The sequence below is a fragment of the Bartonella sp. HY328 genome (assembly GCF_025449335.1).
Classification (GTDB): Bacteria; Pseudomonadota; Alphaproteobacteria; order Rhizobiales; family Rhizobiaceae; genus HY038.
Window position 1 is genome coordinate 435,172 of record NZ_CP104883.1, and the last position, 57,671, is coordinate 492,842.

A 57,671-nucleotide genomic window follows, 5' to 3' on the forward strand; every position below is an offset into this window, starting at 1 on the left:
GATACAACCTTTGCATGAGGAAAGGCCAGTTCTTTCATTGGATTAAATTGCTCTAACACCAGTTCTTGTGCGTTATGGTGGATGAATTTTTTTATAAAAGCATGGGGGGCGTCATGATTTTTTATCATAACCTGTGCAACCACATAATCACCCTTTTTGACGCGTCGCGTGGGGTCAATAAAGGCAAGTTCGCCGTCTTCATAGCGCGGATACATAGAGTCCCCCGAAATCATAATGGCATAGGCATCTTCAACATCTTGTAGTTGCGGTGGGCACAGGACATCAAATAAAATAGTGCCATTCATTGGGAAATCGCCATCGATCCCGCCAACCGCTTGCCCATATACGGGTAGGCGCCGATTGCTAAATTTTATGCTCTTGATAATCTTCCCATTAGCCGGTTCAAGCAAGCCATTTTGATAGGAATTTGTAGCTTGGCTATTTGGGCTTTGTGCTAAATCATGGTTTTGTATGAGGAGTTCTTCCTCACCCTCACCGCTTATGAGCCAGTGAGCACGAGTTTGCAAGACATCGGCTATTTTTTCTAATGTATCAATACGCGGTGATAAGGATTTTCCCTCTCTTATATTGCGTAAAAAGGAATCGCTCAAGCCAGCTTCTAAGGAGGCTTTACGCTCGCTTTTGCCAAGTTTCTCAAGTCGCTGTTTTATTCGGCTGGCCAAATTACCCATAATATCCTCGGCTCACTTGATTTGGCTTTAAGGTATTTATATCTTATATAGCCGATTCGCATTTAAATATCTATAGTGTCCTAAAATGACATAAAATCAATTTATTATTGTAAAATAATATTGGTTTTATTTGAATGGGTTACGATTGATATCCACCGCGACTAACGATAAGCAATAAATTTACCTTGATTTTTACGATAAATTTACCTTATATTAAACCCATCGCCACTTATGATTTTAGATAAAATGAAGGTGACAAATTAATATTAAGCTTAATAGCTTCACGCCATACCAATAGTTTTAGCAAAATCGCCACTATTTCACTAATTTTACCCATGGTTTAAAAGACAAATGAACAATTCGCTTTAATAATCACTAGAACAAAACATGAACAAATTTAAAAATTGCGAGGGATTTCGATGAATCATACTATTTCAATTCATGTTAAAAAGCGTGGTCGCCCTAAAATAAAGGGCAAGCTGCGCGAGGCTAATGGCCGGGTCAGTCGTGCTAAAGAACCTGTGCAAAAATTGGCAATTGAAGCGCGTGCCAAGGCCCATAAAATTACAATCGAGCAAGCCAAAGATCCGCGTGCCCAAACCTATCTTGGCCGTTTATCTTTATTTGGTCGCGCCGGGGGTATCAGTGCAGATCAATATCAAGCAGCAACACGGTTTTTAGAAATACGCAATGATTATCGTCGCTCGCTTTTATCGCCGGGTGCTTATTATGAGGCGACGGGCATAAAGCTTGGCAGCGAAAACATGGAGGAATATACAGCTTGGGTGCAGCGGGCGCGCAGACGCTATAGTGCAGCATTAAAGGCCATCCAAGAGGCACAATTTGATAATGCCCATGAAAATCTTTATGCAGCAATCCAATATATTCTTATTGATGATAGGGAATTGCCGCATTTACTGGGTGCATTGAGGATGGTGCTGAATGCCTTACATCGCCATTTTGTCCGATTTGAGCCTAATTCGCGTAAAAATATTTGGGCTGGTTATATAAGTTTGGGTGAAATGAATACACTGACACAGAATAAAGATTAAGTTATTGCTTTATGATTAAAGCGCTTTTCGATCTGACTGAATCAGATCGGCGCTCTAATCCTTTGTTTACACCGCGTTTTTTTTCCGAAAACCGCTTCACACTTTTCGGAAAACGCTCTAAAGCCGCGCAACATCATGATAGAGACAAAACCTATCGCCTAACTCTAGCGAGTAATCGCAGGCGTTTTACAAAAATCGCAATGATTTTGTTTTTTAATTGTCTTTGAAATAAATTTTATCTTTTGGCAAATATAAAAATTATAAAGCCCCACATAGAAAACTATGTAGGGCTTTAATATTCAAACGCGTTTTATAGTAAAAAGCTTAAGGCTCAAGCGTATAGGCAAGAATGGAATCACCCATTGGGCTACCCATTGAACCATGACCACCAGCTGCAACAAGGATATATTGTTTACCATCAGCGCCGCGATAGCTCATTGGCGTTGATTGGCCGCCAGCAGGCAGACGTGTTTCCCATAGCAATTTGCCAGTTTTTAATTCATAGGCTCTAAAGCCACTATCGGCAGTGCCAGCCATAAAGACTATACCACCAGCAGTAATTAATGGGCCGCCAAGGCTGATTGTGCCCATTTCAAGAGGAATTGGGAAGCGCTGCCCAGCAAATTCTTGCCCCTCTACGCTGCCATTCCTTTGCTGCCATGCAGTTTTACCACTTGCAAGATCAACACCAACACGCAATCCCCAAGGCGGTGATTGGCATGGAATACCAAGTGGGGATAAAAATGCATTGAGTTTTACTGCAAAAGGGCCACCAAGATTTTCGCCCGATGGCTTAGGACCGGTTGATACCATTCGCTCGTCGGCATTTTGTGGGAAATCTGGACGTGGATAGACACTAAAGCGGAATGCCATATTGACCGGCGTACCGAAAAGATATTGGTTTTCCGGATCAACGGCAACACTGCCCCAATTGAAAATACCTGTATTGCCTGGATAGATAATTGAACCCTCAAGGCTTGGCGGTGTGAATGGATTACGATCATACCGGCTTTGGCGATAGGTTATCCGACAAAGCATTTGGTCAATGGGTGTAATACCCCACATGTCTTTTTCTTCAAGGACGGGTGGAATAAAATTCAATGCTGATATTGGCTGAGTTCCAGCTGGGGTTTCTTGCTTAATATCAGATTTATCAGACACTTTTTCTTCATGGACTGGGTAAATCGGCGTGCCATCACGGCGATCAAGCACCCAAAGATTACCACCTTTGGTTGGCACAATGATTGCTGGTGCGTTTTTGCCCTGATAATCTAAATCAAGCAGCACTGGCTGTGAGGGCAGGTCTCTATCCCATAAATCGTGATTTATGCTTTTGAAGCTCCAGCGCAGTTCGCCGGTTTTAACGTCAAGCGCAACTAGCGCCGCGGTAAATTTTTCCACTTCAGCGGACCGTTTTGCACCAAATTGGTCAGGTGATTTATTACCAAGCGGTACATAAACTAAGCCCAATTCATCATCGGCCGCCATGACGGTCCAAGCATTGGGAGAGCCAGGCTCATAAGTGGCATCGCCCTCAAGCGGTTTGGTTTCATTTGGTTTTTGTGCATCCCATTTCCAAACCAATTGGCCATTATGCACGTCATAAGCGCGGATGACACCCGATGGATTGTCAACATAATAATTATCGGCAATTGCACCGCCAATAATTGCTAAATCATGCGAGATAACAGCAGGGGATGTCATCATAAAAGTGTCGGGATTTTGATTAGGTTGATGTTCCATCAAATTAACAAAACCATTATTGCCAAAATCGCTACAAATTTCGCCATTGTCTGCATTAACTGCAAACATACGGGCATCACCCGTGGTGGCGATGATGCGGCGCGGACAATGATTGCCTTCAACCAATTGCTTGTCTTCGTGATAAGAAACACCACGACAGGTCTGGTGCTCGTAAACGACACTGCCTTTAACGCGAGGATCATAACGCCATTTAAGTTTTCCCGTTACGGGATCAAGGGCTTCAACTATATTATGCGGTGTACAGCTATAAATAGTATTATTGACCTTTAACGGATTAACCTCAAACGTATATTCGCTTGAATCATCCTTGCCTTGAAAGTCGCCGGTGTGGTGTTCCCAAGCCAATTTTAACTTACCAACATTGCTGGTATCAATATCTTTTAAGGTTGAATAGCGTTGGCCAAGATTGCTACCGCCATAGGCTACCCAATCATCTCCAGCCATGCGGCTTGGATCAATAGTGCTGGCAATTTTTTCATTTTGTGGCAGTTCGCCGTCAAAAGTGGCGGGGTCAATAAACCACGATACAACTGCCAATAGAATAATCACCAAAAGAGATCCACCTAAAAGCCTTGATGCTGGCTTGGTATTTTGGCTATTATTTTTTATTGGTCGTGACACGAAAGGCAGGCACAACCATAGTCCAAGCAACACGAGAATAACGCCGCGTGGAATCCATTGCCATTTATCAAAACCGACTTCATAAAGGGTCCAGATAAAAGTTAAAATAAGAGTAAATGCATAGATCCAAAGACCACTTGCTTTTTTGCGCAAAAGCAAGAAGCCGCTGACTATAAGGCCAAGCCCCATAATAATATAAAAAGGTGAGCCACCAACCATAGTTAGCTGAACGCCCAATGCGGCGACAGCTAAACCAAATAGCAGGATCACCAAACCAGTGATAATAAGTAGCACGCTATTCTCCTAAAACTGAAATTCAGTAAAAACACGATATAGACAGTGGCGATTCTGTCAATAAAGAGTTGAGAATAAACAACTTTTTGTGATTGATTTTAAAATTAGAATAAATAAAACAGCGTCCTTCGTTAATACACTTGTGCGTAATGTCCTGTGCTTGCTGCTGCTTTTTTAAACGCTAAGTTGCAGTCTTAAGTCTGACAATATTTATCTTTGTAATCCACGGTGTTATGCAGGCAATTTATAAAGGCGATTTGTTCAATTGCAATAAATCGCGATTATACGAAAAGATTTGCTGTAGTTTGATATTTCATAACGCCATAAAATGGGTTAGAGTTGAAACGCTACCTACCACTACGTCCCACCATTATGGCGTAATATTACAAGGTTGCCAGAAAAGGATTTAAAGATATGACAATTGATGAACAAGACGAATTGCCTGATGAAATCTTTGATCAAATAGCTGACTTGTCGGAAGATGGTGAAGATCTTTTTGAAAATGGCGATTTTGAAGAAGCTATCGCAAAATGGAACGATGCATTAGCCTTACTTCCAGAACCTAAAATTAAATGGGACGCTGCTTTGTGGCTTTATACCGCCCTTGGCGATGGTTATCGCAATATTGGCGATTTTGACAAAGCCTTGGTTGCATTTAATGAGGCTTATGAAAGTGTCGATGGATCAACCAATCCTTATGTGCTTTATTCAATTGGGGCAACTCTTTACGATCTTGATCGCAAAGATGAATCGGTGGTACCATTGTTGAAAGCCTATGAGATGGAAGGCGATGAAATTTTTGAAGAAGAGGGCGAGGTTTATCTCACTTTTCTTGACGAAAAAGGTTTGTTAGACGATCCTGAATGATTTTAAAATAATACGATCTGAAACAGGTTGCTTTATTTCTAGCAAATTATGAAGTCGTTTTTTAAAATTGTAATAAAGCAAAATAAAACAATATCTTACACAGTCGCAAAAAATATTAATAAAAAAGGGGCTAAAAATAGCCCCTTTTTGTTGTGTTTTGATAAAGTATTAAGATGCGACGGGATCAAGCTTGCCGTCTTTATAAAGCTTTGCCATTTCAGCAAGTGGTAATGGCTTAATCGCGCTGGCGTGACCTGCGGTGCCAAATTCTTCAAAGCGTTGTTTGCAAAGCTTGGTAACCGCTTCACGAGCTGGTGCCAAATATTTACGTGGATCAAATTCTGATGGATTTTCAGCAAAAACGCGGCGGATCTGACCAGTAATTGCCATGCGGCAATCGGTGTCAATGTTAATTTTGCGCACGCCATGGCGAATACCGCGTTGGATTTCTTCCACTGGCACGCCCCAAGTTGGCTTAATATCGCCACCATATTGGTTGATGATGTCTTGCAATTCTTGTGGGACGGATGAAGAACCATGCATCACCAAATGGGTGTTTGGCAGTTTACGATGGATTTCCTCAATAACGCTCATTGCCAAAACATTGCCATCAGGCTTACGGGTAAACTTATAAGCACCATGGCTAGTACCCATAGCAACCGCCAAAGCATCAACTTTGGTTTCAAGCACAAATTTGACTGCTTCATCAGGATTAGTTAATAATTGGTCATGGCTTAGAACGCCTTCAGCGCCGTGGCCATCTTCAGCTTCGCCTTGGCCTGTTTCAAGTGAGCCAAGCACACCAAGTTCACCTTCAACCGAAGCGCCGCCATAATGGGCCATGGTTGAAACCTGTTTGGTCACACCCACATTATAATCCCAATCAGCAGGTGTTTTGCCATCTTCTTTAAGGGAACCATCCATCATCACCGATGTAAAACCATTTTGTAGTGCTGTCATGCAGGTGGCTGGGCCATTACCATGGTCAAGATGCACGCAAACTGGAATATGAGGGAAAATTTCAACCACTGCATCCATCATATGGCGCAGCATAATGTCATGGGCATAAGCGCGCGCGCCGCGCGATGCTTGAATGATAACTGGTGAATTGGTCGCATGGGCAGCTTCCATAACAGCAAGTGCCTGTTCCATATTATTAATATTAAACGCTGGAACGCCATAATCATGCTCTGCTGCATGATCAAGCAATTGGCGAAGGGTAATACGGGCCATGAAAAATTCTCCTCATTCGAGATTTTGGGTTAAAGTGTGATAGGCTTTGATTGTATCAACTTCATTAGCTGCACCAAAAATGAGTGGTGTGCGAGCATGATGACTGGCTGGTACAATGTCAAGAATATCTTGCATACCATCTGTAGCTTTGCCTTTGGCGGCTTCACAAAGAAATGCAATGGGAAATGCTTCGTAAATTAGTCTTAGACGGCCATTTTCATAGCCTTTGCGTTGGTCATTGACATAAAAAAACAGGCCGCCACGTTGAAAAATACGGTGGAGTTCGCCAACTGCAGCACCAAGCCAACGCATGTTGAAGTCTTTGCCACGCGGCCCAACCTTACCTTGTTGGACATCATCAACATATTGACGCATTGGCGGAAAAAGATGGCGATAAACTGAAGCATTATAGGCAAGGTCGGTTGTTTCGGGGCTAAGAGTAACATTTTCTTGTAAAATATAAAAAATGCCGCTTTGTGGCTCCATTGCACCTAAAATGAGCCCATCGCCTACCGATAGAGCAAAATCAATGCTATGGCCATAGGAGATATAGCCAGCAGCCACTTGTTCGCTGCCCTTTACTAAAAATGGATCATGACTATAGGAATTTGGAAAAATCGAAAAAAACGTGCCAATTGGCGCCCCGATACCAACATTGCCAGAACCATCAAGCGGATCAAAAGCAACGGCAAAATCACCACCATCGGGATTGCTTATAACATCTTCTGATTCTTCCGATAAAAGCTTGCCAGCTCCTGCTTCTAATAGCAGCTCGGAAAACAAATAATGCGAGCCAACATCAATGCTCTTTTGTAAGTCGCCATCGCTATTGGAGCCAACAAGACGCCCTGGATCACCATAAAGATGGCCGCCAGCCACACGCTTTGAAAGCTTGAAAGCGCCATGACAAATAGCCTCGATCAGCTTTACAATAGCTATTTTTGCGCCATCGCCATGCATCCATTGGGTTAAATAAGTTTCAAGGCGCATAAAATCTATGGTTTCGTCATCGCCAATTAGCTTTAGCCTTTCAGCATCATGATGGTTTTTCATTTAAACAGTCTCACAGATTTCATGTCTCATATCAATGAAACAATATTTAGCAGCATTACTGTAATTCAATAGCACGTTGGCCATAAAAGCAATAGGTCAAACTGTCATTATGGTAATAAATAGTTTTATTGTACAGCTTGCTACCAACCTATTGTTGCAAGGTCATATCTACTTCAATGGTAGTAACTTTATCTCTTGATGTTGTTAATAAAAAAGCAAAGGAAACGCTATTTTTGTAAATATCTCAATATCTTAAATACTGGCATGAATACCAACTGATAGCCTTAATAGTGACCATTGCAATAAAATGTTTAACAATGCGAATTGGTTTCACTATTGTTTCTGTGCGGTAAAATAATTAGTCATTAGTTTTGATTGGCATCTATGCCTCTAAAATAGGTAGGCTTAAAGCAACCAATAGGCTCACACTTTAACGTTTTTGATGTTGATCTAACTTTAAGAATAATTTTTGCAGCGAGGCTCAATTGCGTTAACATCCAATGAGAGCATAAAATATCTTTTTTATTGTTTTATATTATATTCTGCGGCACAATAATTAATCCACTTTTGTATACGACTATTTTTGCTTTTTTCAGATAATTGGCCACTCAGTTCTATGCTGTAAGCAGTAATGTCGTCTTTTTTGATGGAATGGTCCAATTTTACCCTGTTATAAACACATTGATTATATTTGTTGCACAATGAAGTATTCTGTTGGCACCCTTTGTCAAGAAGATGAGCTAAAGAAACAACCCTTAGGATGCGATCGGCATCTAATGCACATGCGCTGCAAATCAATAAACTTCCAATAAATAGCATGTGCAATTTTTTACGCATAATATTTCCTTTAAATGATTTGAATAAAAGCCAAGCATTGATGGAACTGGATCGTGTTTATCACGCCTTGTTTTTTTAAACTTCGGTATTGCTTTTTGTAACTATATAATGCCACCTTAAAGTGGCTATACTTTGTAAATTATAATATTAATCGGTTTCTTTAATAAAAAAATTAAGTGTTTTGTTAATTGTCCGCTATTGGTATTTGGATTTCGATAATCCATTTATATATTATTACTATTTTTCACATAGTAATAATTTTGGCTTTGTCACATATCTATGAAGGAAAGTCATTTGGGTTAACATCCAATGAGACCATAAAACCTCTTTTTATTGTTTTATATTATATTTTGCGGCACAATAATTAATCCACTTTTGTATACGACTATTTTTGCTTTTTTCAGATAATTGGCCACTCAGTTCTATGCTGTAAGCAGTAATGTCGTCTTTTTTGATGGAACGGTCGGAATTTACCTTGTAATACACACATTGATTATATTCGTTGCACATCGAAGTATGCTGATGGCACCCCTTGCTAAGGTTAGAAGCTAAAACAACAGCCCTTATGGGGCGATCGACATCTAATGCACATGCGCTGCAAATCAATAAACTTCCAATAAATAGCATGTGCAATATTTTACCCATAATATTTCCTTAAAGTGATTTGAATAAAAGCCAAGCATTGATATAGTTAGATCTTGTTTATCACGCCTTGTTTTTTAAACTTCGGTATTGCTTTTTTATAAATATATAATGCCACCTTAAAGTGGCTATACTTTGTCAATTATAATGTTAATCGGTTTTTTAATAAAAAATTTAAGCGTTTTGTTGATTTACTGCTGTTGGTATTCGGATTTTGATAATATATTTATATATTATTGCAATTTTTTACATATTAATAATTTTGGCTTTGTCACATATCTATGAAGGAAAGTCATTTGGACTATATTTCTTGTGCATCGGGAAATATATCATCAAGCATGTTGTCCTATCGTTTATCGAAATTACTCGGGCCAATCGACTAATTTTGGCGATCATCAAATTCAAATAACATTTTATTCGATTGCCGCTTTTATGGATAGCAGTTTTACATTTAATCCATGGCTTATCGCCTTCAAGCCGCGTAATGTCTTGAAGGCTGTGAAATAGATGAAGTTTTACCCTTTGGCTTTTTCAAGAATGGCGACAATGTCCTTTTGGCCTTTTTGTTTTGCATGATCTAAGGCGGTGACACCATTTTTATCAGCAATTTTTGCATCTGCGCCATGATCTAATAAAATCTTGGTAATTTCGACATAATTTTTGCTACCATCGCCAAGAATGACCGTTTCTAGCAATGCCGTCCAACCAAGATTATTGACGTGATTGACATCAACGCCTGCTTCCAGCAAAGCTTTTACCGTTTCAACATGGCCGCGCTCACAGGCAGGAATAAGCGCTGTTCCGCCATAGCGATTAAGACTTTCCACATCTGCGCCATGCTCAAGGGTTAGGCGCAATATTTCTAAATGCCCACGTGCACCAGCATAAAGATAAGCACTATCTTGAATTTTATCCTTAGCATTGACGTCTGCGCCTGCCAAAATAAGTAGGCGAGCAATGTCAATGTCATTATTCCGCGTGGCAATTAATAAAGGGGTTGCGCCATCACTATCACGTGTTTCGATCGAAGCACCAAATTTTATCAATGCTTCAACATCGGTTTTATCGTTTTTTTGGACAGCTTCAATAAGCTGTTGCTCTTTAATTTTTTGACTTCTTGCCATAGCTGATCCTCCTAAAGCGATTGACATAATACCAAGCCCTAGACCTAAAGCTTTCACCATATTCTTGACCATTTTAAAATTTCTCCTCGCAACATTAAAATTTAAGAATATAGCATGGATGTAAATTGCCGATAGTCTACAGATTATAGACAGTTTGTTTGTCAAATGAATGACAAAGCCGCATTTTAACAAAGTCTATTTTTACAAAATGCGGCTCGCTTCAAAGGTTAGTCACGCTCACGTGCCATTCATCAATAATAATGATTGAATGGATGCTTCTTTTTTCATTTCAATTTCAGTCTTTAGCATCTGCGCAATGGCTTCAATATCTTCAACCGCCAATATATCGCATTTACGGGCAACAACGGCAAAGTCACCAATGGTCAGTTTTGTTAATCCCAATACACTATCGGGCGCATCATTTTTGAAATAGCGTTTAAAAGCAAATTGAATTTGGTCATAATTTAATGGCAAAAATTCAATTTTAAATAAAAACCGCCTAAAGACCGCAGGGTCTAACCGCTCAACCAGATTAGTTGTCACTGCAAAAGGCAAGGGGTGGCTTTCCATCCAAGTCAGCATTTCATTAACCTGACTAACTTCCCAACTGCGAATAGCTCCTTCGCGATTAAATAACAGCGAATCTGCTTCATCAATGATCAAAAATTCATTATTTTCAGCAACTTGCTTGAAGATGTTGGCAATGTTTTCTTCGCTGCCACCAACCCACATGCTTAAAATATCCGATGCGCGCTTATGCGCCACCTTCATGCCAAGCTTATCGGCCAAATGGCGGGCGAAAAGTGATTTTCCTGTGCCTGACGCGCCCATAAACAAAAACGATAATGGCTTTGGGCCTAAAGTGACAATTTTTTCCACCAATTGCTTTAAATCAGTGTTTGAATTGGCAAGCTCAATTTCAAAATCTTTTGCTTGTATTTTTTCCTTGTTTAAAGCTGGAGGCACATCACCGCCAAGTGCCTTAAATACTGAATGAACGGCTGAAACCGCCATGCGGCCATCACCACCGCCCAAAGCTGCCGCCCTTAAGCCGCTTGCAAAAAGTGCAGGCGCTGCTGGAATCTTGCTTAAAATTTCAAAATGTTCGCTATCAAGATTCACGCCATTTTTGCTGGCTTCTTGATTAATAATGCGTTCGCGAATGACTTTTGCAGGCTTTGGAAATTCAATAATGCGCAGCATGCGGCGTAAAATGGTTTCTCCAAGCTTTTCCAAATCATTAACAATCCAAACCACCGGAATTTCACTACTTTCAACCAGCCTATTCATAAAGACTTTAGAACCAGCGCGACCCCGTGGATCATAATTATCAATGCCGGCAAAAATATCATCGGCCTCATCAACAATGGCGACAACTCGGCCAGCTTTTTTACCAAGGGCGGATAAAAGCGATAAATGCACAAGACGTTCATAACGGGATGGATCGGTTTTATTATCATCGCTTGCTTCACCAATAAAAGCAGCACGTGCATCACTATGCTCGGCTAAAAGCTTGGCAAATTCAGTTTTACCGGTACCAGGAGCGCCATAAAGCAATATGCCAACGCCTTTGGCACCCTTATCAAGGCTACCACTTAAAATACGAATGGCATCATCGCAATCTTGTGCTAGAAAATCATAATCATTAAGGCTTAATGTTGGTTTGGTTTGCAAACCTACCAATCGGTTGCAAAGCTCCTCCGTTTCAAAACTTTCACCTTCAACAATTTTGATGAGTAATTCAGATACTGTGCAGCTATCGCCGTGACGATCCTTAATCAGCCCCATTTGCACAAGGTTTGAATCATCGCGCAATAATTCGCGCATTTGCATGATATTTTTGCCAAGCACTTCAGATAGATGACGAAAATCTGGTTCACTACGCAGCCAGCTATTATCGTCAAAGGCTGACATCATTTTCATCAATGGCAAAAAACGTACAAAGCGATAGACCGCATTGACAATTGCCACTTCATCACTATTCAATTTTAAAATATCAGCAAGAATATCTAGACGTTTTTGCAGGTCTGATAGCGCAGGTATGGCGTGGCTTGGCTGAAAAGTCGCAGGTGTTAGTGTCAAACGGAAATCATCCATTGACAAGTCGTTATCTTCTTTTTGAACCAAGCTATCAAATTCGGGTATAGAAAGACCAAGCATAAGGTGATATTCCTCATACCAGTTTAATATTTCTTGATTGATCACATATTTATTGCGCTTTTTTGTACCATGCAAAATCCGCAAAAAATAAGATGCAATCATATAATGTTCATAAGTATCTTCCCATAAATTAGCGGCTTTTTCAGGCTGTTTTTGTTTGTTTATTGTAATGTCCTGCATTCTGTCCTCTTTTTTCATTGGGGTGTATTACCTAATAAATATGACAAAATTTGTTACCATCCCAAACAAAATTACCTTTAAAATGTTAGTTAATAAAAGACTTGTTACAAATTTTCATTGCTAAGAATTTGTTTCTTAGTCATTGTTGCCATATGCTTTTATGGTGTATCGGTTTTTATTAGATAGAATATTACTATTTTATAGTGAAAATAGAGGGGAGAGCATGCAAAAAATAGCAATTTTATCTGATATTCATTTGCATGATATTTATTTTGGCTATGGTCTTTTTGAAGCAGGCAGTGGCGATCTTGGTTTGCGCAGTTTAAAAGATACGTTGGCTTCTACCCGCGTTTTTAATGAAAGCATTGCCGCCCTTAACAACGCCCTTGATGATATTCAAAAACGTGGCGTCAAACATGTGGTATTACTTGGTGATTTAACCGATGATGGACAAGCCCCGAATTATCGCGCATTAAAAATTATTCTCGATAAAATGTCTATGCGCTATCAAATGCAATTTTATGCGCTTTTTGGTAATCATGATTGTTTTGGCGATCAAGGAAAGCTACTCGAAAAATGGTTGGTAAAAGCTAGCAATCAGCAGGGGATTCATGTTAGCGGCAATCAGCAAGCTGAAGGCCATGTATTTTATAGCGAAGACATGGTTTGTTCGACAAAAGCCCAAGCGCTAGCATACACAAAGCAATGGGGTCTGAGCGAAAGCCCAAGCTTTATTTACCACGAAACGCCGAAAAAATGGCTGCAAGCATCGGGGAAAAATATTGATGATTATAGTTTTTTAGCAAGTGATAGTTCTTATTTACTTGAAATAGAAGATGATATTTGGCTTATTTTATTGGATGGCAATATTGTGCGACAAGATAGGACTGGCCGATATATTTTGCATGCCAATGCTGCTTGGCAAAAAATGCTGGAATATCGCCCCTATATTGAAAGTTGGATTGCCGATATTGTAAGGCGCGGTAAGCAACAAGGCAAAACAGTTTTGGCTTTTTCCCATTATCCAATGGTAGGTTTTCCGCGCCATGATGGCCAAGGGCAGCTTGCAGGTGGCGCAAGTTGGGCAAAGCGCATGCCAGCTTTGAGCTATACGATGCGATTAGCGAAAACAGGACTTTGCCATCACTTTAGCGGCCATATGCATGCGTTGGGTCATGCTCAATTGGAAAACCTTCATAATTATGCCATGCCGTCAATTGTTAGCTTTCCTGCTGCCTATGGGCTGATTGAAATTAATGATAATAATGTTGCGATTGATGTGGTGCCGTTGCAAAATGTCAATGGTTTTGAAATTGCATTTCCACTTTATGAAAATGAGCGCAATAGCCATTTTAGCGGTAAAGATTTTGCCGGTGATTATCAAGCGTTCCTGTTATCCTCGATGCGTCATTTAATCGAACATAAATATATGAAGCGTGATTGGTCTCATGGTTTGGCGACAATAAAGGATTATTTATTTTCATCCATGATATATGAGAGTTCGCCCATATATCAAACTGTGCCGCCGCAATTGACGCTACACCAATGTCTTCTTGATTATTATCTGCTGCTTTTTGGCTCTTATTTAGCGCGGCCCTATATTAAGGCTGAAAACTTGGCCTTTTATCACAGTCTGCCGATAGTTTTAGACAAGAATGATTGTTTAACCAAGGAACCAGATTTTTTATTATTGGCGTATTTTTTGAAAATTATGAGCGAGCAAGCAAAACCCTTTAAAGCTTAAAAGCCTTTACTTTTTGCCGCGCGAGTGATAATTGCCAGCTTACGGTCGCAGCCTACCCGTTTAAAACAAGGACAAAATTATGCTTAAAGCAAATTATGCGGTAATTTATACCGCTGGCATTGCTATTGATGCCGAAGCCAAACCACGTCTTAAAAAAAGGTGGTTTGAATTATGTTTATAATTTCTAAAGAATTTCATTTTTCCGCATCGCATCAGTTGACAGCTTTACCGCAAAGCCACCCATGCGCCCGTTTACATGGCCATAATTATATTGTGGTGATTGAACTTGCCGCAGAAGATCTCGATGAATTTGGCTTTGTGGTTGATTATCGAGAACTGGCTTTTGCCAAAAAAATCATTGATGATGAATATGACCATCGTCATTTAAATGATGTTTTAGGCCATGATCGTGTTACGGCTGAAAATCTTGCCCGCCATTTTTATGAGCGTTTCAAACCGCAATGCCCACAAATAAATGCGGTTAGGGTGAGCGAAACACCAAAAACTTGGGCTAAATATTGCCCAAAACCAGATGCTTAATGGTGGTTGATCAATGACGGATACAATTCGCATTTGCGAAATTTTTGGCCCCACCATTCAAGGTGAGGGCGTGCTGATTGGCATGCCAACGGTTTTTGTGCGCACGGGTGGCTGCGATTATCGCTGCGATTGGTGTGATACGCTTTATGCGGTTGAAAGTAGCTACCGCCAGCAATGGCAGCCAATGACAAGCCACACCATATTAAATGAAGTTGAAAAATTATCCAATGGTCGTCCAATTATGGTGTCCTTATCGGGTGGCAATCCTGCTATTCAACCGCTTGACAATCTTATTCATACCGGCAAGGAGCGCGGCCATTCCTTTGCCATGGAAACGCAAGGCTCTATTGTTAAGCCATGGTTTAAAGATCTTGATTGGCTGGTTTTAAGCCCCAAACCACCATCCAGTAAAATGCAATGCGACCGCACTATTTTAAAATCTGCTATAAAAGCTGCTAAAAATACCAAAGTCGTTTTAAAATTTGTCGTTTTTGATGATGTAGATTACCAATTTGCGCGATCCATTGGTGATGAATTTTGTGATATTGATATTTATTTGCAGCCGGGCAATCACACGCCGCCGCAACCGCAAGATATTGATGGTGAAATTGATACTAATGGCATATTAAATCGCATGGAATGGCTGATTGACCGTGTCTGCCTTGATGGTTGGTTTAAAGCCCATGTCTTGCCGCAATTACATGTGTTGATATGGGGTAATAAACGTGGCGTTTAGCTTAGGGGCAGGACCCTAAATAGTTTTTGTCATTTTAGAAAATACCAATTTATTCAAAAAGCCAATAAGGATAAGTGCTACTAAAAAGCTGATCGAATAAATGGTGATAAAGCTAGGGGTGAGCGTTAGGCAAGGCAGTGAATTCGCTTGGTTGTATACGCAAATATTACCAATTTCGTCTGCAATAGATAGGACTGAACGGGTTATTATTAAAGCAATGATGATAATTGCGATATTTGCGCCACCTAAAAATGCGACATAGAAAAAAGCGGTGAAGTCTTTTTTAAATAAATGATATAAGGCAACGATACTAAAAATGAATAGGCCAATGATGGCAATTGGCATATAATAAATAAAAATGTCCCTTATGGCTTCATCACCTATAACAAGACAGGGGAAATCATAGCCTTCAACAAAGATATCTTGACTATAATAAAAATCTGCATATCGATAACTTGAGTTCCATGTTCGTATAAATGATAATAGCGAACACAAATAGCTTAAAATAGAAAATGACAATAAAAGCTTCATCAAATTTTTAAGTCCTAATTTACATTGGAAAGTAAAAAAACATCATGAAAGATAGGATTGGCTGAGTAAACAGCTCAAAAGCGACGCTACAGGGCATTATTTGGGGAAAGGTAGATATTGCTTCGGTCATAAATTCTGATGAATGGCGCGGATATGATGGCTTGGTTGATTTTGGTTATGGGCATTTGCGTGTTGACCATTTGCAAAGATGAATTTGCAAGGGGGCGTGTTCATATCAATGGTATTGAAGGATTTTGGGGATTAGCAAAAGTAAGGCTCACCAAATTCAAAGCAATTCCTGAAAAGACGTTCCATTTACACCTAAAGACAAGTGAATGGAGATTTAATAACCGATCTTCCGATAAAGCAAAAACTTGCTACAATATCTAAGATTAAACCCGCTTAACTAGGCAAGATCCTTGATGAATAAGTTGTTTTTGATCAATCAAGCGTATCCGCATAAAATCTTTACGTTGATTCAATATAAACATGATTAAGGTTCAAGCAAGTTGTTTTGGTATGTCAACTTAGTTTTTAAAGCAAGGACTAAATTTATGTTATGCAGAAGACCTTTTTTCGAAATAACAGTTCCCATTCTGTGTGTGGTTTAATACTGAATATGTTATTTAGCATTATAGATCTTATTCGCTAACGTTGGTCATATGGAATAAAATAAAAAGAGATTTATTGTTTCAAGCCTTGACCAATTCGACAAGCCACTGCACATATGGTAAAAGGTGAATAACTCAAATTTTTAAGGCCAAAGCCCTCATGTCTGCTTCCGATAAAAAGAAGTCACGCTCAAAAGAACAAAATTTAAAGCCGCATATTAAAGCGCTATCTGGCGCAAAAAACCATAAGCAAGCTGCTGATTGGCTTGCCTATCGCAAGATCGAGGATATTGAGTGTATCACTCCTGATCAAGCTGGTGTTGCGCGCGGCAAGATGATGCCAACCAAAAAATTTAATTCTGATACATCCCTTGCTTTGCCGTCCGCTGTGTTTATGGCAACCATTTCTGGCGACTATCCAGAAGATGGTCATGGCTTTTTCTTTCCGGAAAATGATGGTGATTTAAAACTCGTTCCTGATCTTTCGACACTATCCGTTGTGCCGTGGGAAAGCGATCCCACCGCGCAGGTGATTTGCGATCTTGTTTATCAAGAAGGCGGCTATGCCGAATTTACACCGCGTAATGTTTTACGCTCGGTCATCAATGCCTATACCGAACTTGGTTTAAAGCCGATTGTTGCACCAGAAATTGAATTCTATCTTGTTTGCACCAATCCTGATCCAGATTATCCACTAACGCCGCCAGTTGGCCGCTCGGGTCGCCCGATTGGTGGTGGTCAGGGCTATTCTATTGCTGGTGTAAATGAATTTGATGAGTTGATTGACGATATTTATCATTTTTCTGAAGCGCAGGGCTTGGAAATCGATACGCTCATTCACGAAGAAGGGGCAGGACAGCTCGAGATTAATTTGCGCCATGGCAATCCGATAGAGCTTGCCGATCAGGTGTTTTTATTCAAGCGCACTATTCGTGAAGCGGCGTTTAAACATGATATGTATGCAACTTTTATGGCTAAGCCTATTCAAGGTCAGCCGGGGTCAGCTATGCATATTCACCAATCAATTGTTGATATTGCAACAGGACAAAATATTTTCTCCAATCCTGATGGCAGTGAAAGTGAAGCATTTTTTCACTTCCTTGGTGGTTTACAAAAACATATGGCCAGCGCTTTGGTGATGCTTGCCCCTTATGTTAATTCCTATCGCCGGCTTATTCCTGATGTTTCGGCACCGGTGAATTTGCGTTGGGGCTATGATAATCGCACCACCGCTTTTCGTGTACCACGTTCTGGCCCCGAAGCGCGCCGTGTTGAAAATCGTATTCCATCATCGGATGCTAATCCTTATCTTGCGCTTGCTGCCTCCCTTGCTTGTGGTCTTATCGGTTTAAGACAAAAGCTAAAACCGGATGAGCCAGCGACAGAAACAGTCAATGCCGATGATATTGAATTGCCGCGCGGCCTTATTGATGCGGTTAGTCTTTTTGAAGCAGATACCGAGCTTCGCGATGTTTTAGGTCATACATTTGTTGCAACCTATGCTGCGATCAAAAGGCAAGAATATGAAACCTTTATGGAGGTTATCAGCCCGTGGGAACGGGAATATTTATTGCTGAATGTGTGAGGCTAATTTATGCAACAAGATGCAATGTCGCCGGGAATTTCATGGTATGCGCAAAGCGTAGATGAGCGTCCGCGCTATCCAATATTACAAGGCGACCATCAATGTGATGTTGCCATTATTGGTGGTGGCTTTACCGGTCTTTCGGCGGCATGTCATTTAGCTGAAAATAATGTGTCGACTATTGTTATTGATGCGCGCCGCTTTGGTGCGGGCGCATCTGGCCGTAATGGTGGGCAATTTGGCACCGGTCAACGCCGTTGGGTCGAAGATCTTGAAAAACAATATGGTTTTGAACGCGCTAAGGCCTTGTTTGATTTGGCCGAGGAAGCCAAGCCCTATATCCATAATTTTGTTAGCAAACATGATTTTGAAATAGATTATTTGCCCGGTCAATTATCCGTTGCCCATAAGCCGCGTTACCTTGATGATTATAAGAGCCATGTCGATAATATGGCGCGCTATGGCTATAATCACTTGCAATTTATGGATAAGAATGAAACAAGTGAGCGTCTTGGCACGAACCATTATTATGGTGGTGTGCGTGATATGGGAACGGGGCATATTCATCCGCTAAAGTTGGTGATTGGTACTGCCAATGCTGCCCATAATAATGGTGCTGCGCTTTATGAGCGCACAACGGCTTTATCTATAACGCGCAATGGCACCAATATCATTATTGAAACTGAGCAAGGAACTATTCGTGCAAAGCGTGTTTTAATTGCTACCAATGGCTATGGTGGCAAAATTAATGATAAGGCGCAGGCGCATGTTTTGCCAATTCGTAGTTTTATCGGTTCAACTGTTCCACTAAGCGATAATACGTCGATTTTACCCGGTTTTGAAGCGGTGGATGATTCACGCTTTGTCGTGCGCTATTTTCGAAAAACGCCTGATAATCGTTTGCTTTTTGGTGGCAGTGAAGCCTATGGCACCCCTGATGGCCGTGATATGACGGCATCGGTGCGCAAGCAATTAACCCAAATTTATCCTGATTTAAAGGATATTGAGTTAACCCATGTTTGGGGTGGCACTGTTGCTATAACCGTTGAGCGTATGCCCTATGTGCGTGAAGTGGAGCCCGGTATTACCTTTTGCGGTGGCTATTCAGGGCACGGCGTTATGCTATCGCATTTTTTTGGCTATCTTTATGCGCAAGCCATATTGGGCAAAAAAGATCGCCTTGATATTATGCGCGATCTTAAAATTTCTGGTTTTCCAGGTGGCGCTTTACGAAGCGCCCTGCTTTATCTTGGCCTAAGCTGGTTTGCACTTCTAGATAGGCTATAAATTATATTTTGCGGCTATCATAGGCCCATTGTAACAAAGCTTGGCGTTGGCGCGGACGGCAAAAAGGATCGCCTTCTTCACAATTGTTACGCAATTGCGTTTGATGGCGTTTCATTAGCCGCCAGCGTTTAATCTGTCGTGCATCTTCTTTTTCTAATCGGCGTCCTTGATAATAGCGACAATACCATTGAAACCAACCGCGTGGATCATCTTCATAAATCCAACCTTTTTGCTGCCAATAGGATAGCGGTTTTCCTGCCATAACGCCAAAGTAGTTAAGTTTTGCGTTCTTCTTTTCGGGTGATAATTTGGCATTATCAAACCAGCTTTTGGGAAATTCTTCCCTACAATCGGTCATATATTTGCCGCCCATTACCCCAAGCTCCAGCATTTCTGCTGGGGTCAATTGTGGTTGAAAATCAGGATGAAAATCTTTACCAGCCGCACAAACTAGTTGATATTTATAGCCTGTTTGCATTTTGTCATTTACTTCAATCCACTTAGCCATAAGACACCCTAATTTAAAAACATTCTCTTAAATCTAATTTAGGGCTTTAAATTGAAATGGAAGGAAGTCATTTCAATTTCGTGCTAACATTAACTTGATTACCTGTAAAATATCATAAAAAAACGCTGGCCAAATTTTGACCAGCGTTTTAATTTTTACAAGCTTTAATAAGTTTAGCGTGTTAGTGGCTTATAGGTTACGCGGCGCGGATTAACACTTTCAGGTCCTAAACGACGGATTTTATCTGCTTCATAATCGGCAAAGTTACCCTCAAACCATTCAACATGGCTGTCGCCTTCAAAGGCAAGAATATGAGTTGCCAAGCGATCCAAGAACATACGATCATGGCTGATGATAACAGCGCAGCCAGCGAAATTCTCCAAAGCATCTTCAAGCGCTGCCAAGGTTTCGGTATCTAGATCGTTGGTTGGCTCATCGAGAAGCAATACATTGCCACCAGCTTTAAGCATTTTAGCCAAATGTACGCGGTTACGCTGACCACCGGAAAGGTTGCCAACTTTTTGCTGTTGATCGCCGCCTTTAAAATTGAAAGCACCGCAATAGGCGCGGCTATTCATTTCAAATTTACCAAGCTTGATAATATCATTGCCGCCGGAAATCTCTTCCCAAACATTTTTATTACCATCAAGCGTATCGCGGCTTTGGTCAACATAGCCAAGATCAACTGTATCACCAATGCGGATGGAACCGCTATCGGGCTTTTCTTGGCCGGTAATCATGCGGAACAATGTAGTTTTACCAGCACCATTGGCACCGATAACACCAACAATACCGCCGGGAGGAAGCTTGAATGTTAAATCATCAATCAGTAAGCGTTCGCCATAGCCTTTGGAAATGCCATCAAACTCGATAACCACTTGTCCTAAGCGTTCACCAACAGGGATAATGATTTGCGCATCGCCTGGGCGGCGTTTTTCAGCAGCTTCAACCAATTCGTCATAGGCCTTAATACGTGCCTTTGATTTCGATTGACGGGCTTTTGGGCTGGCTGCCATCCACGCTTGCTCACGGGCAAGAGCTTTTAGGCGTGCATCTTCTTCACGGCCTTCTTGTGCCATACGTTTGGCTTTTGCATCAAGATAAGCGGTATAATTGCCCTCATAAGGAATACTATTACCGCGATCAAGTTCCAAAATCCAATTGGTAACATTATCAAGGAAGTAGCGATCATGGGTAATGATCAAAACTGAGCCTTCATATTCACGTAAATGCTTTTCAAGCCAAGATGTTGTTTCAGCATCTAAGTGGTTGGTTGGTTCGTCAAGCAGTAGTAGATCGGGCTTGGAAAGTAGCAAGCGGCAAAGTGCAACGCGGCGTCTTTCACCACCCGATAATTTAGTAACGTCAGCATCGGCTGGCGGACAGCGCAAAGCTTCCATCGCCATTTCAACCTGCGAATCAAGGTCCCAAAGATTTTGGCTGTCAATAATATCTTGCAGCTTTGCACCTTCGTCGGCTGTCTCATCGGAATAATTCATCATTAATTCATTATAGCGATCAAGAATAGCTTGTTTGTCGGCAACGCCTTCCATGACGTTTTCACGGACATTTTTTGCAGGATCTAGTTCAGGCTCTTGCGATAAATAGCCACAAGTTGCACCTTCAGCGAGCCAAGCTTCGCCGCTATATTCTTTGTCATAACCTGCCATAATGCGCAAAATGGTCGATTTACCAGCGCCATTGGGACCAAGGATACCAATTTTAGCGTCTGGGTAAAAAGAAAGATGAACATTTTCAAGGATTTTCTTATTGCCGTAAGACTTATTTAGTCCGGCCATATGATAAATAAATTGGCGCGCCATAGCTCCGCTATTACTCCATAAAGCAATAACCCACGAGACTTTTGGTCAGCAGGTTATCTATTTAAAAAATTGCATTTGTCTCTATATAGCTTTAATCATTGAGTTGAACAATCTCTTGAGAGTAAAAAATATCAATATGGTCTATATTACCTGAGAATTGGGTGAATTTCTAAAGAGCATTTTCTTGCCCCACCAGTTGGTCAATGCGATTAATTTTGTAAGTCTACATCAAGCTGAATTTATTTGCTTTTCATTTGTTTTTTTTGTAGCGCTGGTTAAAAGAATATTAGAACTATTATTGATGATTAGAAAAATCAAATTAAGCTGCATCCAATCAGTTGGTCAAGTCAAATGGCCATGATAAAGCGTGGAGATTGACATGAAATTGAAGCGGCCATCCTTTACGGCAAATTCTATTGCATTGGGTGTTATTTTGATGATTTTGGGGCAATTTATGTTTGCCGCTAATGACACAATGGGTAAAGTTTTGGTACAAGGCTTTGCTGTTGGCCAATTGATTGTTTTTAGATCAATTGGCGCTTTTATTATTTTAACGCCAATGCTTAGCCAAAAGAAGCCGCAAGATATTATAAAGCCGCCACGTCCTTATTTACTCGCCTTAAGGGGACTATGCTCGCTAGGTGATGCCATATTCTTTTATTCGGCACTGATTTATTTGCCATTAACCGATGTTATGACCTTTTATATGGCTGTACCCATTTATGTTGCGGTCTTTTCGCATTTTTTCCTTGGTGAAAGAATTGCTTGGCGGCGGTGGCTTGCTATTTGTATTGGCTTTGTTGGGGTTGTTATTGCGATGCGCCCATCAACCAATATGATTTCGCTTCCATCAGCCTTTGCCTTGTTTAGCAGTTTTTGCTTTACTTTTGTGCTAATTTTAGGGCGCTCATTACGTTCAACCAGTGATACCGTATCGGTTGCTTGGCAAAATAGTATTGCACTGGTGATTGGCTTGTTCATGATTATTGGCCATTGGCAAACGCCAGATTTTTCGCAATCTATTTCGCTTTTATTGTTGGGAATTGTTGCTTGCATTGCGCATTTACTTATTTCGCGATCGCTTAAAATGGCACCAGCCTCGGTACTTGCACCTTTGCAATATACCATGCTGCTTTGGGGGATTGTTTTCGATATTGTTGTCTTTAAACATTATCCTGATGCGATGATTTTGCTAGGCGCTGGAATTATTGTTCTTGCTGGCCTTTTCATCTTTCACCGCAAAAAGGTGGTTACCGATCATATTCCAAAATCAGATGTGCCCAATATCACTCATTAGTGCCTTTTGAGCAAAATACTTGTCTAGTATTTTAATTTTCACATGGAGCTGATAGACTTATAAAAGCTTGGAAAACTCTGAAAGGGTGAAACTTGGTTTGCCCTTTTGAGGATAAATGCCTATATGACACTTTAATGGAATAATTATAGATTTTCGCTTTTGAAGAAGTGGTGGAAAACGCAAATGACAGATGTAGCAGCGATTAACACGCCCTATTATCTTATTGATAAGTCGAAACTTGTCCGTAATATGGAGCTTATTGCCAAATTGCGCGAAAAATCGGGCGCAAAGGCGCTTCTTGCATTGAAATGTTTTGCCACTTGGTCGGTGTTTGATTTTATGCGCGATTATATGGATGGTACCACATCTTCTTCGCTTTATGAGTTAAAGCTAGGTCGCGAAAAATTTGGTAAAGAAACGCATGCCTATTCGGTTGCTTGGGCTGATCATGAAATTGATGAAGCTATTTCTTATGCCGATAAAATGATTTTTAATTCTATCAGCCAACTGAATCGCTTTAGTGAGCAATCATCTTCTATTAAGCGTGGTTTGCGTTTAAATCCGCAAATGAGTTCATCAAGTTTTGATTTGGCTGATCCTGCGCGCCCCTTTAGTCGCCTTGGCGAATGGGATGCCAAAAAAATTGAAACCGTGCTTGATCAAATTAGCGGCTTTATGATTCACAATAATTGTGAAAATGGTGATTTTGCGCTTTTTGACCGTATGCTTGGTGAAATTGAACAGCGTTTTGGTTCGCTATTTAATCATGTTGATTGGATCAGCCTTGGTGGCGGCATTCACTTTACTGGTGAGGGTTATCCAATTGATGCGCTGGCGGATCGCTTGAAGCGTTTTTCTGACACGCATAATGTTACAGTTTTTCTTGAGCCGGGCGAGGCTTCGATTACGCGTTCCACCACATTGGAAGTTACTGTGTTGGATGTGCTTAATAATGGTAAGGATTTGGCAATTGTCGATTCGTCAATTGAAGCGCATATGCTGGATTTGCTAATCTATCGCGAAAATGCCAAGATCCTGCCAAATATTGGCCCGCATGAAATTATGGTTTGCGGCAAATCTTGTCTTGCTGGTGATATTTTTGGCACCTATCAATTTCCTGAAAAGTTGAAAATTGGCGACCGTCTATCGGTGCAAGATGCTGCTGGCTATACAATGGTTAAGAAAAATTGGTTTAATGGTGTTAATATGCCAGCAATTGCCATTAAGGAATTGGATGGTAGTATTCGTGTACAGCGCGAATTTAATTATAATGATTATATGACCAGTCTTTCTTGACATGAAATTGTAACTTAAATGCCATATGCGAAAATGTGAAATAATATCGCGTAAATGGGTTAATAAAGTTGACTAAATTGCTTATCAAGATAACAGAGTAAATCGCAATCTTGATAAGTTGACCATGTTATATTAGAAGGGTTTTTAAATATGCGCTATGCGCTTTTAAAAACCCTTAAACCTCACTGAAATATTGATTGGCATGGTGCCAGCATGGATATTTCATAACCATTGATAGCAAGCTATAAGGAGATAAACCGGGAATGAAAAAGAATGTCCTGATTATTGGCGCCGGCGGGGTGGCACAGGTAGTTGCCCATAAATGTGCTCAAAATAACGATATTCTTGGCGATCTTCATATTGCATCACGTAGAATTGCAAAATGTGAGATCATCATTGCTTCGGTCAAAGAAAAAAATTCCATGAAAGTTGATGGAGTTTTCAAAGCCCATAGCCTTGATGCCATGAATGTTGCGGCAACGGTTGAGCTGATTAAAAATAACAATATTGAAATTGTTATCAATGTTGGCTCTGCCTTTTTGAATATGTCGGTACTGTCTGCCTGTGTTGAGGCAAAGGTTGCCTATATTGATACAGCGATCCATGAAGACCAATTGAAGATTTGCGAAACTCCACCTTGGTATGGCAATTATGAATGGCCACGCCGTGAGGAATGTGAGAAAGCCGGTGTTACCGCAATTCTTGGTGCAGGGTTTGATCCTGGTGTTGTTAATGCCTATGCTGCTTTAGCGCGTGACAATTATTTTGATACGATGGAATCGATTGATATTATTGATATTAATGCGGGAAGCCACGGTCGCTGGTTTGCTACAAATTTTGATCCTGAAATCAACTTCCGTGAATTTACTGGTCAAGTTTGGTCTTGGCAGGATAATAATTGGACATCTAACCAGATGTTTGAAGTGCGCAAGGATTGGGATTTACCGGTTGTTGGCACCAGCACAACCTATATGACAGGGCATGATGAAATTCATTCCTTGTCTAAAAATCTTGATGTGCCAAATATTCGCTTCTGGATGGGGTTTGGTGAGCGTTATATAACGGTATTTAATGTTTTAAAAAATCTTGGTCTGTTGTCTGAACAGCCAGTTAAAACAGCTGAAGGTTTGGAAGTTGTGCCGCTTAAAGTGGTGAAGGCTGTCTTGCCTGATCCATCATCACTTGCACCTGATTATACCGGTAAAACTTGCATTGGTGACCTTGTTAAGGGTAAAAAGGACGGTAAAGAGCGCGAAGTTTTCATCTATAATGTTGCCGACCATCGTGAAGCTTATGATGAAACAGGTGCGCAGGGTATTTCTTACACTGCTGGTGTTCCAGCCGCAGCTGCCGCATTATTGGTTGCAACCGGCGAATGGGATGTTAAAACCATGGCTAATATTGAAGAATTAGCACCGCAGCCTTTTTTAGCATTGCTTGATAAAATGGGTTTGCCAACTCGCATTAAAGAAGGCGAAAATGATAAGCCATTAGAGCTTTAAATTTTAGCCTTTTTACAATTTACATATTTTCAATAACCCTGTTAGATCAAAATCTAATGGGGTTTTTGATTTTTTAGGTTAGGGAAAAATGCAAGCAAATTGGCATTATGATTATTAGCAGATTAAATCCGTTTGCTGCCACCTTGTTGTCAAACCCGATGATATTTATGATTGCGTCTTTACTGGTAATAGTGAAGATTTTATGTTGCTATGTGGCCAATGCTCATCAAAGCGCCAAAAAGACATGGAAAACGCATTGCGTGACCCAAGCAATATTGTGCGCTGCCCAAAAACTATCTTTTATAAGGCTAGCAAAACTATAGTATTGGCAGATGATAGGGGGCTTAGTCCTTGGGATGTAAATGGTTGGCAAGAATTGGGATTTTTAAAAAATTTGTGCCACAAGTTTTTAATAGTCTAAGTCTATTGTAGCTCTAATTGCTTTTCATGTTACAAAATGCAACAAGGCCAGATTAAACTATCCAACCTTGCACATTAATTATAGAAATTGCGATATTTTAGGTGCTTAGTCAGCAACTGCAATCATTACATCAGATGACTTAACAACTGCAGCAGCTTCCATGCCAACGGTCAATTGTAGATCGTCAACAGATTCATTGGTGATTGATGCAGTCACGATAGTGCCGTTAACATCAAGGCGTACATGGGCAGTGGTTGCACCTTTTTTAATTTCAACAATTTTACCTTTTAGAACATTACGGGCACTAATTTTCATTTTACTATCCTGTTTGCAAAATATACGTGTTAAACATTTTAACAATCATGAAAAACACAAATTCAATAATTCTCTTATTTGAGCGATATATAGTAGCCTTTATAGAAAAGACAAGGGTGTATTAAAAAATAAATAATGACAATTTGTCTCATTATCTTAGCGTTATAACGATTTATACTATAACGAATTAAAGAAATACTTTATTGTTGTAAACTCAACCTTTATAACGTAATGTATCAACTAAAAGGCGGAAAGCCATTGAGTGTTGACGTTTGCTTGGATAATAAAGATAATAACCTTGCCAAGGGGGAAACCAATCTTCTAAAACAGGAATTAATTCGCCTTTATCAATCGCTTCTTGTGCTATGTCCAATGGTAGATGGCCAAGGCCAAAACCCTTTTTGGCGGCTTCTAAAATATGGTAGCTACGGTTAAAGACTAATTGGCCTTCAACACGTACAGCAAGTTCATGACCGTCTTTTTCAAATTCCCATGCGTAAATACCACCGGTGGAAACAAAGCGCATATTGATGCAATTATGATTCATGAGATCTTGCGGGGTTTTGGGAATATTATGCGCAGCAAAATAGCTTGGTGCACCAACGACAGTAAACTTGATATCAGGGCCAATGCGAACCGATATCATGCCATTTTGTAATTGTTCACCAAGGCGGGTGCCAGCATCATAACGCTCGCTGACAATATCGGTTAGGCGATAATCATCAATAAGTTCAATTTTGATATCAGGATATTGACGGCAAAACTTTTGCAGCTTAGGCCAAAGAATGGTATTAATGGCATAATCAGTGGTAGAAATACGGATGGAACCACTCGGTTTATCGCGAAAATTCCCTAAAAGGTTTATTTCGTCATGAATATCATCAATGCGCGTGCCAAGGGTTGATAGAAGATGTGCACCGACATCTGTCAAGGTAACACTGCGTGTGGTGCGGGTAAGTAGGCGTACGCCTAAGCGTTCTTCGAGCCCTCTTATTGTATGGCTTAATGCTGATTGTGATACTCCAAGTTGAGCCGCTGCTCGGGTAAAATTTTTTTCCCGTGCAACCACAACAAAGGTTGCCAGATCATTAAGGTTTTCCCGTGCCATTGCATTCTTTCTATAAAAGTGAGTTAGTCAAGTTTATAAAGCTCTGGTCGTCTTTGATCAAGGCAGGGTAGTTTTTCGCGCGTGGTTTTGACCTTTTCAAGATCAATATTTGCAAAAATAATTCCTTCATCCTCGCCGCAACTCGCTAATACCGTGCCCATTGGATTATAAATAACGCTACGGCCGCTATAAATATTGCCAACTTGATCGGCAACGCACATATAAACGGTGTTTTCAAGGGCGCGCGCTTTAGCAATGGATAATAGATGCTCTTCTTTCATCGGGCCAGCTACCCAAGCGGTTGGCACAATAAGAATATCCGCGCCTTTTAAGGCAAGTGTGCGAGAAATTTCAGGAAAACGCAATTCATAGCAAACCAACAAACCAATAGTGCCAAAGCGCGTTTTGACCGGTTCAAAACCATTGTCGCCAGCAATAATATTGGCTGATTCTTGATAGGAAAAAGCATCATAAAGATGGGTTTTGCGATAGCTATGGATAAGCTCGCCATTATCGTTTAAAAAAATAATGGTATTAAAGGCACGAATTTTATCATTGCAGGATTTTTCAAAAATACCGCAAATAATGTGGATGCCGTTTTCTTTAGCCGCTTTTGCCAAGCTACTTACAAAAGGTCCATCAAGTGCTTCTGCCATATCGGCATATATAATGCCTGATTTAGGTCCAAGCAGAGCCATAAAAACTTCAGGGAAAACAATAAGATCAGCGTTTTGTGCCTTTGCTTGTTTTATGTAAAGCAAGGCCTTGTCAAGATTTTCTTGTTTGTTTCGACTTGCGGAAAGTTGTGCGAGTGCGATTTTCATGAGCTTTTCCGTTTTTAAAGCTTAACATCCTATCAAAATCTGAGATTAAACCGCCTAATAGATAATAACAAGGGTAAGGCAGGAATTTACGATTTTTAATTTTTTGCGTTATATTTTGTTAAAATGGCCAACGCCACAGCGCAATGTCACGGATATTTGAGTGGCGCCCTTGATTGGCCTTTGGTCTACTACCATATAGTTATAAAGTGACAGTGCCAATAATGGGCTGTCTTACTCGGTCGCTTGAACTTTGAGGACTGCAAATGACACGTATCGCATCTTTTTCAAATCCACTTTTATTGGGATTTGATACTGTTGAAAAAGCTTTGGAAAGGGTGGCAAAATCTGGTGATGGTTACCCACCTTACAATATCCAAAGACTGAATGATTTGGAAGATGAAACTGGCGAAGTGAGGTTGAGAATTACTTTAGCTGTTGCTGGTTTTTCGCCTGATGAGCTTGATGTGTCAGTTGAAGATAGCCAGCTTATTATTCGTGGCAAGCAATTGGATGATAGTGAGCATGAATATTTGCATCGTGGTATTGCTTCAAGGCAATTTCAACGGGTTTTTGTCCTTGCAGATGGCATGATGGTTGTTGGAGCGGAGTTGAAAAATGGTCTTTTGGCCATTGATCTAAATCGTCCACAGCCGGAAAAGCTGGTGCGCCGAATAACCATATCAACAAGTGATGAGTAATATTGACGTTATCGAGCGTTAAATAATGATATCTCGGCTCTATGGAGGGATGCCATGACAAATACCAAAATGACAAACACAAAACTAGCCAGAAAGCCTATTTTCACTTCAGCTGAATTTGCGCAGCTTGGCGCAGGGCGTATTGCTTATGTTAAAAAGATCAATACCGATGAATTGGCCAAGAATTTTCCCGGTCTTCCTGAAATGACTCCTAATATTGAGGTTTGGGGGCTATTTGGTGCGACTGGCGAGCCAATTGTGCTTTCTGATGCTAAGGGGCAAGCCTTGGCTGGTGCCAATGAACATGAATTGGAAACGGTTACTTTGCATTAAACTGCTGGTTGCGTTTTAACAAAATATTGCTTTTAATTTTATAAGCCAATTTTTAGCGGATATGATTTCGTTAAAGATTGGTTTTTTTATTTGCTGTATGAAAATTGGGTGCTTCATAAACATTGGGAGCTGGGGCGTTACCATAATATTTTTCAACCTCGACAAGGCAAGAGTTGGCGCTGGTAGCTTGGGTAAGAGTTGAGGTACCGTGATCTTGTGTCAAGACATTGGGATTGCCATTGAGCTCAAGCTTGTTACCGCTTTCATCTTGCCATGGATTAAACCAAGCTCCTGTTGCCATTTGTGTGACACCTTGTTTTATATCTTGGCTAAGTTTTGCTATTGCAAGGCAGGCACCGCGCTCGTTAAAAATGCGCACCAGATCATTTTCTTTTATATTTCGTTGTTTTGCATCATCTTCATGGATGAGAATTGGCTGGCGGCCATGCTGTTTGGTCGCTTGTGGTTTTGCCGCGTGATCCCATTGGCTGTGGAGTTTGTCGCTAGGTTGGCAGGTAAGAAGGTGAAGCGGAAAACTCTTTGTTTTATCTGATCCAAGCCATTCACTTGGTGGCAGCCAAGTTGGATGGGGTGGGCAGTCTTGATAGTTAAAAGCTGCAATGGCTTTTGAATAAATTTCTATGCGTCCTGATGGTGTCCATAAACGGTTTTCATCAGGACTTTGACGAAATTCGCTCAATAGCGGCTTTATTTGCCTTTTAGGAAGTTCAAGATAGCCCATGTCTTGAAATGTGCGATAATTGGGCAAATCGATATGTTGATGCTGAAAAATTTGGCAGCTTTGCTGATATAGCCAAGATAGCCAATCCGCTTCGCTACGTTTAGCGGTAAATTGTTCCTCAAAACCTAATCGTTGTGCAAGTTGCTTTAATATTTCATGATCAGTTGTGACGCCTTGCGGTGGCTCGCTTAAGGCTTTGGCATAAGTTAAGAAACTATCATTGCTGGCACTTGCTATATCATCACGTTCTAGAAATGTGGCGGCTGGAAATACGATATCGGCATGGTGGGCATGGGCGTTCCACCAATGCTCATGGGTGATGATTGTTTGTGGCCTTTGCCAAGCTTCAACCAGACGATTTAAATCTTGATGATGGTGAAAGGGATTGCCGCCTAGCCAATAGACGAGTTTTATATCAGGATAATTTTTGGTTTGGCCGTTAAATTGATAATTAGCGTTTGGGTTAAGCAGCATATCGGCAATGCGGGCAACGGGGATGGCATCTTTAATCGGATTTACCCCTTGCGGTAATGATGGTAGGGCGACTTTGGGGCCAGACATGCCTATATTGCCGGCTGACGAATAGCCAAAGCCAAAGCCTTGTCCTTTTTTCCCGACATTGCCAAGCATAGCACTAAGGGCAATTGTTGCCCAATAGACTTGCTCGCCATGATCGGCACGTTGCAACGACCATGCGACCATGATGAATGTTTTTTTGTCAATTATCTGTTTGCCCAAGGATAAAATTATATCGGCATTAATGTCAGTGATGCCCGCTGCCCAAAGATGATCTTTGATAATGCCGTCATTTTTGCCATGAAGATAATTAACAAAATGATCAAAGCCAGTCGTGTATTGATTGATGAAATTATAATCAACTCGATGATTGACGAGGACATGGTGGCATAAAGCCAATAGTAAAGCCGTGTCGCTATTAGGACGCAAAGAAAGCCATTGAGTTTGAATATCGCTATCGCTTTTAACGGGCGAAATAGAAATAAGGTCAATGCCTTTTTGGCATAGTTTTTGCAAATGGCTGTGGGTTTTATGACTAAACAGTCCACCAGAGTTAACTTGTGCATTGCGAATGGGTGTACCGCCAAACATTAAAACAAGTTCAGCCTCATTTAAAATATCGTCATAGCTGGTATGATTGGCGACTAAGCCACTAAGACCACCGATAATGTGGGGTAAAATAGTTTCGCCAGCGCCATAGCTATAAGTTTGGATTGAACGAACCGAACCGCCGACAAGATTGAAAAAGCGTTTTAATTGGCTTTGGGCATGGTGAAAGCGTCCGGCGCTTGACCAACCATAGGAGCCGCTATAAATTGCCTGATTGCCATAGATTTGTTTAATACGGGCAATTTCTTGAGCTGCAAGATCAAGAGCAAAATCCATCTCCACTTCAATAAATTCATCTTGGCCGCGTGTGCCAATTTTTGCTTCTGGTCCATATTCAAGATAGGATTTGCGAATGGCTGGTTTTAAAATGCGGCAAGGTGCAAGGCGGTATTGTGGGTAATCAGTGCCGAAGCTTGCCGGCTGGATATCTTTATAGAAGGGGAAAAGGGTTGCATGATCATGTTGATAAATGCCCCAATGGGTGGTTAGAAAATATTTGCGGTTTTCCATTTACCCATCCCTGCAAGTATTTATGCTTTTAGCTTCTTTAACCCATTCAGTGATATTATAATGCGAGTTTAAGTTCAATGATTGCTTTATTTAAAAAAGATCGAATCGTTGATAATTTAATATAAGTAATGCTTAATTTAGCGGTATTAATGACATTAAATGACAGAAAATAGATTGGAACGACCAATTATATTTTTGCTTTTCCAACTCTAATTTTTAAAAAATAATATTTAAAATCAATATATTGGTTGTTAATTTTTAAGTCTATTTGTGTGTTTTTAATTTTTTTAACAGTGGTTTGCATTTTTTTCTTGCAATGAGAACAAAAGGTGAATATATGACATATATCTTCAAAATGCAAAATTGTATCCAACGACCAAACAATAGCAAATGAGCTGCTTGATTGATGATTTATGTGATGCTTGGTTGAATGACATATTGGAATAGATTTTAATTGGCTTGGTTTATATCATTCAGCTAATAATTTAACTGTATTCCAGTCGGTTTTGCTTTTCTTGGAAATAAGCCAATTTTTAGCATTGATATTGGTTTTGGCTGCTGTTTTATAGGCTGGCATTGTTAAGATAAGTTGGTTTTCATTATCCAAATCTTGTGCATTTTGGTGAATATGAGCAACAACAATGGTGCCGTCACTAAATTCAACGCTAATCGGGGTTGGGAGTGTGCCGCAGTCTGGCAATTCGTCTTGCTGTTTTAGTTGGCAGCCCGGATATAGATGCGTGTTGGAAATAGAAAAGCCAAAAATAAGATCATTTGCTTGATGGTTACTCATTTTACGTTCCAATTTTGTTATATTTCAATTTTGAAATGATGCAGATGATATTTAAAATGGGTAGTTTGAGCTTTATATTTGCATTTGTCAAAAATTTCAGGCCACTTTGTAAAACTTGCAGCGGTGGTAATGATGTTTTGAGGGATGCTAAGGCATAAAATGCTAAAAGGAAATTATCTACGGCACATTTACACTTCTTATTAGATTTTTGTAAATGTGCCGTAGATTTGTTTTTATACTTTAATTGATCGCTATTTTAAAAACGATAAATGCTAAAGGCTTTTGGATCAATTACTGGTGTTGCGCCCAATAATAGGTCCGTGGCAATTGATGCAGATACTGGGCTTTCTGTCATGCCCCAGCTTGTTGCTGTATTGACGACGAGACCTGGACATTCATTGACCAAAGAAATGATTGGCGATTCATCGGGGGCAACTGCCATAGCGCCGCTCCAGCGATCGATAATTTTTGAATCATTAAAGGCTGGAAACTCTTTTTTAAGGGCAATTAATGACGCATCCAAGTCTTTAATATCTGGAACGGCGACCATATCGCGATTGCTTTCAAATGGCGATTTTTCGTCCAATTTCCAACTGGTTTTTTGAGTAAAGGAATCAAGCAATTGTTTATTGATTGAGATGTGAATGGCAGCGTCGGGTGCAGAAAGGAGCGGAAGATATTTATAACCATAACCAAAGGAATCTTTGACGATGGGAATAACTTCAATACGCGGTGACGTTGCATAAGTGCCATCGGCCTGCTCGCGGAAGAATATGTTTCCCGGTAATGCAACATTTGCGCCAGGAAGTCCCTTACCGCCTGAAATTAATTGTTGCGATTGATAGGCTGGTAGAGTTTCTAAATCGACACCGAGATTTTGCATGAAGAGACGAGACCATGCACCACCACAAAGGACAACACGTGATGTTTTGATTGAGCCATTTTCGGTTACGACTTCTGATACCGCGCCTGCTTGTTTTTCAATTCCGCGAGCTGCGCATTGGGTATAGATTTTAACGCCGATTTTTTTGGCATATTCTGCCACTTTAAATGTTGTAATTTCAGGGTCGAGGCTGCCTGAATCTTCTTCAAAACCTGCAATTTTCCAATCGGAAGTGGCACCTTTTAGACGGTCCTTTAACTCACTACCTTCGATAATACGGGTTTGAAGTGGAATTTCTGTACCAGCTTCCTCTTTAGCTTGCGCGATCCATTTTTTGACATTTTCCAAATCTTCTTCATTAAATGGAACTTCAACGCGTCCTTGTGTTCGGTAGCTTGTATCAACTCCAAGCTTTGCATTCATGTCGCGCCAATGTTTTTTACCTAAATGGTGAAGCATGAATGTTGCGCCTTCCATTTTATAGGTGATGAGCTGCCCATAAAAGCGCGATGATTGCTCGCCGGCAATATTACCTTTTTCAAGGACAACAACCGCTAAACCTTTTTCAGTAAGATTGATGGCCGTCATCAATCCTAATATGCCGCCACCGATAATAACGGCATCAGCGCTTTGCGGAAGTGGTCCTGTTGAGCCGTCAACAAAACCAACCCGTGGCTTGCCTGGAACTAGTCTGCCCTCGCGCTGTAGCATGGGAGTGAGAACACCAGCACCGACGCCGACAGCACAAATTGCTGCACCGCCCAAAATTAATTTTCTTCTACTAATATTCATATTCAAACCTCTTTATTGATGTTATTTCTAATTTATTGATGTGTATTAAAGTTATTTTTATTCAATATGTTAGAAGTAAAATTAGCCATGTCCTGCTTAAAATTTTGTGCTGCAAATAGGTTGCTTATGCGATAAAATTATAAGGCTTAAGATACAGGAATCCATTTCACCTTTCCTATTGGGGATAGGTGATCTATGCCTGATTAAATTTCTGCATTATTCCTAATTTGAAGAAAACTTTACCTTGTTTGCCATGATATGTTACGATTTGTCCATGGTTTCTATGATTACATTATTGTGAGTTCTATACGAAATTGTGAACGCTGATTAAAAATTATTTGTGAAAAGTAGGTTGCGATTTAATAGCAAAAAGCAAAGAGGCAAGAAGTTAGAACTTACTGATTAATTAGTTATACTAATAACTCTCATTACTTTTTATAGCATTCTCAATAAAATATTTAACGGCTATTGATGGTGTCAATCACAATGAATAGCGATCATGTGTTGCTGCAATTTGTGAATAATTTTTAAAATGAGCAGATCATTACGCTGTATCATTGCTGCTAATTAGGAGCTGTTATGAAATATGTAAAATTTGGGGCCACTGGCTTAGATGTATCAAAAATTTGTCTTGGTATGATGAGTTTTGGCCAACCGGGCGAACAAAACGGACTATTTCCGTGGGCTAAAGATTTTGACGCGGGTAAAGAGACGTTTAAAAAAGCGGTTGAACTTGGTATTAATTTTTTTGACACCGCCAATGTTTACCAAATGGGAAGCAGCGAAGAGATTACTGGCCAGTATATTAAGGCATTTAATCTTAATCGTGATGAAATTGTTGTGGCATCGAAGGTTAATTTTCCGATGCGCCCTAACCGTCCTAATGGTGGTGGCCTATCACGCAAAAATATTATGACCGAGATTGACCATAGTTTAAAGCGGCTACAATTGGATTATCTTGATGTCTATCAAATTCATCGTTTAGATCATTCCACCCCTTATGAAGAAACCATGGAAGCATTGCATGACGTGGTGAAAAGTGGCAAAGTTCGTTATCTTGGTGCTTCTTCGATGCATGCTTGGGAATTTGAGCGTTTACAAAATATTGCTGAAAAGAATAATTGGACCAAATTTGTTTCCATGCAAAATCACTATTCGCTTATTCATCGCGAGGAAGAACGGGAAATGATCCCGCTTTGTGTTGACCGCAAAGTGGCCATGATCCCGTGGAGCCCTTTAGCGGGGGGCCGATTAACCCGTCCGTGGCAAACCGTAACCGATCGTTCAAAGATTGATAATGTATCGCCGATGGTTTGGGGTAATAGTGAAGATTTGGATAAGGTGATTGTTGATAATGTTGAGACCTTGGCAAAAAAGCGCGGTATTTCCATGGCGCAGCTTAGCCTTGCTTGGATGTTAAGCAAACCGTTTATCACTTCACCCATTATCGGAACAACATCACCCCATCATATTGATGAAGCGGTAAAAGCCCTTGATATTTCCCTTAATGATGATGAAATTGAGTTTCTTGAACAAGTTTATAAGCCGCATCCGGTTTTAAGTGTATTTTAAATACTGATTTTTTGGAAGTTATACAGCGGATATTTTATAAGTATAACTTCCATTATTGAGACCTTTGACCTTCTGTGTAAAGCTTTATTTGAACCAATTGACCTAGGGTTTTATTTTCACGGTCATTTTTGAAAAGTTAATTAATCTAAAGCGTATTGATTGAAAATAAAATGTGCGTTTTTAGTAAGATTGATATTAGTTTTATCACTATGGTAAAAATTACTTAGTTGCGTTGGTTGTAATATATGGATAAAAACCATTACAAAAATTGATAAACTATAGTGATGACTTTGAGTGGTTTATCAAAGGATCAAGAATATTTTTATTCTTATAATCAATGAATTGGATAAAATATAGTGATAAATAAAATCAGCCAAAATGCTGATGAAGATGTGTTTTTTGGTCATCCATGGCGCGGTATTGTTGTCGTGCTTATCTTTTTGATGGTTGCACCGCCAATGGAATTACTTCTATTTGCGTATTGTCAATATGAGTGGGGTAGTGATACCAAATTGCTCGTTGAAATGGTTGATATTTTTAATATTTATTTTTTACCAAATGTAAAAATTTCCTATTCATTTTTTGTTGCGCAAGCGGTTTTAGCTGGACTTTATTGTGCATTTTTCGTTGCTAGAGGACAGGCTCTTTCATGGCGGCAAGCAGTTATAGCTTTGAGTGTATTGGAGCTTGCGACAGAATTTTTGATTGAAATTATAACATTCTACTTTCGGGATATGGCTTTTGATGGTTTGTTATTATTTGTCACCTTGTTACAAGCGATATTTGCAGCTTCCATTTGTTGGCTAATTATACGCCTATTAAAAATTGATCAATTCATAATTTTGAAAAAGAATAAATCGGCTTATTAAAGAAAAAGCTATTTTTTTGTGCTATTGATGATTAATAACATATAAGTAGCGTGCAGATAAGTTTATGAAAATTTTATGTAAGCTATGATTGATTATGTGAGCGATTATCAGGTGTGGTTTAATGAGTAATATGACAAATAATTCAAATCCTAACGAGGTTTTCAGCCATCCTTGGCGTGGTATTTTGGTTTTGTCTATTTATTTGGTTATATCGCCACCCTTACAAATGTTGGTATTGGTGTTTTTTGATCATTCTTGGATTGGTGGTTCAGACCTTTTGATTGAAATTACAAATGTTTTTAAACAGAATTTTGTCCCTCGATTGATGAGTTCTTATTCACTATTTATGGCACAGGCTGTTTTTGCAGGTCTTTGGTGTGCTTATGGAGCAGCGCAGGGTAGGGCTTTGAGCCTTGGAACTGCAATCACCTCTTTGGTGGTTACAGGCGTTGTTATTGAGCTAATTACCCAAGTTATTGTTGTGCTTGTAAATCATACTGCTTTTATCCCTATGCTTTTATTGATTGCGGTTGTGCAAGGCATTGTTGCTGGCTTTATTTGTTGGTCGCTTGCGCGCAAGTTAAAATTGGCGCGTCCTGCCGATGATATAAAAAGTTGAAAAACCCTTGCCCTATTTATTAAAGGCGAGATGTTTGAGTTAGCGAAATTGGCTTTAAGGATGCAATTGACGTGGTGGAGTTTTCAAAAGATTCAACATTTTGGTATGCGCGATTGGTGCAGGCCCTGTTTATATTCGTCGGTTGTCTTGTTTTTATGCCGCCGCTATGGGCTTTTATTTATTTAAATATCACGGGTGTTTTTTCTGGTTTTGAGCTATCTTTTTCGCAAATTTTAGCAGTGACTTTAATACCTTATCCTAAAAGTTTACTAACTGCTTTTTTTATTGGTTTGGTTTTAGCTTTTCGCAGTGGCACATGGGGGAGCATAAGTCTTTTATTTGCAATTTTAACCAGTTTTATCTGCGCCTTTATTATTATGATAATAACGGCAATTTTGCAGTATTTTTGGCCGCAATGGATGAATGATACAGGCTTTGGCGGCGAATTTAATTTTGGTTGGTTGGTTGCTTTTGCTGCTAGCGGCGCGCTTTATTATTGGCTTTTGGTGCTTTCTGGGTTTTATGATCGCTATCAAATTGATGAGCGCCCCAATCTTATCGCTGCTTTTTGGGCGGCTTTAACCTATGGTATTTTTACGCCAGTTTTATATTTAATGATCACTTTAAAGCTTGCCTTTGGTAGTGCAATTGCTGCCATTGCTTCTGGTCCGATTAAACAGGTGCAAGTTGAAACGACTGCTTATTTAATAGCGGCGTTGCTAGCCTTTGCTATTGCCAGCCTTATGCGGCGTTTTGGCCGACTTACCCCTTTGGCGATATTAGTTTTGCCGTGGGTGGTTTGTGCTGTTCTTTTATTGCTGCGCTTAATTGCTTTGCCAAGTGAGGTGAGAGGTGATTTAAGCAGTTTTTATATTTGGGTCTTTATATGGCTTGCATTTTTGACTGGCATATTAAGCTTAGTGGTTTTCTATTTGCTTGGCATTATCGGTAAGAGGCAAGGTGACGGTTTAGGCCGAAATATCGCGCTTTATGAAGGGCAAAGCATTTTAGGGTCGGTTATCGCCGCTAGTTTTATATTTGCAGTAATGACGCTTGTTGCGCCGATTATTTTGCATTTTACCAATCAAAGCTTGCTCGCCATTTTTATAGGTTATCCGCCAAGTGGCTATTTATGGCGCAATATTTGGATTGCCTATGTACAAGCTGGTTGTATTTTTGGCGGTTTATTAGCAATTTCGGTTTTTATGACTGGACGTCTGAAGTTTAGTGTATTTTTGGGCTGGGCGATTATTGCCTGTTTGCTTGGCTCTTTATTGCCGATGCGTCCATTTATTTTATCATTTGGCTTTTTCATCGATAATATTGCTTGGCCGATGTTGTCCTATCTTTGTGTAATCATCCTATGTTGGGTGATGTTGATAGGGCTTGAGCGCTTTGGGGTGCTTGCGCAACTGCGCAATTATTTGAAAAAAGTTTAACTGCAAATTTCTTATAAAAAGGTGATTTATGGTAAAACGGAGTGCGCCGCGCCGCCGTGCCAATACGCATGGCAATAATATTGAGCGTGAAAAACTTTGCAAAGCAGTTTTGAGCGCGGCAGAAGCTGCAGGCAAACAATTTGGCGATAATGGGCTTGTTTCTTACTTAGAGGCACAAGCAATTGCAACGCCTAGTCCTTTTTTGACTTTGCTTGGCAAGGTACTTGCTGAGGATAAATTAAGCGAAGGCGCTAAAATAACCCATATTGAAATTATTGCACCGCAACTTGAAGACGTTGTCCAAAACGCTATTGGAACGTTGGATATAAGTGAAGATAAGGTGTGATGACATGTTGAGGTAATATGATACAGCCAAAAAGGGTAAAGTCACCCAAAAATCAAAAATCTATTGCGCAAATTGAGCTGCCGCAAAAGCTTGTTGCGGTTTTTGCAGGTAATGCGCGTTATCGCGGCGCATATGGTGGGCGTGGTTCTGGCAAGACAAGGTCTTTTGCAAAAATGGCGGCAGTGAAAGGTTATCAACTTTCTTGTGCTGGTGAGGAAGGGCTTATTATTATTGGTCGTGAATATATGAATTCCTTGGAGGAATCGTCTTTTGCTGAAGTAAAAGCGGCTATTTTATCGCTGGATTGGCTTGCACGTCATTATGATGTGGGTGAAAAATATATTAGAACCAAAGATGGTCGGATTTCTTTTGCGTTTGTTGGGTTAAAACATCATCTAGATTCGATAAAATCTAAGGCGCGGATCCATCTTTTATGGGTGGATGAAGCGGAAAAATTATCGGAAAGAGCTTGGAGTAAAGCTATTCCTAGTGTGCGCGAAGAAAATTCTGAAATATGGGTGACTTGGAACCCTGAACGTAAAACAAGTGCAACCCATTGCCGTTTTCGTGAACATCCTCCAAGCGGCGCAAAAATTGTTGAATTGAATTGGCGCGACAATCCGTGGTTTCCTGAAGTTTTAAATTTAGAACGCTTGGAAGACAAGCAAAAGCGACCAGAGCAATATGCCCATATTTGGGAGGGTGATTTTATTGGGGCGGCGGAAGGTGCTTATTTTGCCAAATCTTTGTTGACTGCTCGTGAAGAAGGGCGCATTGGCCATGTCGCGCGCGATCCTTTAATGAGTGTCAAAGCTTTTTGGGATATTGGCGGTACGGGCGCGCGTGCTGATGCAACGGCCATTTGGATAGCGCAATTTATTGGGCGTGAAATTAGAGTTTTAAATTATTATGAAGCGCAAGGTCAGCCACTTTCTGCCCATATTGATTGGCTGCGGCAAAACTCTTACGGTGATGCGCAGATGGTTTTGCCCCATGATGGGGTGACCCGTGACCGGGTCCATGATGTTAGTTTTGCCGGTAGCCTGCGTGACGCAGGCTTTTTTGTTGATATTGTTCCCAATCAAGGGGTAGGTGCGGCGCGATTGCGTATTGAAGCGGTGCGGCGTTTATTTAATGCTATTTGGTTTCATGAAGAAACAACTAAAGCGGGAATTGATGCTCTTGGCTGGTATCATGAAAAGCGTGATGATAACCGCCAAATTGGTCTTGGGCCAGAGCATGATTGGTCAAGCCATGGCGCTGATGCTTTTGGCTTAATGTGCGTGGCTTATGAAGCGCCGAATGACAAACAGATAAGCCAACGCTATCAAAATGGTCGATATAATTCATCATCATGGATGGCCGGCTAAAAGAGTTGAGCCAATTTATTTTTGGCGCTGCGATAAATATTTTCAAGGATTGTAAGATGGATAGAAATGAACATGCTGACTTTAGCGTGCATGATATTGCTGCGTCTAAAGATACTGACAAAGAGCTTGGCAATGAAGCATTAACTCAAAAACTCATTGGCTGGTTTCAAGAAGACATTACCCATTGTGCTGCATGGCGTGTTCATGCCCGTGAAGATTATGCTTTTTATAATGGTGAGCAATGGGCGGCTGAAGATATGGCGGTTTTGCGTGAACAGCGCCGACCTGTAATGACGTTTAACCGCGTTGCACCACTGGTTAACGCCGTGATTGGCTCGGAAATTAATAATCGCCGGCAAGTGCGTTATATCCCGCGCGAAATTGGTGATAGTATTGCCAATGAATTATTAACCGGTGCTGGTGAGTGGTTCCGCGATCAATCGGGCGCGGAAGACGAGGATTCTGATGCTTTTGCCGATACAGTAATTTGTGGCATGGGCTGGACGGATACGCGGCTTGATTTTGAAAATAATCCCGATGGTGATCCATTAGTCCAGCGTTTGGATCCTTTAAAAATGGTTTGGGATTGCGGTGCTGTGAAAGCAAATTTGGGTGATGCGCGTCGGCTTTGGTATGTTGATGAAAAGCCGCTTGAAGATGTTAAAGCGATGTTTCCTGATATTGATAGTGAGCTTCTTCATGCTGATTGGGCTAAGACTTTGGCTCATGATCCACAAGGCGCGCATATTCATCAAGCTGGTTCTGCTTATAATGACAATAATGATTATGGATTTTCAAAAGATGATCGGGGCCATAAAATGTGCACTCTGGTGGAGTGCCGCTATGTTGAGCGTGAGAATTTTTATCGTGGCCCCGATTTATTAACGGGGAACCCACGTGAATATAGCCAATTGGAACTAGATGAAATTTTAAAGCGATTTAAGGACTTTCCCTTTATTAAACAAAGCCGCAAAGTTGTAAAACGCGCATTTTTAGGGCGCACTTTACTGGCTCCGCCCGATAGTCCTTTGGCACCCAAAGGCATGTTTGGCTGGGAATGTATTACCGGCTATTATGACCGTATGAAGCGGCAATTTTATGGGGTTGTCCGTACGGCAAAGGATCCGCAACGCTGGTCAAATAAATTTTTTAGCCAAGTGATGTATTTGCTAAACAGTCAAGCCAAGGGTGGTATTATGGCTGAGCGCGGTGCATTTGAGGATGACCGTCAAGCGGAGGATAGTTTGGCGCGTGCCGACCAAGTGACCTGGATGCGCAATGGGGCTTTATCTGGTAATGCTGCGCGTATCCAGCCAAAGCCAGTGGCGCAATTTCCATCCGGCTTTTTTACTTTGTTTAATGAAAGCAAAGAAGCCTTGACGCAAGTGACTGGCTTGTCGCCAGAATTTATCGGTACGCGAGAAGTGAACCAACCGGGGGTTTTGGAAGCACAAAGACGTCAATCATCTTTAAACCTTTTGGCGTCTTTGTTTAATTCGCTGCGCCGTTACCGCAAACGCCAAGGAACCATTGTTCTTTATCTTTTGCAAAATTACCTATCGGATGGGCGGCTTGTGCGTATTATTGGTGAAGATAAAAGCCAATATGTGCCGTTAACGCGCGAGACCATTGCCAATAGAAGTTATGATATTATTGTTGATGATGCGCCGACTAGCCCTAATGAAAAAGAACGTACCTTTGCAATTATTCAGCAAATGTTGCCGATTTTACGCGACTATATTACGCCAGAAATTGGTATGGAAATATTGCGATATTCGCCGCTGCCAGCGTCGCTAATTGACCGTTGGCAACGTTTGTCAGCAGCACAAAAAGAGGCAATGCCAGAGCAAAATGCAGCTCCTTCTGAAGCAGATATAAAATTGCAGGGTTTGCAAGCCGATATTGCTGGGAAAACTGCCAAACAACGCCTTGAAGTTGAGGCAAAAAGCATTGATCTTTACATGAAGCAATTGGAAGCAGAAGCAAAAGCGCGTGATCTTGCTTTAAAAGCGGCAAGTGACGCGCAGAGCCTTGCTGTTGCGCAGGAAAGAAATGCGATTGCTCGTCAGCGAGTAAATAACCAACGCGCCAATTCTTAAATAGCAGCGTCAACTTTTAATTCAAAATTCCTCTTTGATAACATGCAGCCCTTGCTGCAATGAATAAGGATGTCAAAATGCAAGAAGCAGATGTAGTTTTAAATGATGTTGAACAGGCCTATTTTGAAAGCCGTGGCGCCACCGGATTAGCAAATGAAAGCGGATTAGCAAATGAAAGTGGGGAGCTAGATGAAAGCGCAATGGATGTGGGGGAGTTGGATAATAGTGCGCTGAATGACAAGAGTTCCAAAGAACCGATTATGCAAAAAACGGTACCTCATGCAGCTTTGCATGCCGAGCGGGAGGAGCATAAAAAGACGAGGGCTTTGTTAAGTGAATTACGTGAAGAAGCCGAATTATTAAAGTCTTTATTAGATACAACATCGCAAAAAAAATCACCCAATAATGAGAGTGATGTTCCGCCTGATCCAGAAAAAGATTTTATTGGTTTTACCCGTTGGCAAGCTAATGAAATTAAGCGTTTGCGTGAGGATATGGCAGCTGAAAAACAACGCGAAAATGATGCGCGACAACAAGTTGAAACCGAAAACGCTTTATGGGGAGAATGGAATAATGCGCTTAGCCAATCTCGCAGCGAGATTGGTGATTTAGATACAGCTTTGAATTTTTTAGGGCAAGCGCGAGATAATCAATTAAAAGCATTAGCTGGTATTGATGGACGGTTTAATGATGCTGGTTTTAGAACAAACCAAATGCGCAATGAACTGCGCGATATTGTTGCTGCAAGCTTAAAGCAAGGTGAAAATCCAGCCAAAGCCTTATATGAAGTGGCCAAAGGCTATGGTTATGGGGGACAAAATGGTGCGCGTTTCAAGGCTTTGGGTGAAGCGCAAAATGCCGCGCGAACTCTAGCAGCAACCAATGGCCGCGATGCCGGTGATCCAATGCTGCTAGAAACGCTTGCCGGACTTTCGGAAGCGGAGTTTGCCAAATGGTATGATAATAATCGCGATAATTTCCGCAAAATGTTTGGTGGCTGATATTTAGTTTTTTGGTATCGTTGATGAAAACATGTCTGTAAAATTTGCTTAAGTTTTATAGGCATGTTTTGATAACTAATTTATGAATTATTTTAATATAAGTTATTGATTTTAATTTTAAATTTTATGTTGCAATTTTTTTTAAAATCCATTTATTGGACTATATTACTATTTTTCTTAGTGGTAAGTTGCTATTTAATGGAGATATTTATGAATAAAAAAAATATTTTAGCATTTCTCGCAATAAGTCTTATAGGCTTAACCAATTATGCAGTAGGTGAAGAACGTAAAGTTCCAGAGCGAATATTGCCAGTGCCATCGACTGTAAGTGAACAAGCGAAGGTTTTGATGGGTGTGCCGCCATCATCACTAATGCTTGCAACACCAAAAACAGCGGATGAATGGCAGCAATGGGTGGCTGAAAATACTAAGCAGCTCCAAAAAGTTATGCCAGTATTCAAAAAGGCTTTTGGTGTTGAGGTAGAAAAGTCTCAAATTGCTGATGTTCCTGTGTTTATTGTAACGCCAAAGGTTATAAAACCTGAAAATACAAACCGCATTATCTTACATTTTCACGGCGGTGGATATGTGCTTAACCCCGGAGAAATTGGCGCTTTTGAAGCGATAGAATTGGCAGGGCTTGGTGGTTATAAAGTGATTTCAGTGGATTATCGTATGGCACCAGATCATCCTTATCCTGCTGCAATGGATGATGCTTTTGCGGTTTATAGTGCTTTGGTTAAACAGCATGATCCAAAGAAAATTGGTGTTTTTGGCTCATCAACTGGTGGTGGTATGACTTTAGCGCTTATTTTGCGTGCCAAATCTGAACAGATTGCGTTGCCAGCTGCAATTGCACCAGCTACCCCGTGGTCTGATTTAACTAAGACAGGTGATAGTTATTTTGTCAATGAAGGGGTTGATAATGTGCTTTTGCGCTATGATGGCTGGCTTAAGGGGGCAGCTGAAATTTATGCGAATGGTCATGATATGAAAGACCCACAATTATCGCCTGTTTATGGTGATTATCATGATTTTCCGCCAACTTTATTGACTAGCGGCACTAGGGATTTGTTTTTAAGCAATACGGTGCGTGTGCATCGCAAATTGATTGAAGCTGGAGTTGAAACGGACTTAGTTGTTTTTGAGGGACTTTCACATGTGCAATTCTTATATGGGCCAATGCCTGAAATGACCGAGCATTTTGGCGATGTCAGCCGGTTTTTTGATAAGCATCTGCAAAAATAAGTTAAGCCATAAGTTTTATATCCGATTAAAGAAAAAATGCGCTGGTGAAAGTCAGTGCATTTTTTCTTTGCAAATCTAAATTAGCCGTGAGATTTGTTTATTAAAGGCTTTCGTTTCGCAAAAGACGTTTTTTTGCAATTTGTTTTTGTGATCTTATGTTGCAAAAGCAAAACTTTATAAAGCTTGATTAAAGCTGCGCTTATTGCTGCGTTAAGCAATCACCCATCAAAATTTTAAAAAGTTTAACAGGCGGTTTTGCCCTTAATTGGGCATAGATCTCATTTGTTGGGTGTTTATTTTTTTCCAATTCATTTTTAGGAGAAACAGCACATGGCTGTAACCAATATTGATGTCAATAATCCTTTGGCAGTTAAAACCTGGTCGCGTCAGCTTGCGGCAGAAATTTCAAAAGCGACAGCGATTGCGCCGCTGATTGGCACATCATCTAGCAGTATTATCCAATTAAAGGATGAGACTTCCAAAGGGGCAGGCGATAAGGTGACTTTTGGACTGCGCCGCCAATTAATTGGTGATGGTGTAACTGAAGGCACCGAGCTTGAGGGAAGTGAAGAAGCCTTGAGCACTTATAGTGACAGTTTGATGCTTAACGAACTTGCCCATGCCGTACGGGTGAAAAATGATGGTACGATTGATGCGCAGCGCGTGCCGTTTAACTTGCGTGAAGAAGCCAATGCTGGTCTCGTTGATTGGTATGCCGACCGCTTGTCAATGACAGCATTTTTGCATCTTTGTGGTTATACTGGCAAAACACTTAATTTTGAAGGCAATTCGTTAACCCTATCATCGGTTCATTATGGTTTTAACCAACCAACGGCGCCGACGGTTAACCGCGTTTTCCGTGCCAATAACAAAGCCAATGAAGCAGCACTTGCGGCGGCAGATAGCTTTAACCTTTCTTTGATTGATCGCGCTGTCGAAAAGGCAAAACTTGCCAATCCTAAAATTCGTCCAGTGCGTATGAATGGTGAAAATGTTTATGTGCTTTATTTGCACCCAACACAGGTTACATCATTGCGCACCAATACGTCCGCAGGTCAGTGGCTTGATATTCAAAAAGCTGCCTATATGGGGTCACGGTCAAAAAATCCGATTTTTGATGGCTCACTTGGTATGTATAATGGCGTTATCTTGCGCGAAGCTGAACATATTATGCCAGGCCTTAGCGATACTGGTGTTGAATTGCCGAATGTACGCCGTGCGGTTTTACTTGGTGGGCAAGCCGGTGCGATTGCTTTTGGCAAGGATCGCTCTGCTGAAAAATATAAGTTGGTTGAAGAACTGTTTGATTATCAGCGTGAATTAGGTGTTGCTGCAAAAACTGTTTTTGGCTTTAAGAAAACAGTGTTCAATAATGAGGACTTTGGTTCCATCGTTATTTCAACCTATGCCGCACCTGCATAATAACATGATTTAAATTATGGTAAGGGCAGGCAAACCTTGCCCTTACTTTTTAAAAGGGAAATATTTTTTTGCCATTTTAAAAACTAAATCATGTTCAATATTTAAAATTCTATTTGGGATGGGGGATATATTGTGAGGATTTTGGTTTTAAAAATAGTTTTTATTGTTTTTTCGTCTTTTTCGCTTGTCAATGTGAATATGGCTTTTTCTCAAAATGTTGATAAAACTGATTTGATAGGAAAATGTTTTTATCAAATTATAAAAGATTCTGAAGATGTATATTTAGATCCACTTTGTTTTGAGGAAAAAGTTTTTAAATTACCGCGCTATGTGAATAGCCTTTTACCTGACGGTAGCCAAGAGCATGGTTATTTTTATATGTATTGGCATGATTGGTTTATAAAAGATAATCAATTATTTTTTCGCAGGCCTAACAATAATGGTGCAGGTTCATGTGTCATAACACTTGAAAAAGAGATCTTAACATTTGGTCGATGCGAAAATGAATGGGCAACACTTAGAGGCAGATGGCGGCAGGGAAAAGTAAAAGACGATTTATAGCATTTGTAGTGAAGGATAAATTAAATTTTTGTGCCTTTGCAATGCAATAACGAAAATTACTGAAATAGAGGTATTAGCGAAGGTTATTGCTTATAAGTTTCCGGACTTGGGCAGTTGACCGGAATGCAATCCGATTAAGCTCCTGATTCATTTCCAATCCAAAATATTTTTATTACTTTCAAATGCGTTTTGTCATTTGATTGAATGATGACCTATGCGAGGAATAAATGGCAGTTATTGTAACAACGGGTGGTCCAATTTCAGGCATACCCACGGTTTTGGCACCGCAAATTAAGACGTTTACTGATTTGATTAATAGTATTTCTGATGATCTTGATGACACCAATAATGAATATTTGGCGCAGATCCAAGAAGCAATCTTTTCCGCTATCCGTTTTTGTGAGCGTGAGCCTTTTTATTTTAATGAAAGTCGTGAGGTAAGTTTTTTTACCAAACAAGATCAGGAATTTTATTCAACTGACGATAATGAAGCGATTGCCACCCTAGCTGGTCTTTCGCAGGTTTATTGCCAAAGGGATAATAATCACTATGTGCTTTTAGCAGCAAAACCGCCGGAGTTTATGGAAACGAGGCAAGGCAATGAGCGTGGTGAACCTATCTATTATAGTTATTTTGGGCAAAAATTACGCTTCTATCCTATTCCCGACACAGCCTATCAAATAAGATTACAATTATCGCCGGTGCGATTTCGCAATATTACTTCGGCGAATGAACCGAACCCTTGGTTTTATGAGGCTTTTGATTTAATTCGCGCTAGGGCGAAATATGAGCTTTATAAGGACATTTTAAAAGATGGCGATATTGCTGCAAGTGCCTTGAATGATTTTTATGAGCAATTAGCCGCATTAAGAGCCGAAACTTCGCGCCGCAATGGCCGAGGCCGCATCTATCCGACAAATTTTTAAATTTTCAGCATTTTTAGGAAAAGAAAACTCTGCTTTTCCGTCACAAAATGTTTCTGCAAATTGCCTTTTGAAAGGAAAAGTCGATGGCTTTTTTTCCTATTGCTGAATATCGCCCTGATGTTGCTGATATAAATGGACAATTTACCGATGATATTCGCAATGTTATTCCTGCCGATGGCTCTTATATACCAATGCCTTCTTTTGAAGTTTTTACCGGTAATTTGATGGCAAAGCCCTTAGGTGGCATTGCTGTGCGCGCCGTTGATGGCACAACGCTTATATTTTGCGGTACTGACACTGGTCTTTATATGTTGGATAATACTGATTTAACCTGGAAAAATATTGGCAAAGAGGATTTTAGCTATTCGGCCAATGAAGATGCGCGTTGGAGTTTTGCGGCCTTTGGCAATTATGTCATTGCGGTGAATAAAAACGATGCACCGCAAGTCTTTATCATTGGGCAAGTAAGTCGGTTTCGTAATCTTGGTGGTGATCCGCCGCGAGCAGGTTTAGTGCGGGTTTGGGGTGACTTTGTGTGCCTAATGCAATTGCCTGATTTTCCCAACCGTGTTCATTGGTCGGGGCTTAATGATGCGGAATGGTGGACGGTAGGGCAAAAAAATTGCGATTATCAAAATTTTCCTGATGGTGGCAATGTTCAAGGTTCTAGTGAAACAACAAATCCTATTGTATTTTTGCAAACTGCTATTTATCGCGCCACCTTTGTGCCCGGCTCTGACATTATTTTTAGTTTTCAAAAAATTCACGATAAACGTGGTGCGAAGTCAGCCGCTTCGATTGCTTGTCGGGGATCTTATGCTTTTTATGCTGATGAGGGTGGTTTTTTTCAAATAGGCATGGATGGTGCAATTAGCCCAATTGGCTTTGAAAAAGTAGATCGCAGTGTTTTTTCTAAATTAAATGCCGTTGATATTTCCAGCATGTTTGGCGCAATTGATCCATTTTATAGCCGTGTTTACTGGATTACCGATTATTTGGGGACCGGCATTTTTCGTGAAATGCTGATTTATGATTGGGGATTGCAACGCTGGTCTTTGGTTAATGTTGAGACTTGCGGCATTATGCCAATTTATAATGCTGGCTATACGCTTGATGGCTTAGACCGTGTATCAATGAGTCTTGAAACCTTACCATTTTCATTAGACAGCAAGGCTTGGCAGGGCGGCGCACCGATTTTGGGGGCGTTTTCGGCAGATTATCGGCTTGGTGCATTTTCTGGCACTGGGATGGAGGCAATTGTTTCGTCGCAAGAGATTGGCTCAACCGCTGGTAGTGTGCAACGAATTAGCTCAGTGTTTGCTGCCATTGATACCGATCAGGCTTTTTTATGTGTTGGAACACGATTTCGCCGTAACCTTTATGACCCAATTCGATGGGGGGTGGAAAAATTGCCCTCCTATAATAGTGGCCGCTATCACATGCGAGCGCGAGGGCGTTTTCATAAATTTCGTTTGCGTGTTCCAGCCGGTGAGGTTTGGAAACATGTCAAGGGTTTTGATGTTGATTTTAATTTTGCGGGGATGCGATGAGCCTATCAATCTATTTAACCAGTGAGTGGAGCTTTGAAGAAATTGCGCCATATAGCAAGGCGATAAGCGAAGCCATGAAAAAACTGGAGCTGCGTTTTCCAGATGATATTAGCATTGCAAATCTTGCCCGCAACATTGCCGAGGGTGTTGAGCAGCTATGGCTCATTTTGGATGAAAAAAAGGACTTTGTTGCTTTTGTTACAAGCCAGAGTGAGGTGACTGAAACGGGACGGAAGCGCTTGCTTTTACTGGAATTGGCGGGTGAGGGCGGGCCGTTTATTGCTGATTTAATTCAGCCAATTGAAGTTTGGGCGCGAAATAATGGCTTTGATGAAATTTGCCCGATTGGGCGACTAGGTTGGCGCAAAGCTTTAGCAAAACATGGTTATGCGGCAAAATTTGTCCGTTATTATAAGGAGCTTTAATATGGGTGGTAGCACAGGAAAAAATAGTAAAACCGAACAAAGCCAGACACAGAGCCAGACCAATGCGCCGCCTGCTTGGTCGCAAGCTTTATTTCAGCAAGGGGCAAGTGATGCTCTATCGGCCTATCAAAATGGACAAGGCGGTAATGTTTATCAAGGGCAGCGCGTTGCAGATTTAAGTGATACAACAAAGTCTGCTATTGATGGTTTGACAGATAGTGCTAATAATTTCAACAATGATTATCTTCGTCAATTGATGAATAATCCTACCTCAAGTGCTAGTAATTTAACAAAAATGGCATCAGGTGATTTAATTGGCAATAATAGTGCTTTTAACGAAGCATTACAAAATACGTTAAATAATACTGCCACCACAATTAATAGCCAGATGGCAGGTGCTGGGCGATATGGCTCGGGTGCGCATTCGGGAGTTCTTGCCAATAATCTAGGCCAAGTTGCAACCTCCGCTTTGTCCAACCAATATAATCAAGATGTAAAAAATATGCTAACTGCCAATAGTCAGATTGACAGTGCCAATCAAGGGCAAGTGGCCGGTGCTGCCAACTATTTAGGCAATGAAAGCAATGCTTGGCGCAATGCATTAAATGGTGGCCAGACGCTTGATGATAATGCGCAGGCGCAAGTTGATGCCGATTGGCAAAAATGGCTTGAAGATGACAACCGTGATTGGAGTAGGCTTAATCTTTTACAAAATGCGGCAACTGGTTTTTCAGGCAATTATGGCACAAGCAGTGGTTCGAGCCAAAGCGAGACAACCAAAAAGCCAAGCCTGTTGGATACGGCGAAAACGGTTGGTGGCTTGATTGGCAAATCTGATATTCGCGCCAAAGAGAACATTGTTCAAATTGGAAATCGCAATGGCTATCCGCTTTATGAGTTTAATTATTGTGGGCAGCCACAACGTTATCGCGGCGTGATGGCGCAAGATGTTTTATCCATTAAACCACAAGCAGTGCTGATTGATGAGCGTGATGGCCTTTATTGTGTTGATTATACTGAGATCGGCTTTGCTATGGAATTAGTTCATTAAACTTGCCTAGGTCCTGACCCTAAAAAGGCTTCTTAAGTTTTTCCCTTAATAATTTGGAGATGGTGATGAGCACAATTTATGATTGGTCGCTCAATGCGGCGAATAATGCCAATGCCGATGATATTATCAATTGGTCGGAAGGGCAGCCACCAAGTTCGGTAAATAATTCAGCGCGGGCGATGATGCAGCGTATTCGCGAATATATTGCCGATATTGGTGGCACACTGATCGCGGGCGGAAGTGCAAATAGTGTGGAATTACGCAGTAATGCAACGATAACCAGCCTATTTGATGGTATTTTGGTGCGGTTTCGAGCCGTTGCCACTAATAATGGTAGTGCGACTTTGAATTTGAATGGTCTTGGTGCACGGCCATTTTTTCAGTCGAACTTTAATGGTGTTACTGCTTTAGTCGGTGGCGAAATTAAAATTGGTGGTATTTATGAGGCGGTTTACCAACAAAGTTTGAATAATGGTGGAGGTGGTTGGTTTTTGGCAGCACCAACACTAAGCCAACCCATTCCTACTGGTATGATTGCGCCTTTTGCTATGGCATTTGCGCCAAATGGTTGGCTTGAATGTAATGGAGCTGCGGTTTCACGCACTGCTTATCCTGCTTTGTTTAATGCCATTGGTGGCACTTGGGGGTGGGGTGATGGCCAGACAAGTTTTAATTTACCTGATTTTCGCGGTATATTCTTACGCGGGTGGGACCATGGGCGTGGCGTTGATAGCGGGCGTGCTTTTGCAACTGTTCAAGATAGTCAAAATCGTGCGCACAATCATGGTGGCGTAACCAGCACGAACGGCAATCATAATCATAATTTTACCTATTCGCAGACGGATTTGGTTGTTTCAGCAAATTTTGGTTTCAATGCTTTTACCCCGGCTTTGCACGAAGAAACACGCGCGACCACAACTAGCGGTAACCACAACCACACCATCAATTCTGATGGCGGTAACGAAGCGCGGCCGATTAATGTGACAATTTTATATGCGATAAAGGTGTAATATGAGTGCAAGCCCCACGCCTTTTGCTATTTCTGGAATTAATGAACCGGAAAAAATTCGTGTACTCATTTATGCCAATAATGAAATGGTGCATGCGCCGCTGAATGCAGTTTTAAAAGCTGGTATAACGAGTGGCAGCAATGAAAATGGCGATTATGTTCGCTTTGCCGATGGCACTCAGATTTGTTGGGCCAATTCTGTATCATCAGTTAGGCCAAGCAATAATCAATCCTTTGATGAATGGATTTTTCCAGCTTCTTTCGTGTCAACACCAGTGGTTACAATCACGCCATTGTCGGTACAAAATAATAATTCTGTGCTCATTAGTGAGATTGACAGGGCAAAAGTACTGTTTAATCGCAATACCAATGAGTTAACCGGTAGTGTGAAGCCATTACAAAGAATGGCCATGGGCCGCTGGTTTTAAAATTGTCATTAAAGTTTTTGGGCCGCTTTAAAGCGGCTTTTTTATGGAGTTAACCTATGGCTGTTCCTTATCACACCCATAATTTTGAATTGCCAGCCGCAACCAAGCAAGAGGTGGTGGCAGGAATTGCAGTTGATAAAGTTGTTGTGCCTGCCAGTCTTGGCAGTGCAGCGGTTGAAAATGTATCAGCTTTTGCAACCGCAGCACAAGGCGCAAAGGCCGATTCGGCGGTTGGGCCTGATCGTAAAATTATTGCTGGCGATGGTTTACAAGGCGGTGGTAATTTTAGTGAAGATAGAACCCTTAGCTTATCCGAAGCAACATTAACTGCTTTAGATAATGCAAATAATGCTGCCTCTAAATTTATGATCCTATCACCTGGTCGAGGTTTGACGGGTGGCGGCACTTTAAGTGATCGCAGTATTGAGTTTTCACTAAATAGTACAAGCTTAGCAGCTATTGCTAAAGCGCAAACCGCAGTGCAACCCGAAGATCTTGGCGCATTAGCCAAAAAGAGCAAAATCGCCATTGCCGACATTACCGCGACTGGTACCGCCAATAGCACCAGCTTTCTGCGTGGGGACGGCAGTTGGGCCACTGTTTCCGCAACTGGATCTGGCAGTGGCGATATGGCAAAATCGGTCTATGATCCGAGCGGTAAAAATAGTGATGCTTTCAATATGGATAATATGGTGACTGGAACCACCAATCGTTTATTTACTGCAAACGATAAAGTTGCCCTTGATGATGCTGCTAGTAAAGCGAAAACCGCGGTGCAACCGGCAGATCTTGGCGCATTAGCCAAAAAGAGCAAAATCGCCATTGCCGACATTACCGCGACTGGTAGCGCCAATAGCTCTAGCTTTTTGCGTGGGGACGGCAGTTGGGCCACTGTTTCCGCAACTGGATCTGGCAGTGGCGATATGGCAAAATCGGTCTATGATCCGAGCGGTAAAAATAGTGATGCTTTCAATATGGATAATATGGTGGCTGGAACCACCAATCGTTTATTTACTGCAAACGATAAAGTCGCCCTTGATGATGCTGCTAGTAAAGCGAAAACCGCGGTGCAACCGGCAGATCTTGGCGCATTAGCTAAAAAGAGCAAAATTGCTATTGCCGACATCACCGCGACTGGTAGCGCCAATAGCTCTAGCTTTTTGCGTGGGGACGGTAGTTGGGCCACTGTTTCCGCAACTGGATCTGGTAGTGGTGATATGGCAAAATCGGTCTATGATCCCAATAATGTGGCGGCAGATATTTTTGACGCTGATAACCTTAATGAAGGGAGCCGCAATCTATTTTTACGTACAACTGAACGGCGTGCAATTGCAGCTGTTTTGGCTTCACAAAATAGTTTCGTTGGGCAGATTGCGTTTTTTGCCGCCAGCCAAGCGCCCTCTGGCTGGTTAAAAGCTAATGGTGCATTGGTATCTCGTATCTCCTACCCTAACCTTTGGGCTTTTGTCGCAGAAAATGGTGCTTTGGTAGAGGAAAGCGATTGGCAAGCCGGAGCACAAGGTTGTTTTTCTTACGGCAATGGTGAAGCTTCTATGTTTAGGCTTCCTGATTTGCGTGGAGAGTTTTTGCGTAGTTTTGATGATGGGCGTGGTGTTGATGCAGGGCGAGTTATTGGTACAGCACAAGGCGATGCTATACGCAATATTACTGCAAAATTATCAGCGGCGGGCGGCGTGCCGTGGAGTAACCCAAGTGGTGCTTTTTCGCTCAATAATACCGGGGCTTATCGAAATGGTGGCTCAACCATTGTGGTAACCGGTCCGGCACTGACATTTGATGCGTCAAATGTTGTGCCTACTGCCAACGAAAATCGCCCGCGCAATATCGCTTTATTAGCTTGTATACGTTATTAAGGTTAAAAATTATGAGTGCACCAAAAATTTATAATTATCATCCAAATAGTTTTGAATATTTAGGGCAAGGCGTTGCAGATCGTTCGCCGATGGAAGAGGGCGTTTGGTTGTTTCCCGCCTTTTCAACCTTGCAACCACCGCCAAAATTAAAAAAAAATCAAAATGCTATTTTTCTATCTGAGCAAGATAAATGGCAAATCATCGCTGATTATCGCGGTGATATTTGGTTTGATAGCGATGGCACCAGGATAGAAATAAATAGCTTGGGCAACCCTGCCGAAATTGGGCTTTTGCGTCAAGCGCCCAAAAATGATGAACATCAGGTTGATGATGACAAAATCTATCCTGTTTTAACTGCTCGCCAAATACGACTATTATTACGCAAGCTTGATAAATTGCCCCTTGTGCAAGGCGTCATCAACACTCTGCCATCGCCTAAAAAAGAAGATGCGCAAATAGAGTGGGATTATGGTTTGAGTTTTGACCATGAGCATTTTTTGGTTCAGCATATTGTGAGTGGTTTGGCGCTTGATTGGGATAGTTTTAATGAAGCTTGGCAGGAATTTTCCAAAATATAATTGGGAATAGATTTTTATCCTAGAAAGGTGATTTCGTGACTAGAAAAATCAATCAACAAGGGTTGGATCACATCAAACGCTGGGAAGGTTTACGCATTAACGCTTATCAAGATAGTGCGAATGTTTGGACAATTGGCTACGGGCATACCAGTATGGCAGGTGATCCTTATGTAAGGCCGGGCATGGTAATTACCGATATTGAGGCCACTCATATTTTAATGCGTGATTTAAGGCAATTTGAACAAGCGGTTGAGCAAGCCGTTAAAGTTAAATTGAATGACAGCCAATTTGCAGCACTTGTTTCATTTGCCTATAATGTTGGGGTTGGGGCTTTTAAAAAATCTTCTTTGCTTAAAAAATTAAACAAGGGCGATTATGATGGAGTGCCGGTGGAATTGATGAAATGGGTTAATGCGGGCGGTAAACGCTTGCAAGGGCTAGTTAATCGAAGATCTGCTGAGGGTGGTTTATGGGCAAAGGGTGAATTTGTTTCGTCTAATTATATCAAACCGCAACCAATTAAGGATAATCCTTTGACTAAGCCAGAAGTGATTGCCCCAATATTGGGAGCTGCATCAGGATTAACTGGTTTTGCTAGTGGCGGGGGACCTTTTCAATGGGCTTTAGCCCTTGTTATGGTAGTGGCGGCCTTTATTGGTGCAGCTTATTTTATTCGCCGTATCAAAAAGGAAAATACTTAAATGATTTGGCCCTATAAAATTGGCATAATTGCTGTTTGTTTCTTTGCCGCCGCATCAAGCGGCTTTTTTTATGGGCGCAATTTTGAGCGCGAGGCTGCGCTAAAATCAGCGGTTAAAGCCTACCAATTAGCGAGTAAAATTCAAAATGAAGTTGATCTATATAGCGATTATGCTTTGTGCCTTGCCCTTAATGGGGTGTCAAAGCCCTTCCCAAAAAATGATCCATGCGAGGCTCTCTTGCGCAGGGTGGACGGCACCGCCGAAAATAAATGAGCCAGCCCAATTGGTTTTGAAAGAGCCGCTACTTAGCAAATGGCTTGTGGTAACCAATCGCTTTGGGCAAAAGCAAGGCTGTTGGAAGTAAAGGAAAAAAGATGCTCTTGTTAGAGCGTTTTTCCAAAAAGTGTGAAGCGGTTTTCGGACAAAAAACATGGTGTAAACAATTGATTAGAGCACCCATCTGATCCAGTCAGATCGGCGCTCTAAAAGGCATCTTTTTAATTATTCCTATATGATGAAATCAATCATCATATTCTTGGCCGGTAATATTGCCTTGATTGTCAACGCGAAGCTCAAGGCGCTGGTTGTTTCTGTCTGTTACCTCAACTTCCCAACCGTAATATTTTTGGTCAATATCACGAATTTGATAGCCTGCTTGTTCAATTTTACTGGCAAGTTGTGAAGTACTGATGCGGGCGCTTGTTTGTGTAGGATAGGGCGCATTTTGTGCATAAGAAGCGGACACTAAACCAGTAACACCAATTGCTGCTATTGCAGAGGTAACAACAAGGGCGCGTAACGTTTTAACTGACATTTTTCATCTCCATGATTGAGTTTGTTTAAGATTTTGTTTGATGAAACTTATCTAGCATGATTCCCCTGACGCCAATCTCACGCGAATCGTCAGCGTTCTGACAGGAAGTAAAACCTGTTTTTTTATTGTAAGAAAGATATAAAATGCCTGAGAGAAATATTCCGCCCGATTGGTATCTAACGCTATTTGGGCTTTTTTGGACGGGGCTTGCCGGCAGCCTTGGCGCTGTTTTACGACAAATAACTGGCCCACAACAAAGTTGGTTGAAAAGATTAAGTGAATGGATTGGTGGGGCTATCTGTGCCGTTTATATGACACCAACGGTTACCCATATTTCGCTACATCTTTTTGATAAATTTGATTTAATTGAACAAGGAGCAATATTATCACCAGAAAGTATAACTGGCCTTGCTGGTCTTATGTGTGGTGCATTGGGCATAACTTTGATTGAAAGCTTAGTTATTATTATCAAACATTTTAGGCGAAAAATTGCGAGTTGAGGCTGGTATTATAGCCTTAACTCGCTTTTTTACTCTTTGAAAAATGCTAAATAAAACTACTTCCAAAGTGCTTTATAAGACATTTAGGATAATTATCGAGATAATTTTTCTGCTATTTCGCTGACATGTTTGCCAAGATATTGAGCGGTGAGTAAATCATTCATTTTAGGGGTGATTTCTGGGGATGCATCGCTTGATTGCGCCATCGCACCTAACCAGCTGCCAATTGGGTTTAAATCAGCATCAGTGGTTCCTGCCATCAAACCAAGATTTACCCATATCATCCCTTGTTGAGCTGCAAAAAGACTCATTGTCATAAGGCTATTAAGTTTATCGCCATGTAAAGCACCAGATGTTGTAAAGCCTGCTGCAAGTTTGTTTTGCCAAGCTTGTTTGATAAAAGCAGGGCGGGTTGACTCTTCCATAAATTGTTTAAAACGTGCGCTAATTGTTCCGTTATATGTGGGGGAGCCGAAAATAATTGCATCGGCTTCTTCCAATAACGGCCAAGGTGTTGCTTCATCACTAAGTTTAATTTCAAATACTTCGGCGCCTTGTACTTCCCTCGCACCTTTTGCTACATATTGGGCAAGTTTTTCTGTATGGCCAAAGCCACTATGATAAACGATTGCAATCTTCATGATCTGATATTCCTTAAATTATATTGTTTAGTTTAAAAATTGGCGAACAAAGAAATTGGTTTAAGAAGATGGTAGTGTTAGCCCTTCAACAAGATAGGCGTTGGT

Annotated in this window: 54 protein-coding genes and 1 pseudogene (2 of these 55 only partly in view); 35 read left to right on the forward strand and 20 right to left on the reverse strand. The window is 41.0% G+C overall.

What is annotated here, in order from left to right; genetic code table 11:
- A protein-coding gene (locus N5852_RS01735) for an XRE family transcriptional regulator (protein ID WP_262098652.1) crosses the window boundary here: on the reverse strand, positions 1-692 show its 5' portion. It extends 37 nt beyond the left edge of the window; the window shows 692 of its 729 coding nt (coding positions 1-692); its start codon is at positions 690-692; the stop codon falls past the left edge of the window.
- Between the two features lie 419 nt (positions 693-1,111).
- Between N5852_RS01735 and N5852_RS01740 the strand changes: the two genes are divergently transcribed.
- Positions 1,112-1,744, forward strand: coding sequence for a hypothetical protein (locus tag N5852_RS01740; protein WP_262098653.1), 633 nt, complete (start codon positions 1,112-1,114; stop codon positions 1,742-1,744).
- A 324-nt stretch (positions 1,745-2,068) separates the two neighbouring features.
- On the opposite strand, the gene N5852_RS01745 is transcribed toward N5852_RS01740, so the two are convergent.
- On the reverse strand, positions 2,069-4,423 hold the full coding sequence (locus N5852_RS01745; protein ID WP_262098655.1) for a membrane-bound PQQ-dependent dehydrogenase, glucose/quinate/shikimate family: 2,355 nt from the start codon (positions 4,421-4,423) through the stop codon (positions 2,069-2,071).
- Positions 4,424-4,837: 414 nt separating this feature from the next.
- On the opposite strand from N5852_RS01745, the gene N5852_RS01750 reads away from it, so the two are divergent.
- Positions 4,838-5,290, forward strand: coding sequence for a tetratricopeptide repeat protein (locus tag N5852_RS01750; RefSeq protein ID WP_262098656.1), 453 nt, complete (start codon positions 4,838-4,840; stop codon positions 5,288-5,290).
- A gap of 168 nt (positions 5,291-5,458) precedes the next feature.
- Here N5852_RS01750 and fba read toward each other — a convergent pair whose 3' ends face one another.
- From fba to N5852_RS01780, 6 genes are all read right to left on the reverse strand, one after another.
- Positions 5,459-6,523 carry a class II fructose-bisphosphate aldolase gene (fba, locus tag N5852_RS01755; protein WP_262098657.1) on the reverse strand — a complete coding sequence of 355 codons (1,065 nt, stop codon included), beginning with the start codon at positions 6,521-6,523 and terminating at the stop codon, positions 5,459-5,461.
- A 12-nt stretch (positions 6,524-6,535) separates the two neighbouring features.
- On the reverse strand, positions 6,536-7,576 hold the full coding sequence (locus tag N5852_RS01760; RefSeq protein WP_262098658.1) for a class 1 fructose-bisphosphatase: 1,041 nt from the start codon (positions 7,574-7,576) through the stop codon (positions 6,536-6,538).
- Between the two features lie 522 nt (positions 7,577-8,098).
- The gene (locus N5852_RS01765) at positions 8,099-8,413 is read right to left on the reverse strand and encodes a hypothetical protein (RefSeq protein WP_262098660.1); all 315 of its coding nucleotides are present in this window, start codon (positions 8,411-8,413) and stop codon (positions 8,099-8,101) included.
- Positions 8,414-8,743: 330 nt separating this feature from the next.
- Positions 8,744-9,058, reverse strand: coding sequence for a hypothetical protein (locus tag N5852_RS01770; RefSeq protein ID WP_262098661.1), 315 nt, complete (start codon positions 9,056-9,058; stop codon positions 8,744-8,746).
- A 512-nt stretch (positions 9,059-9,570) separates the two neighbouring features.
- A complete protein-coding gene (locus N5852_RS01775) occupies positions 9,571-10,161 on the reverse strand; it encodes an ankyrin repeat domain-containing protein (protein ID WP_262099656.1) in 591 nt (196 codons plus the stop codon).
- A gap of 255 nt (positions 10,162-10,416) precedes the next feature.
- On the reverse strand, positions 10,417-12,519 hold the full coding sequence (locus N5852_RS01780; RefSeq protein ID WP_262098662.1) for an AAA family ATPase: 2,103 nt from the start codon (positions 12,517-12,519) through the stop codon (positions 10,417-10,419).
- 223 nt (positions 12,520-12,742) lie between these two features.
- Between N5852_RS01780 and N5852_RS01785 the strand changes: the two genes are divergently transcribed.
- The 3 genes from N5852_RS01785 (at position 12,743) to queE (ending at position 15,539) form a co-directional block, all read left to right on the forward strand.
- Entirely contained in the window at positions 12,743-14,263 is a 1,521-nt protein-coding gene (locus N5852_RS01785; RefSeq protein ID WP_262098663.1) for a metallophosphoesterase family protein, read from the forward strand.
- A gap of 171 nt (positions 14,264-14,434) precedes the next feature.
- The gene (queD, locus tag N5852_RS01790; protein WP_262098664.1) at positions 14,435-14,803 is read left to right on the forward strand and encodes a 6-carboxytetrahydropterin synthase QueD; all 369 of its coding nucleotides are present in this window, start codon (positions 14,435-14,437) and stop codon (positions 14,801-14,803) included.
- A 13-nt stretch (positions 14,804-14,816) separates the two neighbouring features.
- On the forward strand, positions 14,817-15,539 hold the full coding sequence (gene queE, locus N5852_RS01795) for a 7-carboxy-7-deazaguanine synthase QueE (protein ID WP_262098665.1): 723 nt from the start codon (positions 14,817-14,819) through the stop codon (positions 15,537-15,539).
- A gap of 15 nt (positions 15,540-15,554) precedes the next feature.
- Here queE and N5852_RS01800 read toward each other — a convergent pair whose 3' ends face one another.
- Positions 15,555-16,070, reverse strand: a complete 516-nt coding sequence (locus N5852_RS01800) for a hypothetical protein (RefSeq protein WP_262098666.1) — start codon at positions 16,068-16,070, stop codon at positions 15,555-15,557.
- A gap of 74 nt (positions 16,071-16,144) precedes the next feature.
- Between N5852_RS01800 and N5852_RS01805 the strand changes: the two are divergent.
- The 3 genes and pseudogenes from N5852_RS01805 to N5852_RS01815 all read left to right on the forward strand — a co-directional run.
- Positions 16,145-16,480: pseudogene (locus N5852_RS01805) on the forward strand (transposase); the annotation flags it as partial.
- A gap of 361 nt (positions 16,481-16,841) precedes the next feature.
- Positions 16,842-18,266 carry a glutamine synthetase family protein gene (locus N5852_RS01810; protein ID WP_262098667.1) on the forward strand — a complete coding sequence of 475 codons (1,425 nt, stop codon included), beginning with the start codon at positions 16,842-16,844 and terminating at the stop codon, positions 18,264-18,266.
- Between the two features lie 9 nt (positions 18,267-18,275).
- On the forward strand, positions 18,276-19,553 hold the full coding sequence (locus N5852_RS01815) for an NAD(P)/FAD-dependent oxidoreductase (protein WP_262098668.1): 1,278 nt from the start codon (positions 18,276-18,278) through the stop codon (positions 19,551-19,553).
- Between the two features lies 1 nt (position 19,554).
- Here N5852_RS01815 and N5852_RS01820 read toward each other — a convergent pair whose 3' ends face one another.
- On the reverse strand, positions 19,555-20,061 hold the full coding sequence (locus N5852_RS01820) for a hypothetical protein (RefSeq protein ID WP_262098670.1): 507 nt from the start codon (positions 20,059-20,061) through the stop codon (positions 19,555-19,557).
- Positions 20,062-20,234: 173 nt separating this feature from the next.
- A complete protein-coding gene (gene ettA / locus N5852_RS01825) occupies positions 20,235-21,884 on the reverse strand; it encodes an energy-dependent translational throttle protein EttA (RefSeq protein WP_262098671.1) in 1,650 nt (549 codons plus the stop codon).
- 385 nt (positions 21,885-22,269) lie between these two features.
- Between ettA and N5852_RS01830 the strand changes: the two genes are divergently transcribed.
- The 3 genes from N5852_RS01830 to N5852_RS01840 all read left to right on the forward strand — a co-directional run bounded on the left by N5852_RS01830 (position 22,270) and on the right by N5852_RS01840 (position 25,979).
- Positions 22,270-23,181: a DMT family transporter gene (locus N5852_RS01830; RefSeq protein WP_410004241.1), complete on the forward strand. Its 912-nt coding sequence runs from the start codon at positions 22,270-22,272 to the stop codon at positions 23,179-23,181.
- Positions 23,182-23,364: 183 nt separating this feature from the next.
- On the forward strand, positions 23,365-24,477 hold the full coding sequence (gene nspC, locus N5852_RS01835; protein ID WP_262098673.1) for a carboxynorspermidine decarboxylase: 1,113 nt from the start codon (positions 23,365-23,367) through the stop codon (positions 24,475-24,477).
- 263 nt (positions 24,478-24,740) lie between these two features.
- On the forward strand, positions 24,741-25,979 hold the full coding sequence (locus tag N5852_RS01840) for a saccharopine dehydrogenase family protein (RefSeq protein WP_262098674.1): 1,239 nt from the start codon (positions 24,741-24,743) through the stop codon (positions 25,977-25,979).
- Positions 25,980-26,505: 526 nt separating this feature from the next.
- On the opposite strand, the gene N5852_RS01845 is transcribed toward N5852_RS01840, so the two are convergent.
- The 3 genes from N5852_RS01845 to N5852_RS01855 form a co-directional block, all read right to left on the reverse strand.
- Entirely contained in the window at positions 26,506-26,715 is a 210-nt protein-coding gene (locus N5852_RS01845) for a TOBE domain-containing protein (RefSeq protein WP_262098675.1), read from the reverse strand.
- Positions 26,716-26,929: 214 nt separating this feature from the next.
- On the reverse strand, positions 26,930-27,823 hold the full coding sequence (locus tag N5852_RS01850; RefSeq protein WP_262098676.1) for a LysR family transcriptional regulator: 894 nt from the start codon (positions 27,821-27,823) through the stop codon (positions 26,930-26,932).
- Between the two features lie 23 nt (positions 27,824-27,846).
- On the reverse strand, positions 27,847-28,647 hold the full coding sequence (locus N5852_RS01855) for a carbon-nitrogen hydrolase family protein (protein WP_262098677.1): 801 nt from the start codon (positions 28,645-28,647) through the stop codon (positions 27,847-27,849).
- Between the two features lie 263 nt (positions 28,648-28,910).
- On the opposite strand from N5852_RS01855, the gene N5852_RS01860 reads away from it, so the two are divergent.
- Positions 28,911-29,345 carry an Hsp20 family protein gene (locus tag N5852_RS01860; protein WP_262098678.1) on the forward strand — a complete coding sequence of 145 codons (435 nt, stop codon included), beginning with the start codon at positions 28,911-28,913 and terminating at the stop codon, positions 29,343-29,345.
- A gap of 54 nt (positions 29,346-29,399) precedes the next feature.
- Entirely contained in the window at positions 29,400-29,678 is a 279-nt protein-coding gene (locus N5852_RS01865) for a BQ00720 family protein (protein ID WP_262098679.1), read from the forward strand.
- A gap of 70 nt (positions 29,679-29,748) precedes the next feature.
- On the opposite strand, the gene N5852_RS01870 is transcribed toward N5852_RS01865, so the two are convergent.
- The 3 genes from N5852_RS01870 to N5852_RS01880 form a co-directional block, all read right to left on the reverse strand.
- On the reverse strand, positions 29,749-32,055 hold the full coding sequence (locus N5852_RS01870; protein WP_262098680.1) for a molybdopterin-dependent oxidoreductase: 2,307 nt from the start codon (positions 32,053-32,055) through the stop codon (positions 29,749-29,751).
- Positions 32,056-32,524: 469 nt separating this feature from the next.
- The gene (locus tag N5852_RS01875) at positions 32,525-32,848 is read right to left on the reverse strand and encodes a hypothetical protein (RefSeq protein ID WP_262098681.1); all 324 of its coding nucleotides are present in this window, start codon (positions 32,846-32,848) and stop codon (positions 32,525-32,527) included.
- A gap of 256 nt (positions 32,849-33,104) precedes the next feature.
- On the reverse strand, positions 33,105-34,523 hold the full coding sequence (locus N5852_RS01880; RefSeq protein WP_262098682.1) for an NAD(P)/FAD-dependent oxidoreductase: 1,419 nt from the start codon (positions 34,521-34,523) through the stop codon (positions 33,105-33,107).
- Between the two features lie 579 nt (positions 34,524-35,102).
- Between N5852_RS01880 and N5852_RS01885 the strand changes: the two genes are divergently transcribed.
- The 21 genes from N5852_RS01885 (at position 35,103) to N5852_RS01985 (ending at position 55,884) form a co-directional block, all read left to right on the forward strand.
- Positions 35,103-36,095, forward strand: coding sequence for an aldo/keto reductase (locus N5852_RS01885; protein WP_262098683.1), 993 nt, complete (start codon positions 35,103-35,105; stop codon positions 36,093-36,095).
- A 356-nt stretch (positions 36,096-36,451) separates the two neighbouring features.
- Positions 36,452-36,964: a hypothetical protein gene (locus N5852_RS01890; protein ID WP_262098684.1), complete on the forward strand. Its 513-nt coding sequence runs from the start codon at positions 36,452-36,454 to the stop codon at positions 36,962-36,964.
- Positions 36,965-37,085: 121 nt separating this feature from the next.
- Positions 37,086-37,583, forward strand: coding sequence for a hypothetical protein (locus N5852_RS01895; RefSeq protein WP_262098685.1), 498 nt, complete (start codon positions 37,086-37,088; stop codon positions 37,581-37,583).
- Between the two features lie 71 nt (positions 37,584-37,654).
- Complete coding sequence (locus N5852_RS01900; RefSeq protein ID WP_262098686.1) at positions 37,655-39,022, forward strand: hypothetical protein; 1,368 nt, start codon at positions 37,655-37,657, stop codon at positions 39,020-39,022.
- Between the two features lie 28 nt (positions 39,023-39,050).
- A complete protein-coding gene (locus N5852_RS01905) occupies positions 39,051-39,368 on the forward strand; it encodes a hypothetical protein (protein ID WP_262098687.1) in 318 nt (105 codons plus the stop codon).
- Between the two features lie 17 nt (positions 39,369-39,385).
- A complete protein-coding gene (locus N5852_RS01910; RefSeq protein ID WP_262098688.1) occupies positions 39,386-40,738 on the forward strand; it encodes a PBSX family phage terminase large subunit in 1,353 nt (450 codons plus the stop codon).
- Positions 40,739-40,794: 56 nt separating this feature from the next.
- On the forward strand, positions 40,795-42,837 hold the full coding sequence (locus N5852_RS01915; RefSeq protein ID WP_262098689.1) for a BaGTA-type gene transfer agent portal protein BgtI: 2,043 nt from the start codon (positions 40,795-40,797) through the stop codon (positions 42,835-42,837).
- 77 nt (positions 42,838-42,914) lie between these two features.
- A complete protein-coding gene (locus N5852_RS01920; RefSeq protein WP_262098690.1) occupies positions 42,915-43,838 on the forward strand; it encodes a hypothetical protein in 924 nt (307 codons plus the stop codon).
- A 210-nt stretch (positions 43,839-44,048) separates the two neighbouring features.
- Positions 44,049-45,086: an alpha/beta hydrolase gene (locus N5852_RS01925; protein WP_262098691.1), complete on the forward strand. Its 1,038-nt coding sequence runs from the start codon at positions 44,049-44,051 to the stop codon at positions 45,084-45,086.
- A 330-nt stretch (positions 45,087-45,416) separates the two neighbouring features.
- On the forward strand, positions 45,417-46,508 hold the full coding sequence (locus N5852_RS01930; protein WP_262098692.1) for a BaGTA-type gene transfer agent major capsid protein: 1,092 nt from the start codon (positions 45,417-45,419) through the stop codon (positions 46,506-46,508).
- Positions 46,509-46,640: 132 nt separating this feature from the next.
- Positions 46,641-47,069: a hypothetical protein gene (locus N5852_RS01935; protein ID WP_262098693.1), complete on the forward strand. Its 429-nt coding sequence runs from the start codon at positions 46,641-46,643 to the stop codon at positions 47,067-47,069.
- A gap of 227 nt (positions 47,070-47,296) precedes the next feature.
- The gene (locus N5852_RS01940; protein WP_262098694.1) at positions 47,297-47,995 is read left to right on the forward strand and encodes a phage adaptor protein; all 699 of its coding nucleotides are present in this window, start codon (positions 47,297-47,299) and stop codon (positions 47,993-47,995) included.
- Positions 47,996-48,078: 83 nt separating this feature from the next.
- Positions 48,079-49,545, forward strand: a complete 1,467-nt coding sequence (locus N5852_RS01945; RefSeq protein WP_262098695.1) for a gene transfer agent protein BgtE — start codon at positions 48,079-48,081, stop codon at positions 49,543-49,545.
- Complete coding sequence (locus N5852_RS01950; RefSeq protein ID WP_262098696.1) at positions 49,542-49,970, forward strand: hypothetical protein; 429 nt, start codon at positions 49,542-49,544, stop codon at positions 49,968-49,970. The genes N5852_RS01945 and N5852_RS01950 overlap by 4 nt, the downstream gene beginning before the upstream one ends.
- A 1-nt stretch (position 49,971) precedes the next feature.
- Positions 49,972-51,021 (forward strand): BaGTA-type gene transfer agent maturation protease BgtD, encoded by a 1,050-nt coding sequence (locus N5852_RS01955; RefSeq protein ID WP_262098697.1) that lies wholly within the window; start codon positions 49,972-49,974, stop codon positions 51,019-51,021.
- Positions 51,022-51,086: 65 nt separating this feature from the next.
- Entirely contained in the window at positions 51,087-52,031 is a 945-nt protein-coding gene (locus N5852_RS01960; protein ID WP_262098698.1) for a gene transfer agent tail collar protein BgtC, read from the forward strand.
- 1 nt (position 52,032) lies between these two features.
- On the forward strand, positions 52,033-52,458 hold the full coding sequence (locus N5852_RS01965; RefSeq protein ID WP_262098699.1) for a hypothetical protein: 426 nt from the start codon (positions 52,033-52,035) through the stop codon (positions 52,456-52,458).
- 56 nt (positions 52,459-52,514) lie between these two features.
- Positions 52,515-54,332 carry a phage tail protein gene (locus N5852_RS01970; RefSeq protein WP_262098701.1) on the forward strand — a complete coding sequence of 606 codons (1,818 nt, stop codon included), beginning with the start codon at positions 52,515-52,517 and terminating at the stop codon, positions 54,330-54,332.
- Between the two features lie 11 nt (positions 54,333-54,343).
- A complete protein-coding gene (locus tag N5852_RS01975) occupies positions 54,344-54,910 on the forward strand; it encodes a hypothetical protein (RefSeq protein WP_262098702.1) in 567 nt (188 codons plus the stop codon).
- 35 nt (positions 54,911-54,945) lie between these two features.
- Positions 54,946-55,611, forward strand: coding sequence for a gene transfer agent endolysin BgtA (locus tag N5852_RS01980; protein WP_262098703.1), 666 nt, complete (start codon positions 54,946-54,948; stop codon positions 55,609-55,611).
- Complete coding sequence (locus N5852_RS01985; protein WP_262098704.1) at positions 55,612-55,884, forward strand: hypothetical protein; 273 nt, start codon at positions 55,612-55,614, stop codon at positions 55,882-55,884.
- 247 nt (positions 55,885-56,131) lie between these two features.
- Here the strand turns inward: N5852_RS01985 and N5852_RS01990 are convergent, their stop codons facing one another.
- The gene (locus N5852_RS01990; RefSeq protein ID WP_262098705.1) at positions 56,132-56,425 is read right to left on the reverse strand and encodes a PepSY domain-containing protein; all 294 of its coding nucleotides are present in this window, start codon (positions 56,423-56,425) and stop codon (positions 56,132-56,134) included.
- 143 nt (positions 56,426-56,568) lie between these two features.
- Here N5852_RS01990 and N5852_RS01995 point away from each other — a divergent pair, with 143 nt between their 5' ends.
- A complete protein-coding gene (locus N5852_RS01995; protein ID WP_262098706.1) occupies positions 56,569-56,925 on the forward strand; it encodes a hypothetical protein in 357 nt (118 codons plus the stop codon).
- Between the two features lie 92 nt (positions 56,926-57,017).
- Here the strand turns inward: N5852_RS01995 and N5852_RS02000 are convergent, their stop codons facing one another.
- Together N5852_RS02000 and N5852_RS02005 are read right to left on the reverse strand one after the other, a co-directional pair.
- Positions 57,018-57,566, reverse strand: a complete 549-nt coding sequence (locus tag N5852_RS02000; protein WP_262098707.1) for a flavodoxin family protein — start codon at positions 57,564-57,566, stop codon at positions 57,018-57,020.
- Positions 57,567-57,626: 60 nt separating this feature from the next.
- Positions 57,627-57,671: the 3' end of a DUF1330 domain-containing protein gene (locus tag N5852_RS02005; RefSeq protein WP_262098708.1), read on the reverse strand. The gene runs 291 nt beyond the window's last position; only the last 45 of its 336 coding nucleotides appear in the window; its start codon lies beyond the right edge, outside the window — the gene reads right to left on this strand; it ends in the stop codon at positions 57,627-57,629.

Excerpts from the sequence above, each read along its gene's own strand:
- N5852_RS01915 (WP_262098689.1), top strand. The coding sequence starts at position 40,795 with ATGGATAGAAATGAACATGCTGACTTTAGCGTGCATGATATTGCTGCG.
- N5852_RS01910 (WP_262098688.1), top strand. The coding sequence starts at position 39,386 with ATGATACAGCCAAAAAGGGTAAAGTCACCCAAAAATCAAAAATCTATT.
- N5852_RS01865 (WP_262098679.1), top strand. The coding sequence starts at position 29,400 with ATGACAAATACCAAAATGACAAACACAAAACTAGCCAGAAAGCCTATT.
- N5852_RS01925 (WP_262098691.1), top strand. The coding sequence starts at position 44,049 with ATGAATAAAAAAAATATTTTAGCATTTCTCGCAATAAGTCTTATAGGC.
- N5852_RS01885 (WP_262098683.1), top strand. The coding sequence starts at position 35,103 with ATGAAATATGTAAAATTTGGGGCCACTGGCTTAGATGTATCAAAAATT.
- N5852_RS01765 (WP_262098660.1), bottom strand. The coding sequence starts at position 8,413 with ATGCGTAAAAAATTGCACATGCTATTTATTGGAAGTTTATTGATTTGC.
- N5852_RS01860 (WP_262098678.1), top strand. The coding sequence starts at position 28,911 with ATGACACGTATCGCATCTTTTTCAAATCCACTTTTATTGGGATTTGAT.
- N5852_RS01870 (WP_262098680.1), bottom strand. The coding sequence starts at position 32,055 with ATGGAAAACCGCAAATATTTTCTAACCACCCATTGGGGCATTTATCAA.
- N5852_RS01840 (WP_262098674.1), top strand. The coding sequence starts at position 24,741 with ATGAAAAAGAATGTCCTGATTATTGGCGCCGGCGGGGTGGCACAGGTA.
- N5852_RS01955 (WP_262098697.1), top strand. The coding sequence starts at position 49,972 with ATGGGTGGTAGCACAGGAAAAAATAGTAAAACCGAACAAAGCCAGACA.
- N5852_RS01740 (WP_262098653.1), top strand. The coding sequence starts at position 1,112 with ATGAATCATACTATTTCAATTCATGTTAAAAAGCGTGGTCGCCCTAAA.
- N5852_RS01875 (WP_262098681.1), bottom strand. The coding sequence starts at position 32,848 with ATGAGTAACCATCAAGCAAATGATCTTATTTTTGGCTTTTCTATTTCC.
- N5852_RS01820 (WP_262098670.1), bottom strand. The coding sequence starts at position 20,061 with ATGGCTAAGTGGATTGAAGTAAATGACAAAATGCAAACAGGCTATAAA.
- N5852_RS01905 (WP_262098687.1), top strand. The coding sequence starts at position 39,051 with ATGGTAAAACGGAGTGCGCCGCGCCGCCGTGCCAATACGCATGGCAAT.
- N5852_RS01895 (WP_262098685.1), top strand. The coding sequence starts at position 37,086 with ATGAGTAATATGACAAATAATTCAAATCCTAACGAGGTTTTCAGCCAT.
- N5852_RS01845 (WP_262098675.1), bottom strand. The coding sequence starts at position 26,715 with ATGAAAATTAGTGCCCGTAATGTTCTAAAAGGTAAAATTGTTGAAATT.
- N5852_RS01750 (WP_262098656.1), top strand. The coding sequence starts at position 4,838 with ATGACAATTGATGAACAAGACGAATTGCCTGATGAAATCTTTGATCAA.
- N5852_RS01770 (WP_262098661.1), bottom strand. The coding sequence starts at position 9,058 with ATGGGTAAAATATTGCACATGCTATTTATTGGAAGTTTATTGATTTGC.
- N5852_RS01785 (WP_262098663.1), top strand. The coding sequence starts at position 12,743 with ATGCAAAAAATAGCAATTTTATCTGATATTCATTTGCATGATATTTAT.
- N5852_RS01960 (WP_262098698.1), top strand. The coding sequence starts at position 51,087 with ATGAGCACAATTTATGATTGGTCGCTCAATGCGGCGAATAATGCCAAT.
- N5852_RS01990 (WP_262098705.1), bottom strand. The coding sequence starts at position 56,425 with ATGTCAGTTAAAACGTTACGCGCCCTTGTTGTTACCTCTGCAATAGCA.
- N5852_RS01940 (WP_262098694.1), top strand. The coding sequence starts at position 47,297 with ATGGCAGTTATTGTAACAACGGGTGGTCCAATTTCAGGCATACCCACG.
- nspC (WP_262098673.1), top strand. The coding sequence starts at position 23,365 with ATGACAGATGTAGCAGCGATTAACACGCCCTATTATCTTATTGATAAG.
- N5852_RS01810 (WP_262098667.1), top strand. The coding sequence starts at position 16,842 with ATGTCTGCTTCCGATAAAAAGAAGTCACGCTCAAAAGAACAAAATTTA.
- N5852_RS01760 (WP_262098658.1), bottom strand. The coding sequence starts at position 7,576 with ATGAAAAACCATCATGATGCTGAAAGGCTAAAGCTAATTGGCGATGAC.
- queE (WP_262098665.1), top strand. The coding sequence starts at position 14,817 with ATGACGGATACAATTCGCATTTGCGAAATTTTTGGCCCCACCATTCAA.
- N5852_RS01780 (WP_262098662.1), bottom strand. The coding sequence starts at position 12,519 with ATGCAGGACATTACAATAAACAAACAAAAACAGCCTGAAAAAGCCGCT.
- N5852_RS01855 (WP_262098677.1), bottom strand. The coding sequence starts at position 28,647 with ATGAAAATCGCACTCGCACAACTTTCCGCAAGTCGAAACAAACAAGAA.
- N5852_RS01975 (WP_262098702.1), top strand. The coding sequence starts at position 54,344 with ATGAGTGCACCAAAAATTTATAATTATCATCCAAATAGTTTTGAATAT.
- N5852_RS01965 (WP_262098699.1), top strand. The coding sequence starts at position 52,033 with ATGAGTGCAAGCCCCACGCCTTTTGCTATTTCTGGAATTAATGAACCG.
- N5852_RS01815 (WP_262098668.1), top strand. The coding sequence starts at position 18,276 with ATGCAACAAGATGCAATGTCGCCGGGAATTTCATGGTATGCGCAAAGC.
- ettA (WP_262098671.1), bottom strand. The coding sequence starts at position 21,884 with ATGGCGCGCCAATTTATTTATCATATGGCCGGACTAAATAAGTCTTAC.
- N5852_RS01985 (WP_262098704.1), top strand. The coding sequence starts at position 55,612 with ATGATTTGGCCCTATAAAATTGGCATAATTGCTGTTTGTTTCTTTGCC.
- queD (WP_262098664.1), top strand. The coding sequence starts at position 14,435 with ATGTTTATAATTTCTAAAGAATTTCATTTTTCCGCATCGCATCAGTTG.
- N5852_RS02000 (WP_262098707.1), bottom strand. The coding sequence starts at position 57,566 with ATGAAGATTGCAATCGTTTATCATAGTGGCTTTGGCCATACAGAAAAA.
- N5852_RS01995 (WP_262098706.1), top strand. The coding sequence starts at position 56,569 with ATGCCTGAGAGAAATATTCCGCCCGATTGGTATCTAACGCTATTTGGG.
- N5852_RS01880 (WP_262098682.1), bottom strand. The coding sequence starts at position 34,523 with ATGAATATTAGTAGAAGAAAATTAATTTTGGGCGGTGCAGCAATTTGT.
- fba (WP_262098657.1), bottom strand. The coding sequence starts at position 6,523 with ATGGCCCGTATTACCCTTCGCCAATTGCTTGATCATGCAGCAGAGCAT.
- N5852_RS01970 (WP_262098701.1), top strand. The coding sequence starts at position 52,515 with ATGGCTGTTCCTTATCACACCCATAATTTTGAATTGCCAGCCGCAACC.
- N5852_RS01850 (WP_262098676.1), bottom strand. The coding sequence starts at position 27,823 with ATGGCACGGGAAAACCTTAATGATCTGGCAACCTTTGTTGTGGTTGCA.
- N5852_RS01930 (WP_262098692.1), top strand. The coding sequence starts at position 45,417 with ATGGCTGTAACCAATATTGATGTCAATAATCCTTTGGCAGTTAAAACC.
- N5852_RS01945 (WP_262098695.1), top strand. The coding sequence starts at position 48,079 with ATGGCTTTTTTTCCTATTGCTGAATATCGCCCTGATGTTGCTGATATA.
- N5852_RS01800 (WP_262098666.1), bottom strand. The coding sequence starts at position 16,070 with ATGAAGCTTTTATTGTCATTTTCTATTTTAAGCTATTTGTGTTCGCTA.
- N5852_RS01950 (WP_262098696.1), top strand. The coding sequence starts at position 49,542 with ATGAGCCTATCAATCTATTTAACCAGTGAGTGGAGCTTTGAAGAAATT.
- N5852_RS01920 (WP_262098690.1), top strand. The coding sequence starts at position 42,915 with ATGCAAGAAGCAGATGTAGTTTTAAATGATGTTGAACAGGCCTATTTT.